This is a genomic window from Rickettsia endosymbiont of Polydrusus tereticollis, assembly GCF_964026385.1.
Classification (GTDB): Bacteria; Pseudomonadota; Alphaproteobacteria; order Rickettsiales; family Rickettsiaceae; genus Rickettsia.
In genome coordinates this window covers 1,038,089-1,095,759 of record NZ_OZ032142.1, presented here as the reverse complement: position 1 = coordinate 1,095,759, position 57,671 = coordinate 1,038,089, and the positions used below count along the sequence as shown (strand labels likewise).

The window sequence follows — 57,671 nt, the reverse complement described above, 5'->3', positions numbered from 1 at the left end:
ATTACTTTCTATTTACTTTATATTTGAAACTGCCCGCCTTGTAGTTTAACCTAATAAATAATACTTAATTTACTTTCACAATAAATACTCATCTAGTTTACCTCCTAGTTAAGTACAATATTGCAAAGGTTGTAATGAATTTCTGTGGTGGTTTCAGCTTAATTATAGCTACACAGCAGATTTATGGTTATACACCTTGCTATTACTTAAAAAGGAGCGGTCTCATGAAAGGTCTATCATTAGAAATTCTCACATTTATTGTCATCAAAAAGCCTTTGAATAGTTTTGCAACAGATAATTTAATCATTTTAATGAATTAGTAAAAACTATTAATGTTGTGTTGCAAAAATAAAACATAACTTGAAAAAATGTTAAAAATTTAGTAATATATTAATAATTCTAAAGCAAAAACATTGATTTAGAAGAATACACAAACCATTAATTTTCTTTTCAATAATAGAAGGCTTTGTTTCCATGATTACGCAATCAAATATTTACTTAAAGATAAAGTGGACTATTCTTCTTAAAACTATTATTGAAAAATATATATAAAATAATCTATAAATAACCAATAGGAGGAAATATGAATCAAAAGATAACTAAGCTTATTACGCAATCTATTAATACACTAAAAACCACATTATCAGTTGATGAATTGGCTAAAATTAAGGCAACGCTAACCAGTATATATTATAGTAAAATTTCCACATCAGGGGGTTGGCACAAAATTAAAACTGAAGAGCAAATTAGTGCTGACAAACTAAAGTTAATTGAATATCCATTTTATTATATTGGTTCTTTAAGTTCTAATCCTCCGAGAGGGCCCATAAAAATATTACGCGATGCTTACAGTGAAGATATCACCTCTCCTGATGAAAGGCCTTTTGTGGGGTATCAATGGGAAGTAATGGGTTATGTACATGATCAGGTAGATGAAGCATTTTAAATTTAAGTCGCAGAGCTGTAAAGACGCAAAACTCTAATTATTAGTACAAAACAGCAAGCGTAGGTATATCTATAGTACCGAACAGTTTTTAAAAAAACCTCGTCATTACGAAGAGGTTATGTAATAACCGACGTGGCAATCTTATGAGATAAAACTCCAGCGATTGCCGCCACCACTTCATGGTCCTGCAATGACGCATAGCTAAAACTGTCCGGTACATAAGGTATATCAGGAGACAAAAAGCTAAAATAAAAAAAGGCAGTAAATATTAATGTTAACCACACCTTACTGAGCTAACATAAACCAAGTATAAATGTGAGATAATAGAATGAAGGATAAAAAAAATATAAAAGATTTTGAAAATGCGATGGCAGGGCAAAATATTGACATATTAGAAAAGCTTCAAAAAGCACAAGAGGAAAAACTTAAGAACGCACAAGAGAAAGGACTTGAAGAAGGGCAAAAGCAAAAACTTGAAGAACACAAAAAGCGATTAAAAAACCGAACCATTATGAATGAGAAGTTCTTGGAAAAACTGGTTGAATACCAACGCATAACCAAAGAAACTGCTCAGGAAATAGAACAGATAATTAAAAACGATAGTTTTTTACACAAAGCTTATACTACGGATCGTTTATTTATTAGTACAGCTACTAGAATTGGTGTCGAAACTATTTTAAGCTCCTATGAACAAGAGAGCAGAGACGACATAAAAAAGAACAATAAACTCACAAAAGAGAAAAAGGAGGAGGAAATAAGTGATCTAGCCCGGATATTGCATGAAGTGAGATTTAAAGTAAGAAATTGAGTAATTTATAATATTAGCAATGATACTTTTGTAAAAATTTTGCCAAAAAGTGCTTTGAAGCCGTTATTTTCAAATTTTAGATGTAATGCCCCTTACCCCATTTTTTCTAAGCACCGGGAACAGTGCTAATCTAGGTTATTCTAATGCTAATTTCTTCATCACATGATTCCATACCTGTCGGTAAGGATATGATGAAGATAACAAAAACTTAATACGCCTAGTATTACGGATAATTACTACCCCAATTTTTAATAATTTTAAACGTATTGTACCTATTTGTGCTTTTGCTAATGCACTACCTTGTAATAAATTACCTCTGATATATTCTACTAAAGTGTATGCAAGACCCGATAAAATCATTCTGAGCTGATTAGCCCACCATCTATGACAAGAAGTACGATCTGCAAATAATTCTAGTTGTTGCTCTTTTATACGGTTTTCCATATCACCACGACCACAGTAAACTTTGTCGTATAAATCTTCAGGTTTATCTGATAAATTAGTTACTATATACCTTGGATTTTCTCCAAGCATTGTCATTTCTGCCTTACCAATTATTCTACGTTCATGACTCCAACTACCAGCCTTATATGGAAACTCACTAAAAAGACGTTGCTTTTCTTGGGTTATAATAAATGCTGCTTTTGACTTCTCCATTGTAGGTTTCAGTAACTCATTTAGTCTGTTATTTTGGGGCATTCCTACAATATATTTTATATTATGAATATCACACCAATCAAACATCTGATGACGACAAAATCCACTATCACCACGAAAAATAATCTTTACCTCTGGCCAAGCTTGGCGAAAACGTTTTACTAACAATGATAATATTGCCCAAGAATGTTTTGCTTGATCCTGCTTTGACGTCCTAAGATAACTAACTAACAGATGCTTTCCACAAAAAACATACAAAGGTAAAAAGCAATTATGACCGTAATAACCATGATAAAACTTACCTTCCTGTTGCCCATGAATTTCATCATCCGTAGCATCAAAATCAAGTATTAGCTGCTTTGGTACTATTTTATGAGACTTAATAAATTTATCAAGCATTAGTTCATGCACTTTAATTGCAAAGTGTCTATCAGCATTGTTTTCTATACGACATAAGGTAGAACTACTTGCCATATCATCAATTGTTTCCATAGCTGTTTGCATAGCAGGACATTTTCGTAGATAATTGTGGTCATTTAAATCTTCATAACCTAATGCAATACCATAAATTCGTTGCCTCAGCATTGTTGCCATATTATGGGTAATTTTACTACCATCTCGTCTATCAGGAAATATTTTAGCCCGGATATTGCATGAAGTGAGATTTAAAGTAAGAAATTGAGTAATTTATAATATTAGCAATGATACTTTTGTAAAAATTTTGCCAAAAAGTGCTTTGAAGCCGTTATTTTCAAATTTTAGATGTAATGCCCCTTACCCCATTTTTTCTAAGCACCGGGAACAGTGCTAATCTAGGTTATTCTAATGCTAATTTCTTCATCACATGATTCCATACCTGTCGGTAAGGATATGATGAAGATAACAAAAACTTAATACGCCTAGTATTACGGATAATTACTACCCCAATTTTTAATAATTTTAAACGTATTGTACCTATTTGTGCTTTTGCTAATGCACTACCTTGTAATAAATTACCTCTGATATATTCTACTAAAGTGTATGCAAGACCCGATAAAATCATTCTGAGCTGATTAGCCCACCATCTATGACAAGAAGTACGATCTGCAAATAATTCTAGTTGTTGCTCTTTTATACGGTTTTCCATATCACCACGACCACAGTAAACTTTGTCGTATAAATCTTCAGGTTTATCTGATAAATTAGTTACTATATACCTTGGATTTTCTCCAAGCATTGTCATTTCTGCCTTACCAATTATTCTACGTTCATGACTCCAACTACCAGCCTTATATGGAAACTCACTAAAAAGACGTTGCTTTTCTTGGGTTATAATAAATGCTGCTTTTGACTTCTCCATTGTAGGTTTCAGTAACTCATTTAGTCTGTTATTTTGGGGCATTCCTACAATATATTTTATATTATGAATATCACACCAATCAAACATCTGATGACGACAAAATCCACTATCACCACGAAAAATAATCTTTACCTCTGGCCAAGCTTGGCGAAAACGTTTTACTAACAATGATAATATTGCCCAAGAATGTTTTGCTTGATCCTGCTTTGACGTCCTAAGATAACTAACTAACAGATGCTTTCCACAAAAAACATACAAAGGTAAAAAGCAATTATGACCGTAATAACCATGATAAAACTTACCTTCCTGTTGCCCATGAATTTCATCATCCGTAGCATCAAAATCAAGTATTAGCTGCTTTGGTACTATTTTATGAGACTTAATAAATTTATCAAGCATTAGTTCATGCACTTTAATTGCAAAGTGTCTATCAGCATTGTTTTCTATACGACATAAGGTAGAACTACTTGCCATATCATCAATTGTTTCCATAGCTGTTTGCATAGCAGGACATTTTCGTAGATAATTGTGGTCATTTAAATCTTCATAACCTAATGCAATACCATAAATTCGTTGCCTCAGCATTGTTGCCATATTATGGGTAATTTTACTACCATCTCGTCTATCAGGAAATATTTTAGCAAGCTCCTCTGTTATACCAAGCCTTTTATCTGCTTCTCTTAATAACAACACACCTCCATCGCTACTAATATCACCTCCAGTGAAATTTATCTCTATTGTCCGATTTTTTACTTTGGAAAACTGGTAACTATATGCTATACAATTTGTCATGACAAAATCCTTTGTATTATTCTAATGAAATACCAGTATTATACAGCTTTACGAGGATTTTGTCTCCTATATCTCATGCAATATCCGGGCTAGACACACGATGTGGTAAGATGAAAAAATATTATGACCCAGAGCAGGAAATGGAGTCACGTTTAATAAACACTTTTAAAGCAATGCAGGAGTACAAACCATCAAATGATTTAGCACAACTACATAACGAGGATGCACTAAATGCGATAAAGCACCATGAAGGAGATGAGGATGTAGAGAAGAAAAAGTTCGGTATTTCAATCGAAATATTTCCAAGCATAAGCTTCACGCCCAGAACCGGGGATACATTAGGTAGGTTCGATTGTTATAACTCGACGGATAATATCCTAAAGGTTTGTCCAAACGATCTTCCATATGATAAGGGTATACCTACCAGAAGCCCCCCTAAGTCTCTTTTTGCTCATGAACTAGCTCATGCTATCGATGATATTGCAAATAAGGACAACCCTTCTGTGAAGGGGGTGGAGTTGACCATAAGAAAATACTTTCCTAAAATAGATGCTACAAACGCCGATAAGGTAAGAACTGCCCTTGAAAATGCTGCAATGCTTTATGATAAGGAGTTTAATGATAGTTATGGCGTGAGAGGAATAATTGATAAATCTTATAACCTTAATTTCGAGCTAGGGGGTGCAACAGACGGTGCAGCACACGAATTTGTATCATTTTTTGCTCAAAGTGTTTCTGAATGCTTGAATGACCTTAAAGAAGGAAAAGATTTTAGTGCTGCTTACGGAGAACATATTCAAGGACAAATAGATAAAATCTATCCCCCTGAAGATAAATTATTTGCACTTGATGTAATGTCTAATTGCTCACAAGCATATGTATCAAGATTTACTAACCCCGAAGTGCAAAAATTATTTCAAGATGTAAATAAAGTGATCGAAGAAAAAAGAAACGAATTAACAGCAACTGAAAAGCAATTAGAAGGATCAACTGTAACTCCATCCACGCCAAAAGCCTCCAAGAAAGAGAAAGAGCCAAATCCCACTCTTGCTGAGGATGAAGCAAAAGCAGAAAAAGTAACTCAAGAGTTAATTGAAAAAATTCAAAAAGGTGAGGTTAAGGCAGTAGCTATTGATTTAACGAAGAATTTTACAACGTGGGATGAACGTGTATCTGACGCAGCCGCAACAAAAAACAAAGCCCTAGACAAAAATAATAAGATTCTAGTCATAGACAAAAATAATGAGAAACGAATACGTCAGGTTGAGCAAAAGGGGCTTCACGTAACTATATTCAATCCATATCTAAATCAACACCTCACCCGCACTGAAAAAGAAAACATTATACATTTTATGCCTCAAGGAGAGCTAAACGAAAAGGGAAAATACAATTTAAATGATCGTCTTGCTGCGGTAAATGATAATCAAGGACTGCTCGACAAACTTGATAGAGAAGCAGCGATTACAGCAAATATAGATATCAAAGCAATTGATGCAAAAAAATCTGTGGAAGCTGAAAAAACCGGCACTGTCGAAATTAGAGCGGAGCATAATCATTCAACAGAACATGGTAGCAATAATCAGGCTTTGATTGCAGAAATCCAGTCAGGAACGATTGACAAAAATACAGTAATAGCCATTGAGCGTAAGCAATATGGTGAGAATCAGGGGATGAAAGATATAATTAAGATAGCAAGCATATTAGAGCATAACGAAAAAAATCCTGGTAATCCTTTAAAGCTCCCTGAAAAACTAGAAAATACCCTGATATTTCAAGATGCACTTTTATATAAAACAGCTAAAGAAAAAGGAATTAAAGTAATTAGCTTAGAAGGTAGGAATTTAGAACATACAAAAGAGTCTGCTTTATATAATGAAAATCGTGAACAATATATGACTGACGTAATTAATGAGGTTCGTGGTAAAGGATATAATGTAATTGCAAATGTCGGCTCTAGCCACGTCGCTAATTTAGAAAAAGCCTTAGAAAGCCGGCAGAAACACGAGGCGGGATTTAGCAATATACCTAGAAAAATAGGGCAAGGGTCTTCAGCAAACAATCAGAGAGAAAGTACCGGCTTCAGCCACATATCCGAAGGAATATTACAAAAAGCTTCAGCTATTGCAAAAAAAATTCCGGCAGGAAGGGTGAGCACAAAATCAGTGGGTGAGAGCAATATTTCACAACGACAATCCTCAACAAATACACAGCTAAAAAAATCAGGTCAAGGTAGAGGGTGAAAACTTTATAATATGAACTTACAATGTTTGGTTTTTTAGCTATATAGCGTGTTTATTTTCTATAAGATAAATTATAGAACTTTTATTTGTAGCCGGTTTATCTGATATTTATGCCCTGCTCTAACTTTTTTTAACAAGCATTATGCTAACTTATAGCTATTAGTGTTTTCTACAATTTCTAGCCTACTACTATCTTTTAGTAAACCAAAATTTAGAAGTAATATCAGGGTTTATGAAAGCTTCAAACACTTCATCAATCGGCTTTATAATCCAGATTTATATCTGCAAGATCCATTTAGAAGTTTCTAGGATATCTTTATTGCTTTCCTCTAAAGCCATATCTTCATTACCATTGTAGTGATAAAATTTGGCTTTTATTAAATGCAACATGCCTATTTCCTGCATATCTATAATACCGCTATCAAACATTTTTTGCATTTTGTTAATTTCATTTTGAGCTTTTTGCATTTGTCCTAACGAAATATATACATTAGCTAAATTATAATCGATGTTTATAATATCCTCCTATTAGTGGTAGCACCTTATATATACTAAGATTATATTTTTGTTGATTACTAAAAATTATTTTTAAATTTTCACTTATGGTTTTACCGTTACGAAAAATATGCCCTGTGTGCATAGTGGCAGGTAAAGCCTCGGTTACTTTGTCGACAATAACTTCAAAATTGGACTTATTATTCTGATATCCATTTATCTCCATTATTTTTTGAGCTATAATATCATGCATCTCAAAAACTGGATTATTTTTATCAGCATCTATATTAGCTATTAAAGCAAATTTAGAAAGCTCATAAATATCCTCCTCCAGTGTATTTTCATCTTTAGTAATAATTCTAAGTAAGTCTTTTGAAAACCCTTGAGTATTTAATAATGATTTTTATTCTTTGACGAATTCCGGTTTAACCGATATACCACAGAATATAATTTAGTAAGTTTGCCGTTAAATATCAATGAAGAAGATATAGATGCTCGTTTCGAAAATGGTATATTGCATATAAAAATACCAAAAAAAGAACAAAGCACTTCCAGAAAAATTGAAGTAAAATAACTAAGTACGCTTCTTAACGGCTCTCTTATCAAAACTAAGTAAGAGAGCTATTCTACTTTTTAGAGAATTAACGGCGTTGTTGCATGGATCGAGAAATCAGTGTGTCATCCCGCAACTTGATCCATGCAATAACAGCAGTACAAGCCACGGCATGACACCCGAACGCTTTGCAAAAATTCTATCCACGCACCGGCACCCGCTCACAATGACGAAGTAAAGATTAACTACTTTCTTTCAACTCTTTATTATACAGCGTGTAATATTCTCCCTTATTTGCTAACAATTGTTCATGAGTTCCTTGTTCACAAATACTACCGGCTTTCATAACTATTATATCGTCAAGGTCAGTAATACTCGCTAAGCGATGAGTAATAATTAAAGTGGTTTTTCCTTGGCGTAGTTCTTTTAGTGACTTTATAATTTTCTGCTCGGAATTTTGGTCTAAAGAACTCGTGGCCTCATCCCAGATTAAAATAGGAGAGTCTTTTAAAAATGCCCTTGCTATCGATAAACGTTGACGTTGCCCACCTGACAGAGTCGTTCCTTGGGTACCTATTACAGTATCATAGCCATCAGGTAAACGCATAATAAACTCATCGGCATCAGCGTATTTTGCTGCGGTAATTATTTGCTCTCTTGTTGCATTTATATTCCCATAAGCAATATTTTCGGCAACACTTGTATCGAATAAATGAGTGTCCTGAGTTACTAATGAAATCTGCTTTCGCAGTGAAACAATTTTAACGTCTTTGATATTGTAACCGTTAATTAAAATTTCTCCTGCACTTGGATCGTAAAACCTGACTAGTAAGTTGCCGAGCGAGGTTTTACCGCTTCCCGAACGCCCGACAAAAGCAATAATTTTATTAGGCGGTAATTTTAAATCAACTAATTTTATAGCTGTTTTACTCTGAAAATTTAATCCAACTTGTTTAAAAACTATCTTAGGATTAGTAAAATCGACATGTAAAGCATTTGCGTGATCTTTTATAATCGGCTTAGTATCTAAAATATTAAAAACCCTTTTCGCAGCAGCTATGCCTTCTTGTAAATTAACATTTAACGAGACTAAACTTTTAAAAGGTCTATAAGCCGTAGCAAAAGCTGTTAAAAAAGCAAATAACGCACCCGGGGTAGTTTTGCCCTCCATTACTAAACTGCCCCCATACCATATAATACCGCCGATAGCAATCCCGCTTAACGTCTCCATAATAGGTGAAACTAAAGCATCTAATTTTGAAGTCTTTTTATAGAAGCTTAAAATATTATTGACGATTAATAATGCTCTATTGCTTTCTATTTTCTCACCGACAAAAGACTTTACGATCTTAATCGATTGAAATGTCTCATCAAGGCGTGAAGTATAATGCCCTAGCTCTTCTTGTGACTGCGTCGATATTTTTCGTATTCTTCTACCTAATTTTTGCACCGGATAAATAGCAAGGGGGAAAACAAAAAAAGTTACGCAAGATATTACCGGCTCTAACTTAAACATTACTATTATTAAAAATAATACGGTAAAAAAATATTTAGCACAGCCGACAAGTAGATTTGAAACTGCCCCACGCATCATAGTAATATCATTTGTAAAGCGTGATATTATCCTTGCCGAGGATTGCGACTGGATAAAAGAAATATCGGCACACAATAAATGTTCATACATCTTCATTTGCAAATCGGTTAAAATACATTGTCCAATATATTTAACTAAATAATTCTGATAATATTCTGAAACACCTTTTATAAAAAACATTGAGGTAATCATAAAAGGCATTAATAAAAGCATCTTCTTATCGTGCGTTAGAAATATTTGATCGATGATCGGCTGAACAGATTTAACAATATTTGCCGAACAAATAGCCGAGATAATCATAAAAAATATTGCCAGAAATATTTTTTTAGAATAGGGCTTAATAAAATTTTTAAGCAGTCTCTTTATGACTTCGGTAGCGTTATAATCGTGATTTGATATTTTTACTGACGACAAAATTTTATCCTTCGTTAAAAATGTTATATTGACTGTTATTGCGGTTTGGGTTCGGAGTCGGCAATCCTAAATGTTCAAAAGCATTAAGCGTTATTACTCTTCCTCTAGGGGTACGCTGTAAAAAACCTATTTGAATTAAATACGGCTCTATTGTCTCTTCAAGTGCGTCACGTTGTTCGGATAAAGCTGCAGCAATCGTCTCAATTCCAACCGGTCTATCGCCGTAATTATCGGCAATAAATTTTAGATATCGCTCATCGTTACTATCAAGCCCGATGCTATCGACTTCTAAACGATTTAACGCCAAATTTGCAACAATTTTATCAATTTCTAATTTACCGTCAACGGCGGCAAAATCTCTTATTCGTTTAACAAGCCTTAAAGCAATTCTCGGTGTTCCTCTACTTCTTTTGGCTATTTCTTCAGAACCGCAATCGGTTAAGCTAATCGCAAGTAGCTTGCTTGCTCTATTTAATACTTTTTTTAATTCCTCGACGTTATAAAAATTTAAACGCAGTGGAATACCGAAGCGATCCCTTAACGGACTGCTTAATAACCCAAGCCTAGTAGTAGCACCGATTAAAGTAAATGGCGGTAAATTTATTTTTACCGATCTTGCCGCCGGTCCTTCACCGATAATAATATCTAAAACAAAATCCTCCATGGCCGGATATAAAACTTCTTCAACAGCAATATTAAGGCGATGAATTTCATCAATAAATAATACGTCGTTCTTTTCTAGATTGGTTAGAATTGCCGCCAAGTCGGCAGCTTTTAATATTGCCGGTCCGGAGGTGGATTTAAAATTTCCGCCAAGTTCATTAGAAATAATTTTTGCTAAGGTAGTTTTGCCAAGACCCGGAGGACCGTAAAATAATGTATGATCTAAATGCTCAAACCTTGATTTAGCCGCTTGAATAAAAATCGATAAATTTTCTTTAATTTGTTGTTGCCCGACAAATTCCTGTAAATAAGAAGGTCTTAGGGAGAATTCTTGATCATTTGGATTTTCTTCAACCGATAAAATATTGTCAGAAACCTTTTCAGACATTAGAGCCACGATTTTTTAAAGCAAGTTTAATTAATTCATTAATAGAGATTTCAGGATTTTTTGCAATAAGTTCTTGCACGACATTTTGAGCTTCAAATCTATTAAAGCCGAGATTGCTTAAAGCCTTTATTACTTCAGAGCTAGCAACCGGACTAATACCGCCTAAATTTAAATCGCTTTTAATTGCGGCAGTAGAGCCGGTTCCTATTAAAACTTTATCCTTCAACTCCATAATTATCCTTTCAGCAAGTTTTGCTCCTACCCCTGAAACGGCTTTAAAACTGTTCTTATCCGCTTGATTTACGGCTAGTTGAATCTCTAGCGGCGTCAAGCTAGACAAAATAGACAAAGCCATTCTAGTACCGATACCGCTAACCGATTGCAATAAATTAAAAAAGGCTTTTTCTTCTAAAGATAAAAACCCGTAAAGGTGAATATGATCCTCTCTAACATGAGTTTCGATAAATAATCGACAAAATTCCCCTTCCGGCAATTTACGCAAAGTTTTACCGGAAGCATATACCAAATACCCTACCCCGTTCACGTCGACTATAACATAATCATCAAAACAAGAATCTATTTTACCGCTTAACTTACCAATCATTTTATTTGTTTATCTTTTTTGGCTTTAATTTTTTATTTCTATAATATATATATGCAAGCATCGGCAACCCCGTAATAATAAATGCTAAAATATAATGAATAAATAAAGGTCGCTCCATAGCGTGGCACTGCCCGTCATCAGGTACACCTTCAGCAAAAATAATATAGGTTACTATAACGGTAATTGCTAGATATAGGAAAGTATAAACCAAATATTTTATTAATCTAAAAAAACAATTCATAAATATTTCCTATTACTGTTATAATTATATTGTTAACTCGCAATCGGCGTTGTTGTTTTGATGTCATTCCCGCGAAAGCGGGAATCCAGAGAATATTTAAGCGAATTATATAATAAATTTTTATATAATTTTGCTTATTTTAAGTGTTTTTTCTGGATTCCCGCCTTCGCGGGAATGACATACTTCTACTTTTATCCATCCACACAACAACGTCGATCAAGGAACTAGAGTGACACCATTCGATAATTATACTCTGAATTATAACCATATGCAACATTCAGCTTTTTTAATTGCCTTTTTTATAACGATCATTCGTTATTATGATTACGCTTTATTCGGTCTTTCGGCTAGCATCTTAGCCAAGAATTTTTTACCGCCTGCTACTCACGATATGCAAATACTCGGCTTCTTTGCAATACTCGGAGGTTCGGTTATAGCAAGACCGATAGGCTCCTTAATATTCGGCTTTATAGGAGATAAATACGGTCGTACTAAATCGGTTAAAATCTCAGTAATTGTTGCTACTCTTTCAACAAGCCTAATCGCTATCACTCCTAGCTTCGCACAAATCGGCAATTTTGCCGTTATCATGTTGATATTCTGCCGAATGGTTTTTTTAATGAGTCTTGCCGGTGAAGTTGACGCCGTAAAAATTTATGTAGCTGAAAAAGCCGGCAGCAACCTCAAAAATCTAACTAACGGGCTAGTTGTTAGTTGTAGCCAAGTCGGTGCATTATTTGCCGCTATAGCCTATTATTACGCTAGTAATTTTGATTCGTTCGGATATTTATGGCGATTAAATTTTCTTATCGGCGGAATTTTTGGCATACTTGCTATTTTAATGAGAAAGTTTTTTAAGGAGAGCGAAGAATTTTTATATTACCGAAAAAAACATCCTACCAAAGAGGATAAAAATTTGTGGCAAATTTTACAAGATACCAGACTAAAATTTATTATAGCTATGCTTGTCAACGGCTCTATCGGCGGCGTTTATCATTTCTTAGTAATTTTTTTAGGGGTCTTTTTATCAAAAGTAGCCTGTATCATTGAGCCTAATCAAGCTCAAACTATGAATATAATCTTAATTATTACCTATGCAATTGCTGCAATATTTTCCGGTTTGCTCGCCGGCAAAATAAACCCTTTAAAACAAATTATAGTTTCTTTGACTTTGAGCCTTGGAACTGCATTAATTATGCAAATTTTATTACATAATCAAATATTTATAATTTACTGTCCCATACTTCTTATAGGACTAGCGGCATTCTATGCCGTACCTCTACAAATTATTATCCAATCATTATTTATTACGACAAGCAAAGTGCGAATGTATAGCTTATCCCACTCTTTGGGGGGTATAATTTTATCTTCTGCCACGCCGTTTTTCAGTATGTTATTATGGCAAAATTTTAAGTCATTGCCTATTACATTAAGCTTTTTTATAGGCTTATTAATAATATTAATCGCCTCGGTAATAGTATTACGCAGGATTTTGGTTAAGAAGTAATATGTTCGATACTGACCACGACACCAAAAGGCGTCTCGCCGTGACGGATTAGGTATCCATGCAACAAGGCTGCTAAAGGATTTTAATCTACGCTGGGCAAAATTGCGAGGTATTTTTCTTTAGAAAGCTCATTATAAAGAACAGGATCAATATTGCCGCCTGATATCAGCACCAATATCTTTTTGCTCTTCGATTGAGTTTTTAACCAATCAACTACCCCTACCATATTTATAGCGCTTGACGGTTCGCATATAACTTTTAGTAAATGAGTAAGCCAAGCAGTCCAGTAATATATCCCATATTCATCGGCTAAAAATAATTTATCGAGTTTTTTTAAATAATGAAAAGTACGCAGCGAAATACTTAAAGTCCTAAGACCATCCGCAATAGTTTTCGGAGATTCGACAAATTTATATATTGAGTCATTTTTAAGAGATAAAAAAGCATCATTTGCTTCCATAGGTTCACAGCCCATAAGCAAGCTTGAAGGAGAAGCTAGTTCTTTTGCCAGATATGAACCGGCAATTAACCCTCCTCCTCCGCAAGAGGCAAAAATAGCGTCGGGACAAAACCCTAATTGCCGTAATGCTTCGTAACACATAGTGCCGGCTCCGGCAATGGTTGAATCACTATCTGAAGGATGCAAATAGTAAAAACCATTTTCTGCGTCTTTTTTTGCCCTATCTTCTGCCTCTTGTCTTGTTTCCGTAAATATCACTTCCCCGCCGTAATGCTTTGCCGCTTGCTGTTTAACTTTTGAAGTATTTTGCGGCAAATAAATCCTAGCGTGTACGTTAAGCAATTGTGCTACCCAAGCAAGACCGATGCCGTGATTACCCGTACTATATGCTACAATTTTATCGGGTAATTTTCCTTGTTCTTTTAACTCTAATAAATGATTTAAAACCCCTCTAACTTTAAAAGCTCCGGTTTTTTGAAGTGATTCAACTTTAAAGAAAATATCATGCCCTAGCATCTCATTTAAAGTTTCTGATTGAATTATAGGCGTTAAATGCAGATATTGTTTTACTCTATTCTGTGCTATTGCTATTGTTTCAGGAGGCTGAAGTAATAAATTCATATATATTAGATCGGTAACTTGAAATAAGGTTAATGCTATATTATATATATACCTAATAATTGGCTTAAGCCATATAAAATTTCTTTAAGGTTTTAAATAATGAGAAAAAAAAACCTGCCGTTAATGGCATTACGGGATATAGTAATATTTCCGGGGATTATTGCCCCTGTTTTCGTAGGGAGACAAAAATCCCTGCAAGCGTTATCTAATACCACGATTTCCGCAGAAGATAATAGTAAGCATATGTTATTATCTCTACAGAAAAAAACGAGCCAAGACTTACCGAATAAACGAGAACTTCATACTATCGGGGTTCTTGCCAAAATTATTCAAGTGGTAAAATTACCGAATAGCACGGCAAAAATTCTTATCGAATCAATCACTAGAGTAAAATTATCTAATATTTCAGATGAAAATGGGTTTGAAGCTGATTACGAAATTATACCCGATGAAGAAATCTTTGATGTCGCTAATATGCGAGAATTGGTAAATAATGCCATTCAATTATTTACTCAATATGCCGTTACCAATAAAAAAATTAATGCCGAAATTATTGATGCTATAACTAAAGAAATAAATGATAACACTAACTTTATTAATATAATTAATATTTTAGCTTCACATTTAATTACTTCACTTGATGCCAAGCAGAGTTTATTAGAAGAAACAAGTCCATTTAAGCGTATTACCACCATTATTGGAATACTTAATTCTAATTTAGTACATTCAGAAACTGAGCAGGCATTGCAGCAACGAGTAAAAAAACAAATTGAGAAAACTCAGCGTGATTATTATTTGCATGAGCAAATGAAAGCTATCCAGAAAGAATTAGATGAAGATAAGTCGGAGCTTGCACAAATTGAAAAGAAAATTAAGACTTTAAAACTTTCCAAAGAAGCAAAGGAAAAAGCCGAAACCGAATTAAAAAAATTGAAGATGATGAATCAAATGTCGGCTGAATCTTCGGTAGTGCGTAATTACTTAGATATTTTGCTGAGCTTACCTTGGGGTAAGTATAATCAAAATAAAATCAACATTAATCAGGCGGCAAAAGTTTTAGAACGTGATCATTTCGGACTTGAAAAAGTTAAGGAGAGGATTATCGAGTATCTAGCAGTACTCGAGCGCTCTCAAAAAATTAAAGGACCTATATTGTGCTTGATCGGTCCGCCGGGAGTCGGCAAAACTTCCTTAGTAAAATCTATTGCTGAAGGGATGGGTAGAAAATACACTAAGCTTGCTTTAGGTGGCGTTAGAGACGAAGCTGAGATTAGGGGACACCGGAAAACATATCTCGGATCAATGCCGGGTAAACCGATTAATTTAATAAAGAAAGTTAAAACCGGTAATCCGGTAATGTTATTAGACGAAATTGATAAAATGGGGTCTGATTTTAGAGGCGATCCGGCATCTGCTTTGCTTGAGCTATTAGATCCCGAACAAAACAGCCACTTTGTCGATCATTATTTAGAAGTAGAATATGATCTTTCAAACGTCATGTTTATTGCCACGGCTAATTCTTATAATTTACCTAGAGCTTTAAGAGATAGGATGGAAATTATCGATATTTCCGGTTATGTGGAAGAAGAAAAAATACAAATTGCTAAAAATTATTTGATACCTAAGCAATTTAAAATGCATAAGATTAAGAAAGATGAAATTAAAATTACCGATGAGGTTATTTTAGACTTAATTAGATATTATACTAAAGAGTCGGGCGTAAGATCTTTAGAAAGAGAAATAGGTGCATTGACCAGAAAAGCCCTTAAACAGATTTTATCCGATAAAACTATCAAGCATATAGTTATAAATAAAGAAAATCTTGAGGGGTATTTAGGAGTCAGAAAATATAATTTCGGGCTTGCCGAAAAGGAAAATCAAATCGGTAGCACTACCGGTCTCGCTTATACCGAGGTAGGAGGAGAACTTTTAACGATTGAGGCGTTAGCATTCCCGGGAAAAGGTGAAGTTAAAACTACCGGTAAGCTCGGGGACGTAATGAAAGAATCAGCTTCAGCCGCTTATAGTTGCTTCCGTAGTAGAGCTAGCAGTTTTGGCTTAAAATATGATGATTATAAAGACCTTGACATCCATATCCACGTCCCGGCAGGTGCTATACCTAAAGACGGACCGTCAGCCGGCTGTGCATTATTTACTACTATTGTTTCTTTAATGACCAAAATACCTGTTCATCGCACCGTTGCCATGACCGGAGAAATTACCCTAAGGGGAAATGTTTTACCGATCGGCGGGCTTAAAGAAAAACTACTTGCCGCTAGCCGTGGGGGCATAACCACCGTATTAATTCCGGAAGAAAATATCAAAGATTTAAAAGATATTCCGCCGAATATAAAAAATAGCCTTAAGATTTTGCCGGTTGCCAATATCGATCAAGTATTAAAATTAGCCTTAGTAAATAATATAAATATAACTTCAGTGCTTCGTAAGGCAATGCCCGCATGGCTGCCGTAATCGTCATGGCGAGGAAGGTGCAGGCGTTATTGTATGGTTCTAAAAAAGTGCTATATGTCATTCTAGCTAAAAGCGGGAATCCAGGGAATATTCAAGCGAATTATATAGTAAATTTCTATATAATTTTGCTTATTTTAAGTGTTTTTTCTGGATTCCCGCTTTCGCGGGAATGACATCGAAAATTCGAGCCATGCAATAATGCCAATGCCCCCTTGCAATGGCGGACTTACGTTTTTGCTCCTTAAGTTGACACCCATGCTACCGTTGCCGGAATGATATTATGAGCAGTATACTAAGTTTTAATAACTACCGTACCGGCAATTTTATCATGCAAAGCTTGCCTTTGCGAAGAAAAAAGAACAAGCCAAATGCCGATTGGAAAAGTCATATATCCTAAAAATCTTCTTATTAACTGCCATATTGTCGGCTTTGCAAGAGTTGCTGCATCAACTATTTTCATATGCATAATCATTTTACTAAGCGTTGCACCCTTATAATACCAAAAACCGACAAAATAAGAACCGAGTATTGTTAAGTTAGTGATGAGCATTGAAATATTATATGAGAGATATTTATTAAAATTACCGGCTTTAAGATAATCCGCAAATTCCGGTCTTACGGTTGCGATAAACATTTGGGCATAATTATATAGCTCGACATTATGTTTAATAAAATAATCTTTATAGAAAAAAACCATTAAACTCGAAGAACAATAATGTAAAATAGGAAATGTTACGATTGATAATAAAGCTAAATCTAAAGCTGAAGAAAATATCCGTGGAATTAATTTAGGATAAATAATTTGTTTTTTCATTATTAAGCATTTTTATTTTATGGTAGAGATATTACTAAATATATGTACAAACTTCTAGTATTATTAGTTAATATAAATATTTATGAACAAGCTTTATAGTTTTGGATAGCCGAAATGTTATTGCGAAACCGCAAAGAGCCTTGTTGCATGGATCGAAAAAAGATTAGTACGGATATCCGGTAGTAATACATAATGCTTTATACTTTTTTATATGAAATATAAACTTCTTGATAAGAAAAAAAGTCAGCTTGATGCCTTGCGTCCATTAAGTCCGGAATTAACTAAAAATTTGGATGAATGGTTTAAGGTAGAATTAACTTATACAAGTAATGCTATTGAAGGCAATACTTTATCACGCAAAGAGACTGCAATAGTTATTGAGAAAGGTTTGACTATCGGCGGCAAAACGTTAGTAGAACACCTTGAGGCAACAAACCATGCAAAGGCTTTAGATATTATTCATAAACTCCGTCTGAAAAAACCTTATCAAATTACAGAGAGTGATATCTTAGCAATTCATAATATAATCCTGCATGGTATTGATGACTATAATGCCGGTCATTATAGAAATATACCGGTGCGTATCTCAGGCTCTACGGTTGTAATGCCTAACCATATGAAAGTACCAAATTTAATGACGGATTTTATAGCTTGGCTAAAATCAGCGGCAGATATTCATCCAGTAGAACTTGCAGGAGAAGCTCATTATAGATTAGTAACAATCCACCCATTTTCTGATGGGAACGGTCGTACTGCTCGCCTCTTAATGAATCTAATTTTGATTATGGCAGGCTACCCGCCGGCAATTATAAGACCACAAGACCGATTATCTTATATTACATCCCTAGAAACGGCACAACTTGGTGGGTCAAAAAATCTGTATCAAAAAATTATTATTAATGCCGTTAATCGCTCACTTGACATTTACTTAAGGGCGATGCCGGTAAAGAACCGTCAGACATTGCTCAAAAATCTAATTAAAAAAGCATTCCTTAAAAAGCACTGAGGATTTTAAAAAAAAGATTGTCATGAGCTAAAGACAAAACCACTTCTAAGCCGATTAGGATTATAATAATCCATTCAAGTTTAGTAGAATGTTTATAGTTAAGATCATTGGAAAGAATATCTAATAATTCATGAATCATATTTAAACGATGATTCATAATATTTTGCCGTACTTGAATATCTTGAAATTCGGCAGTCATTAGGTATAAGGGTTCGTAACTAGGACGACGCCAAAAAAATTCGGGAGTATCGAGTATATCACTATGTAAGCTAATGGAGTATCGTTCGTTAAATAAAATACCTATTTGCTGTAATATTTCTTTTTTTGACAGTGATACGCTACCTGTTCGTGCTAATTCTTGCTGAATCGGTGTTGTTTGAACAATTAAGTTACTTACCGATTTTTCTAAAACACTTAATTTTACTGATTGAGCAAGTGCATGGGAAATAGAGAGCTTGACAAAAGTTGATTTATCGGCAAGGATAATTTTATTCTGCTCTTCATCGATAAATGTTTTTTCTACTTCTTCATTATATTCACAATAGATAAAGTCGGCAACCGGTTCGTTTATTTTACCTATGGCGATTGATTCAATATCGCTTAAAATTATTTTTTCTTGACTCTCATCAGCCCCCCAAATAGTAAGGCAGCCAAATGGAAAAAAGAAGATATCTATATAACCTGAATCTTTACTTCTTTGTTTCTGAACGTATAAAACATCGTCAAAATGTTGCGGCTCAAGACCAATTTTGTTTAAATTTGCAACTAAATCGTCCATCTTATATTCAGAGGCTGTGCAGTAAGATGAACATCTCATGATATTATTAAATATTATTGATAGATAATTATTATACAGTTGAAGTATAATAGTTATAAAGCTATAAAGTCAATCTTTTTATGTCATTCCTGGCTACGGCGGGCATTGTTGCGTGGCTCTAAAAAAGTGCCGTATGTCATTCCTGCGTAGGCAGGAATCCAGAAAAAACAGTTAAAATAGGCAAAATTATATAAAAATTTACTATATAATTCGCTTAAATATTCTCTGGATTCCCGCCTTCGCGGGAATGACATCAAAAATTTGATCCATGCAACAACAAAGGCAAAACCTAATCGATTCCTAAAAATTTATGCGTCTGCAAAGATAACCTATAACCTGATTCTAAAGCAAGCTTAACGGCTAATTTATTATTATCGTCGTTAAGTTTTGAATCGTTTTGATCCATCGGTTGAATAAAAACCGGTATGTTATAACGAGTTTGACCGACTTCTGCTAGATGATTATATTCCATAATATTTTTAGCAACTATAAATTTTATTGCACTAATATAGGGTAATAAATCTTCTCTTATTTTAGAATAGCCGTTTTTTCCGGCTTTTGGCGAACAAACTACCGATATTTCTTTCGGCAAAGGGCGGTATAACGTACCGTTAGTCTCAATTTGCACTTGTAAACCGTTATCCAATAATCTCTGACATAATAACTCTATAGGTTGACGAAGCGGCTCACCGCCCGTTATTACTACTAGATTAACAGTTTTCTCTTTGTTAGAATTCAAAATTAGACTTTCAACATTATCTAAAATATCATCTATATTTACTAAATTAAAATCTTCAAAGTCCGTATCACAAAAATTGCAGGCAAGATTACATCCTCCGAGCCTTATAAAGACAGCCGGAACGCTGACAAAAATCCCTTCCCCTTGAATAGTTTTAAAAATTGCCTTAACTTCTAATTTTGTCCCGTCGCCGTGTAAAATTCCTCTTTTAGGATTTTCTCCAAACATAATTTACTTAATTATTTACTTAAAATAAACGATCTATGAGCTTTATTATAGCACGAAACTTAAAAAATATCTTGCAATAATTGATGAATATTATTATTGTGTAACTTCATCGGTAACGTGGCTTTGGTATGCCTATTTTATTTACCGGACAATCTTAAAATACCAATTTATAAGGATCATTATGCCTAAATTAAAAACAAAATCCGCCGTAAAAAAGCGCTTTCACCTAACTGCCAGCGGCAAGGTTATTGCAACTCAAGCACGTAAAAACCATTTTAGACGTCGTCGTACTAAAGCTCAACTTCGTAACCTTCGAGGTACTACAATTCTTTGTGCTCAAGATGGATATAACATAAAAAAATATTTTCTTCCATACGGCATAAATTAATTAACCAGAAGATAAAAAATTAGGAGTTAAAAGTAATGACACGCGCAAAATCAGGAAAAATTTCAAAAAATCGTCATAAAAAAATCCTCAAACTGGCAAAAGGTTATAGAGGTCGAGCTAATAGTTGTTTTAGAGTAGCCGTTGAAAAAGTAGAAAAAGCACTGCAATATGCTTATAGAGATCGTAGAAATCGTAAGCGTGATTTTAGAGGCTTATGGATTCAAAGAATAAATGCAGCGGTTCGTGAGCATGGTTTGGTATATTCTCAGTTTGTCGGAGGTCTTAAAAAGGCCGAGATTGATATTGACCGTAAAGTACTTGCAGAACTAGCTGTAAATAACAGTGAAGGTTTTGCTCATATCGTTGAGCAAGTAAAAGCTCATATATAATTATAATACCGTCGTGGCGAGGCGGTACGAGCGTTGTTGCATGTCTTGAATTTTTGATATCATTCCCGCGAGGCATTGTTGCGTGTATCGAATTTTTGCAAAGCGTTCGGGTGTCATGCCGTGGCTTGACCACGGAATCCAGTCTTTTTATTAAGGCTTTTTCTGGATACCGTGGTCAAGCCCTGTGTTGTACGAACGTTCAGTATGTCATTCCCGCGGAGGCGGGAATCCAGAAAAAATAACGTTAATATTGATATAAAAATTATATATTTAATAAAATAAACCTACAAAACACAAGTTTTTTTAGGTTTCCTGGATTCCCGCCTCCGCGGGAATGACATAAATTCCTGTTATAATCAGGCTAACAGCAACGTTCGTACAACATAGGATCAAGCCACGGTATGACATTGGAATCATTTTGCAATCCACGCAACAATGCCGCCTCGCAATGACGGTAGACAACTCTTCAACTTATATTTATACCCAACACTATTTACTTTGCTGTCTTTTTGTTTCTGTCGTTCTTTCATAGCTGAAGGAAGCATAGAACTGTTTTCTATGTAACTTGTTAGCTCCTCTGTAATAATAAATACTTTTGATTTTTTATCTTCCGGTATATCAAGAGTTTTTAGTAACTTTTTAAGTTTACTTATTGATTTTAATCCCTCATTTGCCGGTGTATATTTATTACCGGTAGCATTTATTAACTCTTTTGCAATATTTTCTGCTTCTAATTGCATTGCTTTTGATATATTAAATTCATCTCCTTCTGTATTTTTATATTTATTAGTTACTTCTTTCCCTATCTCTTTCAAATTTTTTGTAGAAATTTTATACCGTTTTATCCCGACAAAATTAGCTAATTTTGTAAAAAGGGTCTTTTTATTATTTAATTCTTTAGAAATTTTATTTATTAACTCAGCTTTATTTTTTTCCAAGTTATTAGAAGAAATATTTTCTAATAGAGGATATAGATTATTAATAATTTTCTTACGCTGCTTATCATCTATTGATATTTCATTTTTTGCTTCTAATTTTTTTATTGATTTGTCAATTATAGAATCTTCCTTAATATTCATTTGTTCATTAGTTTGCCGCACAGCTTTCTTTGAAACTTTAGACTCGATTAACTGCTTAATATACTTTCCTTTAGGCTCTGCTATTTCTCCCTCTATTTGAGCAGCCCTTAACGGGTCTAGTTTCTTATATGCTTCATCTTCTCTTACTATAGGAGCATATAAGATAAAATTAATACTTTGTGCTATTCTACTATCTAATGAATCTTTTGAATCTCTTTTATTATAAAAATTTTTTTGTAGCGTAGCATAATGATCCAAAACAGCAGGCGGTATATCTTCCGGCTTCAACGGTTCTAAGTTACCTTTGGCATCAAATTTAGCTTTCATGCCGAAACGTGTTGTTTCCAACGCTAATAATTCCTGAAAAATTTTAGTATCAGGGGTACGGCATACAAAATTTGGATCATTATTAGGCACAAGAGTATCAGCATTTACCATTACTGCATGATTTAACTTATGCAGAGCATCATCACTTAAATTTGCAGTTAAAACTTTAATAAAAACTTTTCTTTCTTTTGCTTTTGCACCAAAAGTATTTTTAAGCTTTATTAAATCATTTTCCGTTACTTCTCCTGCAATTATTCTATTTATTATTTCTTTTTCTATCATAACTTTTACTCACCTTTTATTTGCATAGTTTTAAGCTTTAGTATTTTAAGATAACTTAATCCTTACATAAATTAAAGAAAATAGCTAGGCTCTGTGAGCAAAATTTAAATTATGCAGCAAAAAAGAGCTAAAATAGCTTAATTTAAAGGCGAGCTTGTACAGCGTAGATAAACTACGTGAGTACAGGCGAGTCCTAAAAAATTCGCTTATATCAAACTTTATGAATTATGCTGTATTTTACACAAAAGCAAATGTTTAAGCTCCTTCGCCCCCGAAGTAAGTAGGATGATTTTCTCCTAACATTGCTATCCCACTATCATCCAGATTTTGTTCTACACTACCGGTTACCGAATCAGGCAACACTTTAGAAACTTTCTCCTTCTTATATTGCTCGATATGCTTTTCTACTGTCTTTCTTCCTATAAAACATTGCTTTAACCCTTCAATTAACCAATCAGGCAACCCTTCAAAAACTTCTTCAGAAATTTTTGCTTTTTCAATATGGTTAATAATTTCCGTTTCTATATCCTCTAATTTTTTGGTAGTAGTTTTATAATATTTTGGCAAAAATATATTAATTTTTTTCGAAAAATTAGTTCGATTATTTGCTAATTCCTGTGAGATTATGCTTATTAATTTTTCTTTTTTTTCTATTAACTGAATATTATCAACATTTCCTAAACAAGAAGACAATTTAATAAAAATTTTCTCTTTCTGTTTATTATCTAAAAGGAATTTCTCTTCTAATTTTTCTATTGAGTCCACAATTATTGATTCAGGAGTTATTTTAAGCTCATTTCCAATTTCTTTAATAATTTTATCAGTTATAAATTTAATTTCTGTCTTATCTTTATTTATTGGATTAATTTGCAGAGCGGTTTCTCTTAAAACTTTCTCTATATACTGTGAAATTCCTGATTTACTTAACTCTTGAATATAACTACCGTCGATTTTCTGAATTTCTACCTCTAAAATAGCTTGAGCTAGATTTGATAGCTTTGTATAATCAGTACTTTCTCTTACTATAGGACCATACACCATAAAATTAATACTTTGTGCTATTCTAGTATCTAAATCTAAGGACGATTTTACTTCTATTTTATTGTACAAGTGTTCTTTTAGTGTAGCATAATGATCCAAAATAGCAGGCGGTATATCTTCCGGTTTCAACGGTTCTAAGTTACCGTTTACATCAAATTTTGCTTTCATCCCTTGGCGTTTTGCCTCTAATACAAATAATTCTTGAAAAATTTTAGTGGCAGGGATACGACATAAAAAACTTGGATCACAATCAGAAAAGACAACGGCATTTTCCATTACGGCATGATTTAATTTGTGCAAACTATTATTATCTAGAACTTCATTTAAAGCCTTAACAAAAGCTTTTCTTTCTTTTCCTTGTGACGTTTTACCTAAAGTATCTTTAAGCTCTATTAAATCCTCTTTAGTTACCTCTCCTGCAACTATGTTACTAATTATATTCCGTGTTAGTATCACCATTTCCTCATTTTTTATTAAAATAGAATTTTGCACTATATAAGGTTAAAAAAAATTAACAACTTTTTTATAGTACTTCTTAAAAAATAATTTAATTTGATGAGGAAATTTGTAGAGGATGGCACATAAGGGCCTTTTTTAGATGATTGGTTTGGATGTGAGTATATATTTGCGTGGTGCTAATATCGGCATGACCGAGCAATTCTTGAATAACCCGGAGATCCGCTCCACCTTCAAGTAAGTGACTAGCAAAACTATGACGTAAAACATGGGGAGAAATATTCTCGGGGTTAAGCCCTGCTTTTATTGCTGCTTGTTTTAGAAGAATAGCAAAGTTTTGCCTAGTCATATAACCGCTACTAGACGCCGAAGGGAATAAATAAACTATATTTTTAGGATATTTTTCTATTAATTGACCGAGCTTGCAAGCCGTTAGTTGCTAAATATTCAATCCAATCCCTAACATTCTCGATACCGGTATTTAATTCTAATATTTTTTGCCGGGACAAAAAGGCTTGAAAATCCAGTAAATCACGCTTATAGCTAAATAAGGAATTTTTTGATATTCCCCGCTCGGCTAACATCATTTCGAGAAACTGCTCGATAAATTCCATAATATACTGCTTAATTGACCTGAAGAATTGTGGTTTATGTCAAGCCCGCATCCCTGGTGTCATACCGTGGCTTGTATCTGTGTTGTACGAACGTTTAAATCAAAGAGGTAAAATTCTGTCATTCCATGGCTTGTCAGCGTTGTTGCATGGATCAAGAAAAGTGCTATATGTCATTCCTGCGAAAGCAGGAATCCAGAAAAAACACTTAAAATAAGTAAAATTATATAAAAATTTACTATATAATTTGCTTAAATATTCTCTGGATTCCCGCTTTCGCGGGAATGACATCAAAAATTCGAGCCATGCAACAACGTCCTTCGTGGCTTCGCAATGACAATTTTTGCAACGTTCGTACAGCAATGTACCTATTCATATGGAGGCCAGGGCCGGAATCGAACCGGCGTATAGAAGATTTGCAGTCAACCGCATTACCACTTTGCTACCTAGCCTAAAGTCCTTGGGATTTTAGACAGTTTTGAGTAAAAAAGCAACAATTTTGTGGTTATATGTTATTCTCTTGCGGCATTATTTACCGCTCCTTCAAGGCGTTGTTGTGTGGCTCTAAAAAAGTGTCGTATGTCATTCCTGCGAAGGCAGGAATCCAGAAAATTATTCTAACAAATCTTTCCAATCAGGATTATATTGTTCTATTAGTTTTAATTTCCAAGCTCTTTTCCATTTTTTTATTACTTTTTCTCTTGCAATTGCTTCTTTAATGTCAGTAAATTCTTCAATATACACAAGCTTTGTAACGTTGTATTTTGTGCTAAATCCTTTAATTATTTTTTGTTTATGTTCATAAGCACGGCGAATTATATTATTAGTTATACCAATATATAAAGTACCATTTCGATCAGAACATAATATATATACCCAGTACATTACACTTTAATTTTTCTGGATTCCTGCCTGCGCGGGAATGACATACAGCACTTTTTTAGAGCCATGCGGGCAACACCTACTCATTCGCTCCGTGGCAATATTTATATTTTTTACCCGAACCGCAAGGGCATAATTCATTACGTGATACCCTACCCCAACTAGCCGGATCGGATGCAATTCTTTCTTGCGGATCGATGCGGGAGATGACGGGTTTTAATTCCGTTTCTACGCTACTACCGGCGTTATATTTGCTAAATGCCGGATCTTCCCTGCTCTCTCGCATATTTTTTTGTAGCTTTTTATGCTCAAGCGATAAATCCTCTTTCTGAATATGGCTAATATCGATATGAAAGTGATAGACGGTTTGAACAAATAACTCTTTTAAATTATTTAACATCTGTTCAAACAGATTAAACGCCTCTCTTTTATACTCGCTAAGCGGGTCTTTTTGGGCATAAGCACGAAGAGATATACCTTGTCTCAAATGATCTAAGCTATGTAAATGATCTTTCCAAACTTGATCAAGAGTAGTTAATAAAATATATTTTACCGCATTATGCATTAAATCGGCAGTATATGTTTCTTCTTTTGATTTATATAATTCATTTGCCGTTTGCGTAACTATTTTTATAACGTCTTCCTCGGTTACGTCGTTTTTGCTTACCAGATTCCGGTCAAATTTTATAGCAAAAATACGATGTAATTCTAAGCTCAAATTTTCTAAATCCCAATCTTCACGATAAGAACCTACCGGCATAAATATTAAAATTATTTTTTTGATTAATTCTTCGGTGGTTATCTGTAAAAAACCGTAACTATCTTTAGATTTAATAATTTCGTTTCGTTGTTCATATATTATTTTACGTTGATCATTCATTACGTCATCAAAACGCAATAAATTTTTACGTATTTCATAGTTATGTCCTTCGACTTTTTGCTGGGCTTTTTTCAAGGAGCGGCTAATCATCGGGTGATGGATCGCTTCGCCGTCTTTAAGCCCCAAAGTCCTTAAAATTCCTGAAATACGATCAGAGGCAAAAATCCGCATTAAATCATCTTCTAAGGAAAGGAAAAATTTAGTAGTACCCGGGTCGCCTTGTCTGCCTGACCTACCTCTTAATTGGTTATCGATTCGGCGGCTTTCATGCCTTTCCGTGCCGATTACAAACAACCCGCCGACATTGATAACTCGTTGTTTTTCATCGGCTATTTGCTGCTTTATTTCGGCTATCTTTATTTCGTAATTTTCAGGTGATGAATTTTCTTTAGTTAGCTGCTCTATTAACATTTCCGGATTACCGCCTAGCATAATATCAGTACCCCGCCCTGCCATATTTGTAGCAATAGTTATTGCCTTAAACCGACCGGCTTGGGCAATAATAAAAGCTTCTTGTTCATGAAATTTAGCATTTAATACTTTATGGATAATCTGATGTTTATTTAACAAATTAGAAATCTCTTCGGATTTCTCTATACTTACTGTGCCGACTAATACCGGCTGCCCTCGTTCATAACAATCTTTAATAAGTTTTAAAATAGCGTCATATTTATCTTGTTTAGTGCCGTAAATTTCATCGTCAAGGTCAATTCTACTAATTTTGTTATTAGTCGGCACGGCAACCACGTCAAGGTTATAAATATCTTTTAACTCTGAAGCTTCAGTCATCGCCGTACCGGTCATACCGGATAATTTAGGGTAATTACGGAAATAATTTTGAAAAGTAATTGAAGCTAAAGTTTGATTTTCATTTTGAATTTTCACTCCCTCTTTGGCTTCTAAAGCTTGATGCAGACCTTCAGAATAGCGACGTCCATCCATAACACGTCCGGTAAATTCGTCAATAATCATTACTTTGCCGTCACGTACTAAATAATCCACATCGATCGTAAACATGTTATGAGCTTTTAATGCTTGGTTAACATAATGAACTAGGCTTAAATTCTCAAAATCATATAAGCCGGACGACGACTTTATAATATTTTCTTGAATTAACAACTCTTCCGTATGGGTAATACCGTTTTCCGTTAAATTAATTGTTTTTAATTTTTCATCTTTTTCATAATCGGCTTGCTCCAGCTTACGTATTATTTTATCAATTTTACTATATAACTCTGAATTATCGTCAACAGGACCTGAAATAACTAACGGAGTTCTGGCCTCATCTATTAAAATTGAATCAACTTCGTCAATAACCGCAAATTCAAAGGGACGAAGTACTTTTTCTTGCATACTATACTTCATGTTGTCCCTTAAATAATCAAAACCCAGTTCATTATTGGTAGCATAAGTAACATCGGCATTATAGGCTTCACGTCTTAAATTATCGCTAATGCCGCTAACAACGCAACCAACCGATATCCCTAGAAAATTATAAATTTTCCCCATCCATTCGGAGTCACGCTTTGCTAAATAATCATTAACCGTTACGACATGTACACCTCTTCCACGTAGTGCATTTAAATATACCGGCAGCGTAGAAGTCAAAGTTTTACCTTCACCCGTACGCATCTCCGTAATCATACCACGATGCAATATCAAGCCACCGATAAGCTGAACGTCAAAATGCCTCGTTCCATGAACTCTTTTTGCTGTTTCTCTCACTACTGCAAACGCTTCATAGGCAATTTCATCCAGCGTAGCACCGTCTTTTAGCTTCTGTTTAAACTCTGCCGTTTTATTTTTAAGTTCATCATCCGAAAGCTTTTGAATTATCGGCTCGAATGAATTAATTTTATCGACCTCTGAAAATAGTTTTTTAACGGTCCGATCATTTGCCGTCCCGAAAAATTTTTTAAATAAAGAAAACATTAAAATCCTGAATTAGTTAATATAAATAAGTATGGTGTCATGCCATGGCAGCGTTGTTGTGTGGATCGAATTTTTGCAAAGCGTTCGGTGTCATGCCGTGACTTGATCACGGCATCCAGTCTTTTTATTAAGGCTTTTTCTGGATTCTGTGGTCGTAGCCACGGAATGACAGAATTTTCACCTCTTTATTTAAACGTTCGTACAGCAGTGGGCTTGACCACGGCATCTAGGCTTTTACTAAGTTTTTTTCTGGATACCGTGGTCAAGCCGCGGTATGACACTGTACGCTTTGCAAAAATTCGAGCCACACAACAACGCCTTACATTTTACCAAAATAAGACATTGTTATAAAATTATCAAACAATATTATAAATAGCTGTTGACGAAGGAATATAGTTTTTATAGAATTTAAACCTATATTTAAACAATTATGAGCCATATCTAATGAAAAAATTATCTGTTATATTCTTATCTGTCAGTATGTTATCTAGCATAGCGTTTGCCGATGATAAAGTAATTGCTACTTATAAAGGCGGAGAAGTGAAAGAATCACAAATTATGAAGGAGCTTGCCCCACAACTTAGTATGCAACCCGAATTAAAGGATAAAACATTTGCAGATTTTGCTCCTGAACAACAAGAGCAATTAATAAAGATTTTTGTTAATAATATTTTGTTAAAGCAAGAAGCAGAAAAATCAGGTATTGAATCTTCTAAAGAATTTCAAGAAAAACTCAATAATGCTAAAAATCAACTAGCACAGCAGGAATTATTATCAAATTACGTAAAATCACATATTACCGATAAAATGATTGACGAAGAATATAATAAATATGCAGAGTCTCTTAAAGGTAAGGAAGAAATAAAGGTTGCTCATATTTTAGTTAAGACTAAAAAAGAAGCTGATGAAGTGAAAACTAAATTAAGCAAAGGACAGAATTTTGCTAAATTAGCACAAACTTACTCTACAGACACTTCTACAAAAGCAAACGGCGGAGATATCGGCTATATTATTTTAAATCAACAAGGTCAATTAGTACCGGAATTTGAGAAAAAAGCATTTGCTCTAAAAGTAAATGAAGTTTCGGCACCTATAAAAACTGATTTCGGCTGGCATGTTATTACCGTGCTTGAAAAAAGACCGGTACGTGTGCCGGCTATAGAAGAAGCTAAAACAATGATAAACAACAAGCTAGCGGGTGATGTATTAAAGCAATATATAGCTGATTTAGAAAGCAAAGCCGATGTAAAAATAATACTGCCTAAAAAAGCAGAAGCAACAGACGCCGATAGTAAAAAATAAATAATATTTAGTGCTATTCCTTTCGATATTGTTCCGGCAATGGCACATGGGTGTGCCATTGTAAGGAGGGAAAGGGTTTGTTGCATGGCTCTAAAAAAGTGCCGTATGTCATTCCTGCGTAAGCGACGTTGTTGCATGGATACCTAAATCGTCATGGCGAGCGACTTGATCGGCATTGTTGCGTGGCTTGAATTTTTGATGTCATTCCCGCGAAAGCGGGAATCCAGAGAATATTTAAGCGAATTATATAGTAAATTTTTATATAATTGTGCTTATTTTAAGTGTTTTTTCTGGATTCCTGCTTTCGCAGGAATGACATACAGCACTTTTTTCGATCCATACAACAATGCCTATGTCTCCTCGCCATGACAATTCCGGAGCCATGCAACAACGTCGTTAATCTAAAAACTTAACTACATATATTTATCTAAAACATCGGACATAATTTTCCGAGCGATAGGAGCTGCTGCTCTGCTGCCGCCGCCTCCGTGGTCGACAAAAATAGTAACCGAATATTTTGGGTTGTGATACGGAGCAAATCCTATAAATAAACCGTGGTTACGTCGCTCCCAAGCGATAGATTCACGGTTTAAATCATCTTTTGCACTCGTTTTTGCTTGTACTTGCGAAGTACCGGTTTTACCGGCTAATTGACGATTTTCGCCTAAGATTCTATTATAGTAAGCAGTACCGCCGGTTATATTCACTGTATTATATAACCCTTCTTGTATTATTTTAATATTTTGGGGATCAATACCAATTTGTTGAAATTTGGGCTGAAGCTCGGAATCATTCTTAACTATCTGCGGAGTATATAATTTACCGCTAGCTATAGCCGTGATAAATCTTGCTAGTTGGATAGGCGTAACGGTGGTAAAGCCCTGCCCTATTGCTAAATTAAAAGTATCACCGATTGTCCACGGAGCTTTTAATTTTTGTTTTTTCCATTCTTTGGAAGGAACAAATCCTGAACTTTCCGAGGTTAAATCAATACCGGTTTTTGAACCGAAGCCGAATTTTCTAGCAGTTTCTAATATCTTATCGCCCCCTATTATCCTTGATAATTCATACATATAAATATTACAAGAATGTTTTATAGCCCCAAGCATATCTAAAGCACCGTGACCGTGATGATTCCAACATCTAAAACTATTAGTACCTAGCACCGACGCACCGTTACAGAAAAAAGTTTTATCAGCTTTTATGCCTGATTCTAAAGCAGCTAATACGGTAATTATTTTAAATACTGAACCTGGGGGATAACAATTTTGTACCGTTTTGTTGATTAACGGCTTATAAGAATCGTTAGTTAAGCTACTCCAATAATCATCTGATAATTTACTAAAATTATTTGATTCAAATACGGGAGAAGCAGCAAGAATTAATATATTGCCGTTTGTAGTATCCATAACTATTGCTGAACAACCTTGTTGATTTAGGTACGGTTGTATCTGTTTTTGCAGATTAACATCAATATTTAAATGGATGTCTGCCCCTGATTTACTAGCTACGTTAGTAATCTCTCTTACTTGCTTGCCAAAAGCATTAACCTCAACTTTTTTATAACCGAATTCTCCACGTAATTTATGCTCATAATATTTTTCAATTCCGGACTTACCGATATTAAAGTCACTTACATTATAAATATTTTGCTCGTTTTTTTCTTGTTCATTCATGCGACCCGTATAACCGATTAAGTGACAGGTAACTTCCGAAAACGGATAAAATCTTGAATAGCCTATATCAATAAATATTGAAGCCAGCTTTTGTTTTTGCTCTTCAATTAAAGATACTTGTTGCCAATCAAGTTGGTCAAGTATCATTAAAGGTGCATGCCTACTGGATTTTTTGATTTTTTGCTTAATATAATTTTGTTTTTCTAACGACAAATTCAAAATTTGGCTTATCAAAGCTAATTCATCTAGATATTTAACACTGCTATTTCTATCTATTAATAACTGAAAACATGCTTGATTTGTTGCGAGTATATTACCTTCCAAATCATAAATTCGTCCTCTTGCGGGAGGAATAACCACAAAATTAATACGATTTTTATCGGATAAAGTTTTGTATTCTTCACTTTTAACGAGCTGCAAATAAAACATACGCACCCCTAAAAACGACAAAAGCCCTAGCTTGCCTATGCCAATTAAAAAGGCTCGACGTGATACTAATTGATCATGTAATATTTTTTTGTTTAGCATTTTTTTTGAAATAGTCTAACGGATAGTCAAGTAAAAGACGAATTAAATTATAGGAAAATATAGTCGTTAAATATTGAAATAATATTGTAATATAACCGTCCGAGTGAAAATTCTTTATAAATATCAATAAATATCTAAGGTTTATTATAAAAAAGCAATAGGTACAAAAAATAATAAAATTTGTGAGATAATTTTTAGTAAGAAAAAACCGTGCAGCTAATTTAAAAAATAAATGAGCGGTTAGAAATACTAAAGAATTTGTCCCCAAAGGCATTGAATATAGCGGATCAAGCAGTATGCCGGCTAAAAATATCATCCATAAGCTTAAATTATAAAAAGAAGTAAAATAATAAATAAGGATTATTTCACAAGCAGGAAAAATAGCACTTTCCATATTAATTTTAAAATTCATTACCGGAAATAATAATATAAAAAAACATATTAAAATAAATAATAGCTTTAATACTATTTGTGCTACTTCTTTAAATATTTCTGGAACTGCCTTCGAGGATATTTTGGACATCACAATAACTCCAATTCCAAAGCTATTGAAGAGATAAGCGGCAATGATAAATTATATTTTTGTATAAAATCTAAAACCAATTTTACTGCTTCTCTTCCTTCTACTAACCCTTTATATTCTTGTAAAAATTTCTTTTTATCCTCTTGGGTTCCAAGCTCATAACCGAATCTTGCATTACGTGATATTTTAGAATAACAGGTAAGAATCAAATCCCCAACCACTCCGGGTTTAAGTAAAATATCTGAATCGCTTTGCATACCGCCAAGAGCTTTCGATAAAATACTTATTTCCTTTAACGCCTCCGTAATAAGTAAAGCTCTAGCGTTTTCTCCCTGCCCGCTTGCTTCATACAAACCGCTTTTAATGGCAATGATGTTTTTTACGGCTCCGGCTACTTGCAATGTCACTATATCGTCGCTAGTGGTTACGATAAAAGACTCAGATCCTAAGCTAGCGGCAAGTTTATTAGCTAAATTCTCATCAGAGCTTGCAATAGTTACGCCGGTTAATAACCCGTTTGCTATTTCTTTAGCTAAATTCGGTCCGGCAATAAAAGCTATGGGGTTATCAGGCAATATAGATTTCACTCTAGCCGATAATAGCTCGGTAGGGTTATTTGCAAAGCCTTTTGTGGCAATTAGTAAAACAGTATTAGAAGAAATACCGGAAGTTTTTAATAGCTTTATTGCACTATCAAAAGCCATAGAGGGGGTAGCAATAATAATTACTTCAAAATCCTTGACAGTAGTTAATTTCGTAGTGGCGATTATATTATTCGGCAATATAATTTCGCCTAAATATTTACTGTTAGTTTTTTTAACATTAATCTCATTAGCTATATCATTATCACGCAAAAATAAGGTAGCATTATTACAGCATCTAGCAACCCCGCAAGCAAGTGCGCTGCCAAAACTCCCGCCTCCGTAAACGGCAATATTTTTAAATTTATCCATGTTTTTAGTATTATGATCTATATGTAGGCCTTCTGCTAGAAGCGTGTCATTCCCTCGTGGCATTGTTGCATGGCTCGAAAAAAGTGCTGTATGTCATTCCCGCGAAAGCGGGAATCCAGAAAAAACACTTAAAACAGGCAAAATTATATAAAAATTTACTATATAATTCGTTTAAATATTCTCTAGATTCCCGCCTTCGCGGGAATGACATAGAATATGCTTTATTTATCACACAACATATAATTCTCTTCTATTGCTGTTAACCTAGCTTTAACAATTTGTCCTACTTCCACGGGACTCGCAAGCTTTACCGGAATAAAATTTTCTGTATGAGCTAGTTGATTATTTTCTATCAATAAATTTACTTCTTGCCCGATATGCCTTTTATAAAATTCATGCAATTGTTTTTGCCCTTCTTGACGTAAAATTTCAGCTCTTTCTTTTCTAACTGACTTTAGCACTTGCGGCATCTTAGCGGCAGGCGTTCCCTCCCGCTCTGAATAAGGGAACACATGTAAATATTGCAAACCTGCTTCTTCGATTAATTTCCTACTATTCTCAAACATCTCCGGTGTTTCGGTAGGGAATCCGGCTATAATATCAGCACCGAAAGATACTTCGGGTCTAATAGCCCGTAACTTACGGCAAAAATCAATTATGCTTTGGCGATTATGGCGGCGTTTCATTCGCTTTAATATCATATCATCACCGGCTTGCAAACTAATATGAAAATGCGGCATTATTTTTGGCGAATATGCTATAAGATTAAAAAGTTCGTCATCAATTTCCGCCACATCGATTGAAGATAAGCGTAGCCTTGTAAGCTGCGGCACTAATCCAAGCACTCGCTTAATCATTTGAGCAAATGTCGGTGAGCCTGGAAGGTCAGGACCGTAAGCGGTGACGTCTACACCGGTAAAAACAATTTCCTTAAAACCATTTTGTACTAAATGCTTAACCTGATTTGCTATAATACCGATAGGGGTAGATCTACTATTGCCTCTACCGTAAGGTATTATACAAAAAGTACAACGATGATCACAACCGTTTTGCACCTGAATAAACGCCCTTGACTTACCGTCAAAGCTGCTTATTAAATGGTTTGCGGTTTCTTTAACTGCCATTATATCGTTAACCGCTATTTTTGCGTCTGAAAGCCTATAATACTCGGCAAATAGCTTTTCTTCATTGCCGATAACTTTATCGACTTCCGGCATATCGGCAAATATTTTAGGTTTATTTTGAGCCGAGCAACCGGTGACGATAATTTTTAAATCAGGATTGTTTTTTTTGGCTTTGCGGATAGCTTGCCTTGCTTGCTTTTCAGCTTCACTAGTTACGGCACAAGTATTAAAGACCGTTATATTTTCAAGACCGGATAATGCTAGGTTTTTCCTAATTATTTCACTTTCATAGATATTTAACCGACAGCCAAACGTCACTACTTCTTGTGCTTTACTCATAATAAAATTCTCCGCTAGCAACTAAACTAGCCGATCCTCGCATTATTATATGCCCCTTCTGCTCGGACATAATAAGGCTACCTAGTTTAAACACTACTTCACTTGGAGAGTGCGTAAAGCCTAGTTTTAAACTTGCCGCAAAACTTGCACAAGCACCACTACCGCAAGCGAGCGTTAGCCCTGCCCCTCTTTCCCAAACCGATAAGTAAATTTTATTATCCTTAACTTCAGCAAAATTAACATTGACGCCGTCCTTAAATAATTCTTTATCCTGTAATTTTTCTCCGATTATATTTTGATCTTGAGGCTCAACTTTACTAAAAATAACCAGATGCGGATTACCGATATCAACACAAATAGTTTCTTTTAAATCGATCATATAGCGCTCAGCAACTGCCCAAATCTTTTCACGCTCAGGCATCCAGGATTCAGCAAAGCTAACTACTCCGACATTAACGCTAATTTGATCGTTATTATCAACACTACATAATAGTTTTTTATCGACTATTTTTATAGTTATATTCTTTTCGCCCAATTTAAGATACAATAACTTAGCAAGACATCTTGAAGCATTACCGCATAATTTAGCACTAGAGCCGTCTGTATTATATACAAACATCTCATAATAATTGGACTTTTTACTGTAAATAATAAACTGATCACAGCCAATCCCTAGATGGCGATCGGCTATATCTTTAGCGAGCTGTGCTAAATTACATTGCTCCGGCAAATCATTTGCATCAATGATAACAAAATCATTCCCTAGCCCATGCATTTTTACGAACTTAATTTTCTTTATCATCTTATGGATTCTAATATTCTGGATTTACGAAATCTATTATATCAAACTTCTTTGAGTTTTGGAAATAAATAACTATACTGTTTATTGTAGTGTCAAAAACATAAAAAGCTATTTCCGCCTTCACGGGAAGACGTTGTTGCGTAGATAAGTTAAAGCATGTTCGATGTCATTCCCGTGAAAACGGGAATCTAGAAAAGTATATTTAGTCATCCTGAATTTATTTCAGGATCTAAATTATAAAGAAATGCTGAAACAAGTTCAGCATGACAAAGAAAAGTCTGGATTCCCGTTTTCACGGGAATGACATCGCAAAACAAAAGAGTATACATGAAAATTCTGAACGTTATGCTAAGCCGTGACCTTGGCGGTATTCAGCAGGCTTTTTTAGATTATAGTAGTGCCTTGCAGCTGCAAAAAGTTGAAGTTATAAATGTTACTAGCTTTAGAGCAAAAATAAATTCTGTGTTATCTTCAAAAAGTTTTAAATTACCGAACCTAGCACCTATAGATTTTTTCTCGGTACTTATTTTAAAATATATAATCCATCAAACTAAACCTGATATAATTATCGCCCACGGCAATAGGGCAATAAATTTTAGTAAATTTGCTAAATCTAAACACCCAAAACTAATCGGGATTGCTCATAACTATAGCTTAAAAGGCTTAAAAAAATGTGATTATGTGATTGCTTTAACTAAGCATATGAAAGAGCATTTGTTAACAAATAATTTTGTTAAATCTAAAATATTTACTCTCCCTAATATGATAAATATTAAAAAGGATTTTATTCCGCATAAATTATATAGAAATCCTATAACAATCGGCATGATTGCTAGATTAGTACCTAAAAAAGGAGCGGATATTTTTATAGAAGCGATGCATATTTTAAGAGAAAAAGGATATGAATTTAAAGCAATTATCGGCGGGAACGGCGAAGAAAGCGACAAATTATTAGCTTTAACGCACAAATTAGGTCTTACAGATTATATATTATTTACGGGTTGGGTGAAAGACAAGGATAACTTTTTTGCAGAGCTGGATATTTTTTGCCTTCCGTCACTGCATGAGCTGTTCGGTATTATATTACTTGAAGCTATGGAAGCGAGCTTGCCGATAGTCAGCTCTAACACCGAAGGTCCTAACGAAATTTTAACCCATATGCAAGAAGGATTACTTTACGAAAATGCCTCAAGTGAAGATTTGGCCGAAAAAATTATCTATCTTATTGATCACCCAAATAAAGCACAAAAATTTTCTAAAGCCGCCTATTTAAGGCTAAAGCAAAATTACGATATTAACGTCGTTTCTAAAAAATTAATGGAGTTTTGCGAATCTATTTAATGCCGTACCTTGCTTCCGATACCAAAAGAAATATACCGGCAAACCGCTAAAAGTAAACATACTAGCGATAATTAAAGTTTTTAAAGGCGTCTCGTAAACAATCCAACCACAAAAAATAATCGATAAAATACCGATTAGCGGATAATAATAAGCCACTTTTTCTTTGGCAGTAAAAAGTATTTTTAAAAATGCTATACCGCAAATCAAATAAACGAATAAAAAAGCAACTACCGACATCTCCATTATTTGAGTAATTTGCTCAAAGAAACTCTCATTAGCCGTAAAAATCAATAAAGGTACGATACCTGCACAACTTATGATAAGCCCCCATACGGGAGCATCATTAATATTTTTCTTAGCAAATAAACGGGGCATTAGCCCGTCCTGTGCAAGCCCTAAGGCGATTTGCCCGCTTGTTAATACCCAAGCATTTAACGTACCGATACAAATAACCGACGCTATCAAAGAGATTAATAAATGCCATCCTCCGCCGAAAAGTAACCGAGTCGCATCAACATACGGTGCTTTAGAATGCATTAATTGCGTACCGGAAATTAAACCCATTATCCCGATGCTATTGATAAGATATAGAGCCGCTACGCAAATAGTACCGAACACTATTGCTCTTGGAATCGTTTTTGAAGGATTAACTACCGACCCGGCTGAAGTGGTAGCACATTCTATACCGATAAAGCACCAGAAAGTTAGTAACGCTACTCGTCCCATAAGCTCCGGCAGTCTTAAGTTAGCCACTTTTTCATCGGTAACAAAATTATTAAGGTCAAACCGATATAACGCACATATTGCCACTATCAATAAAGGAATAAATTTTAAAACAGTGAGAAAAAACTCGGCACGTGCCGCTATTTCCGGACCTTTTAAATTTAAAGCGGCAACAGCAATTAATAATGATATTTCGAGAATCAAATAAACCATATTAGTTTGATCACCGATTAAAGGGGTTAAATAACCTATTGCCGAGATAATCACGGCACCGGTACTAACAAAGGAAATAATCCAATAAGTCCAGCCGGTAAAAAAAGCGGCAAAATTACCAAATGCTTCTTGAACATAGACGTGCGGACCACCGGTTTTCGGGAATTTGGCACATAAAGCGGCAAATAGCAGTGCTATACTAACGGCACCGCAACAAGATAATATCCAGCCCCAAATACTATATATACCGAAAGGGGCTAAACTTGCCGGTAATATAAAAATTCCCGTGCCGATTTGGCTACCGGTTACCAAAGCGAAAACCGACCAAAAACCTAGTTTTTTTAACATAAATTTTGTTGTGTTTTTATTATTTGTGGAGAGTTGGTTATGTATGGCATCTGCTCACAAGGCATTGTTGCGTGGCTCGAATTTTTGATGTCATTCCAGCGAAAGCGGGAATCCAGAAAATAATAGTCATCCTGAATTTATTTCAGGTATCTATTAATGAGATGCTGAAACAAGTTCAGCATGACAAAAAAAGCCTGGATTCCCGCCTTCGCGGGAATGACATATTGCGGCTTTTATTAATCCATGCGACAATATCCTCTAAATCACAAAAATATAGAGAAATAGAATATTATGCAATGTTTTTTTGTAGCCAATAAGCACTACAGGCAAAAAAATCGGGGTTAGCAAAATTCTTTTTACCGTAACTAATTTCCTTGCCGGCAAGATCGAAAATATTACCGCCGCTAGCTTTGATTAAAGCATGACCGGCAGCAATATCCCATTCCATAGTTTGCCCACCGAGTTTAGGATAGAGATCAGCCGCTCCTTCTGCGATTAAGCATAACTTAAATAGAGCTTGCTATATTTTCTATCTTATTTATTAAATATTTATCCAAAAAATCCGTTGTTGCTTTATTTTGATGATGGAAACTAATCACCGCATTAAAACCGTTTTTCTCAGATTCTTGGTTAGCCGCCCCAAGCAAGGGAATTTCTACTGAATTTTGTTCAATTTTTAAGTTACCGTTCGCATCGGTATAATATAATTTAGCATTTGCAGGCTGATATATTAAGCCGATAGTCGGGATGCCGTTTTTTATAAGACCCATATTTATAGTATAAGTATCTTTACCGCTTATATAACTTTTTGTTCCGTCAATCGGATCAATTAGCCAAAACGTATCGCTATTTAATATCGGCAGCGGTTGTTCCTCACAAATTATTGTTACGCCAGGGGTTAAAATTTGTAAATCTCGATAAATAAGCTCGCTAATTTCTTTATCGGCATTGGATACAGGAGAACCGTCAAGCTTATTCTCGACTACTAATCCAACTTTTTTGGTATCTAAAGCAATTTCTCCGGTTTTAATAATTAAATCTTTTAGGGCATTAATTAGATTACTCATAGCTAATATTTATTCATTCTTTTGTTGGCTTTTTAAAAAATTTTCTGCTTCCGCATCTTCTAACCATTTACCGGTTTTCAGAAGCGTATCTTGTTGTAATTTGGCTGTAGGTTCATCAGGATAGCCTATTATCATTTGCCATCCCAAATATTCTATACCGTAATATTCTACATCGACCATTCTCAAAAAAGAATCTATTTTTTTTAGTTCCGTCTTATTATTTTCAAAAATTACAATTTTAAGAGGAGCGGAAGGTATAATTTTTAAAAACTTAATAAGAGTTTGGACTTTGCTTGCAGTACCGGTAAATAATATACCTTCATAAAAAACAGGAGCATCTGCATCATGATCGTCAAACCTAAACATTTCTTTATCATTAACCTTATCCGTAAAATTAATATTAAATGCTCGAAGCTGACTATATTTCCACCCTTCAAAATTATTAATTAACTTACACGGCGGAGTTACTTCAGTAAAACCAAAAACCATTGCACCTTGCGATTTCATCTTATTTATGAAATCAGACCAATTTGGTTCTACTAACATCATCTGCCTTTGCACCATTAACGAAGCTATTATCCCGTTAATTGCATAGTTAGACTTTGCCAAGTTAGATAAATTATCGACAAAAGCTATATAAGGATTATTATTATAGCGAAACATTTTTGATTGCGGCGTGATAATCGTATTATCTATATTAACTAATACCAGAGTAGTAGAGTCAATTTGCGGTAATAATTTTTTAATTGTTATTGAATCAATGGAATAAGTAGGAATCATTTGACCGTAACTTATAAAAGGCATAACCAAAAAAAATAATAATAAATATAATTTATTACCTGATTTATTGAGCTTTATCATAAGGATTTTTATTATCAGATTTATTAGTTTTAGCCGGAGAGTTATTCCTTTGTATCTTATTTATTTTATTTACCAACTCATTAAAAAATTTAGTATAATATGCTAAATTCTTTTCATTATCATTTTCCTGATTAGCAGCAACATAATGATAGCCGGTATAGGAGAGGTTAGAGTTATAACTGCTAAGCTGTGCCTGTATAGAGCCTAATAGCTCTTCATCACTACTGATTGTTATAAGAATTTTCGGCATAAATTTTACTTCAATTAAAAAATTAAGTATTAACTCAGCCTGCGGAGTGTTATTGCTGCTTAATATACCTTTATAAAATACCGGATAAGTATTATCAAAACTTCGTAAATTATTAAAGATTATATAGTTACTTTGTGAGAAGCTTCGAGAAAAATCAATATCAAAATTCTTCTTTAAATAATCGGCTAACCATATTTCAAGCGTAGGTATGTTATTAAAATTACCGGTGAAATTTTTACTAACCGCTATTATAGGTATATTGTTATTATTAATTATTTTTATAAAGTTCGGTAAAGCAGTATCAGCCAACTCTTGTTTATAACCAACAAGAAGCAGTTGATCTGTGTAAACTTGTTTTGATTGTGGTTTAACCTTTTTAAAAATCGGTAATAATTTAGAATAACCCTCTTGACCAAGTGCAGATGCTGAAGGCAATAAGGACTTAAATATTAGCTTATCAAGTCCTATAATTACTAGCATATCCTGCGGTAAATAGTCTTTACTATAAATTTCTTCAAAATCTTGATTTATTTTATCTAAGCTATCAACTTCAATAATTTCTGCCGTTGCAATGCCGGTGCTGAACAATATTAAAGCAATAAAATATTTCTTAATAAATAATTTTAATTTCAAAAATAACATAATAATTTCTTTTTTCTTGCCCTTATATGTCATTCCGGCGAGGCGTTGTTGCATGGCTCGAAAAGCCCCGTCATGGCGAGACGCCTCTGGTCTTGTTGCACGGATCAAATTTTTGATGTCATTCCCGCGAAAGCGGGAATCCAGAAAAAACACTTAAAATAAGCAAAATTATATAAAAATTTACTATATAACTCGCTTAAATATTCTCTGAATTCCCGCCTTCGCGGGAATGACATACAGCACTTTTTTCGAGCCAGGCAACAACGCCAAGAGGCACCTCGCCATGACGATTCCGGGAGTCACACAACAACGCCATTGCTAATCACAATTTCTCAAATTAACAAAGTATATACTGCTCGCATTTCAAGAATTGAATTTTATTTTGAAGGGTGAATGCACGCAGCGTACACTTAGTACGTGAGTACATGAATCCCTGATAAAATAAAATTCAATTCTTGAAATGCGAGCAGTATATTTAGTGGTAGCATATTGTCGTGCTAATATCAAATCATATTTATTAAAACACATAAAATTATGCTTGGGAAGATTTTTAGCTCACTCGGTGGTGCACTAGGTAACGCTTTTGGCGGCGGCATATTATCAACTATAGGTAGATTTGCCGGTAAGACTTTCGGCGATTATTTAGACCAATTAAACCATAAGCCCGAAGAATATCATCGATTTAAAAATATCAAAGAAAGTTTTCATTTATCGGCAGCAAATTACGGCGAGCCGATAGCTCTAGTTTTTGGTCTTGCTAGAGTTAACGGCAAAATAATTTGGGCAAATCAAATTAAAGAAGTAGAAAATACTACTTCCTCTAACCCGGATATTGCATGAAGTGAGATTTAAAGTAAGAAATTGAGTAATTTATAATATTAGCAATGATACTTTTGTAAAAATTTTGCCAAAAAGTGCTTTGAAGCCGTTATTTTCAAATTTTAGATGTAATGCCCCTTACCCCATTTTTTCTAAGCACCGGGAACAGTGCTAATCTAGGTTATTCTAATGCTAATTTCTTCATCACATGATTCCATACCTGTCGGTAAGGATATGATGAAGATAACAAAAACTTAATACGCCTAGTATTACGGATAATTACTACCCCAATTTTTAATAATTTTAAACGTATTGTACCTATTTGTGCTTTTGCTAATGCACTACCTTGTAATAAATTACCTCTGATATATTCTACTAAAGTGTATGCAAGACCCGATAAAATCATTCTGAGCTGATTAGCCCACCATCTATGACAAGAAGTACGATCTGCAAATAATTCTAGTTGTTGCTCTTTTATACGGTTTTCCATATCACCACGACCACAGTAAACTTTGTCGTATAAATCTTCAGGTTTATCTGATAAATTAGTTACTATATACCTTGGATTTTCTCCAAGCATTGTCATTTCTGCCTTACCAATTATTCTACGTTCATGACTCCAACTACCAGCCTTATATGGAAACTCACTAAAAAGACGTTGCTTTTCTTGGGTTATAATAAATGCTGCTTTTGACTTCTCCATTGTAGGTTTCAGTAACTCATTTAGTCTGTTATTTTGGGGCATTCCTACAATATATTTTATATTATGAATATCACACCAATCAAACATCTGATGACGACAAAATCCACTATCACCACGAAAAATAATCTTTACCTCTGGCCAAGCTTGGCGAAAACGTTTTACTAACAATGATAATATTGCCCAAGAATGTTTTGCTTGATCCTGCTTTGACGTCCTAAGATAACTAACTAACAGATGCTTTCCACAAAAAACATACAAAGGTAAAAAGCAATTATGACCGTAATAACCATGATAAAACTTACCTTCCTGTTGCCCATGAATTTCATCATCCGTAGCATCAAAATCAAGTATTAGCTGCTTTGGTACTATTTTATGAGACTTAATAAATTTATCAAGCATTAGTTCATGCACTTTAATTGCAAAGTGTCTATCAGCATTGTTTTCTATACGACATAAGGTAGAACTACTTGCCATATCATCAATTGTTTCCATAGCTGTTTGCATAGCAGGACATTTTCGTAGATAATTGTGGTCATTTAAATCTTCATAACCTAATGCAATACCATAAATTCGTTGCCTCAGCATTGTTGCCATATTATGGGTAATTTTACTACCATCTCGTCTATCAGGAAATATTTTAGCAAGCTCCTCTGTTATACCAAGCCTTTTATCTGCTTCTCTTAATAACAACACACCTCCATCGCTACTAATATCACCTCCAGTGAAATTTATCTCTATTGTCCGATTTTTTACTTTGGAAAACTGGTAACTATATGCTATACAATTTGTCATGACAAAATCCTTTGTATTATTCTAATGAAATACCAGTATTATACAGCTTTACGAGGATTTTGTCTCCTATATCTCATGCAATATCCGGGCTAAGGAATATTTTCCTTATTTTCATCAAGTTAAATCTATCCATACTTTAACGGAATATAAATATTATTTATCTTTTGCTCTTAGTATTTGTGAAGGGGAAATTACCGAAATTACTAGAGTTTGGGCAAATGATGAATTAATAAATTTGGGTAAATATAATTTTCGATTATATTTAGGTTCGGAAACTCAAACACCCGATCCTCTAATTGAAAGCTGCTTAGGTCTAGGTAAAACACCTGCCTTTCGTTCTCTTAGTTATCTAGTATTTGAAGATTTACCTTTAGAAGATTTTAACGATTCTATTCCAAATTTTTCATTTGAGGTAACAAGAAAAGCTAATATACCTATAGAAGCTAATCATGTAATTACCGAGAATTTAATAAACGCTATTAATATGATTCCTGGCTCTGGCGAGTATGTCTATGATACGATAATACAGTATAAAACAATAGAAAGCTCTTACGGCAGCGTTATCAGCCGCACAGCGATTAACTCACATAATCAGCTTAACATTGCCGATAGCGTATTTAGCCTTAATCAATTACAAACTACTTGTCCAAATATAAAATGGGTAGCACCAGTAATTTCTTGGTTTGCCGATAATCTCAACACTGAACTATGCACTATAAAACCGGCTATAGAATTTAACGATTCTCATACTAAATACTCGGCAGAATGGCAAGTAAGCCATTATACCCGTGCGACCGCTAAAATCATTTCTAAAGATAGCAACAATAATCCTAATTACGGCGGTAGCGTTAACGACGCTAGTTTACTACGTTATCTGCAGGAGCTTAAAAAGCGGAATCTAAAAATTATGTTTTATCCGATGTTTTTTATGGATGTACCTGGCAAGCCGTGGCGTGGTTATGTTACCGGTTCTCCTGATTCTATCCATCAATTTTTTAATAAAGCCGATGGCTATAATAATTTTATCCTTCATTACGCAAAGCTTGTTAAAGATTATGTTGATGCTTTTGTTATCGGCTCGGAGCTTATCGGTATTACGAGTATTAAAGATTCTCTAGATAATTTCCCCGGGGTTAACGAACTTATCAAACTCGCTAACCCGGATATTGCATGAGATATAGGAGACAAAATCCTCGTAAAGCTGTATAATACTGGTATTTCATTAGAATAATACAAAGGATTTTGTCATGACAAATTGTATAGCATATAGTTACCAGTTTTCCAAAGTAAAAAATCGGACAATAGAGATAAATTTCACTGGAGGTGATATTAGTAGCGATGGAGGTGTGTTGTTATTAAGAGAAGCAGATAAAAGGCTTGGTATAACAGAGGAGCTTGCTAAAATATTTCCTGATAGACGAGATGGTAGTAAAATTACCCATAATATGGCAACAATGCTGAGGCAACGAATTTATGGTATTGCATTAGGTTATGAAGATTTAAATGACCACAATTATCTACGAAAATGTCCTGCTATGCAAACAGCTATGGAAACAATTGATGATATGGCAAGTAGTTCTACCTTATGTCGTATAGAAAACAATGCTGATAGACACTTTGCAATTAAAGTGCATGAACTAATGCTTGATAAATTTATTAAGTCTCATAAAATAGTACCAAAGCAGCTAATACTTGATTTTGATGCTACGGATGATGAAATTCATGGGCAACAGGAAGGTAAGTTTTATCATGGTTATTACGGTCATAATTGCTTTTTACCTTTGTATGTTTTTTGTGGAAAGCATCTGTTAGTTAGTTATCTTAGGACGTCAAAGCAGGATCAAGCAAAACATTCTTGGGCAATATTATCATTGTTAGTAAAACGTTTTCGCCAAGCTTGGCCAGAGGTAAAGATTATTTTTCGTGGTGATAGTGGATTTTGTCGTCATCAGATGTTTGATTGGTGTGATATTCATAATATAAAATATATTGTAGGAATGCCCCAAAATAACAGACTAAATGAGTTACTGAAACCTACAATGGAGAAGTCAAAAGTAGCATTTATTATAACCCAAGAAAAGCAACGTCTTTTTAGTGAGTTTCCATATAAGGCTGGTAGTTGGAGTCATGAACGTAGAATAATTGGTAAGGCAGAAATGACAATGCTTGGAGAAAATCCAAGGTATATAGTAACTAATTTATCAGATAAACCTGAAGATTTATACGACAAAGTTTACTGTGGTCGTGGTGATATGGAAAACCGTATAAAAGAGCAACAACTAGAATTATTTGCAGATCGTACTTCTTGTCATAGATGGTGGGCTAATCAGCTCAGAATGATTTTATCGGGTCTTGCATACACTTTAGTAGAATATATCAGAGGTAATTTATTACAAGGTAGTGCATTAGCAAAAGCACAAATAGGTACAATACGTTTAAAATTATTAAAAATTGGGGTAGTAATTATCCGTAATACTAGGCGTATTAAGTTTTTGTTATCTTCATCATATCCTTACCGACAGGTATGGAATCATGTGATGAAGAAATTAGCATTAGAATAACCTAGATTAGCACTGTTCCCGGTGCTTAGAAAAAATGGGGTAAGGGGCATTACATCTAAAATTTGAAAATAACGGCTTCAAAGCACTTTTTGGCAAAATTTTTACAAAAGTATCATTGCTAATATTATAAATTACTCAATTTCTTACTTTAAATCTCACTTCATGCAATATCCGGGCTAAATTAGTTAAAGAAATAGTCGGCACACGCATATTAGTAACTTATGCCGCCGATTGGTCGGAATATCATCATACAAGCGGCGGCTGGTATAATCTCGATCCGTTATTTGCTTCTCCTGATATCGATTTTGTCGGTATAGATGCTTATTTTCCTTTAACTCGAACTTTAAACTCAAAAATAACGCATGATGAAATTGTTAAAGGTTGCCACTCAGGAGAAGGATATGACTATTATCTAGATTCTGAAGGGCAAAAACAACCTCTATCCGCTGCTTACGCTTGGAAAAATTTAAGATATTGGTGGGAAAATCATCATTATAACCCTAACGGCGAGGTTACAAATTGGCAGCCGAAAATGAAAAAGATATGGTTTACCGAATTTGGCTTTCCGTCTATCGATAAAGCACCGAATCAACCGAATATATTTTTTGATCCGTTATGTCAAGACGGCGGAGTGCCTAAATATTCCTCCGGTGCAACAGATTTTACAGTACAACGTACGGCTATTAAAGCTTTTTTAAAATATTGGCAGGCAGAGGAATATATTGAAGAAATGTTTTTATGGAGCTGGGACGCTAGACCTTATCCCGCTTGGCCACACGGTAATATTTGGCGTGATAATCATTTATGGGAAAAGGGAGATTGGGTTAACGGTAAATTTGGTGCTTGTAGCTTGGCGGCAATAATTTTGGAGTTGTCTAATAAATGCGGTATTGCGTTGCACAAAATCGATGTTTCTACTATTGATGAGACAGTAGAGGGATTAGTGCTAACTAAAGTTTTATCAACGATAGATATTATCAATTCTTTAAGAATATTTTATTTTTTCGATATCTTGGCGAGTGGTCGTGATCAAATCAAATTCATTAAACGTGGTTACGGAAATGCACATAATTTAGACCAAAAAGCATTAATAAAATTATCGGATAATAGTTATTTAAAACAAACCGAGATACCGAAGGAAAATATTATCAGTAAAATTGCGATTAATTTTATTGACCGCTTTAATAATTATCAAAATTGTTATTGTTATGTAAATAACGAAAATTCTTCCAATAACCCGCCGTTAGCCATAAAAACACCTATTATTTTATCTCCTATAGAGGCAGAGAGATTGGGGCAATTAATCTTAAAAAATGCTACTTTAGAGAGTAAAATAATAAAATTCGTAATATTATCCATATTTCATGGTTATGAGCCGGGCGATTTTGTGATATTACATTAACGCGAATAGCGAATTAAAGAGATGAAGAATTAAGTATCGTGTCGATAGAAGGCTTGGTAGGGAGCAACTGGTAATTGATAAGAGAAGCGATCATATGAGAGAAGGCATTTTTGACTGATCTATGCCTTGAATGTTCGAACTTATTGAGCAATTTTATTTTGCCGATAACCGTTTCAACTAAAGCTCGTTTTAGCAGTAGTGCTCTATCATTAAGAGGCATTAAGATATTTTTCATACCTTTCTTAATTCTTGTAATAAGCTGAATATTTTTATCAAGTAAATCATTAAATAACTCTTTACTTATATAACCACGATCACCAAATACCTTGCCAAAAATATCTTTAATCCTAGAAGAAAAATGTTTGCGATCATCTTTATTACCACTACTGAAAGATGCCTTTATTAAAGAGCCTTGCGGGTTTATAATCAAATGCAATTTAAGTCCAAAAAACCATCCTTTTGTTGTTTTTCCTCGAGCAGCTAAGCCATTAAAAACCTTATGTGAATAAATACGATAATTCTTACAAACAGCAATAGAAGTTGAATCTACGAACGAAGTACCGGTGCATTTATCAAATAGATGATTTAGTAAAATCGTAAGATAAGGCAGATATTCTCCTATCAATTTATTAAAATGCTCATAACAAACTAGCTTAAAATCTTTGGAATGTATAGGTAAAATTGTGTATTTATAATAATTTTTAAAGCAATCTGATGATGATTGATAATAGCCTATTAATATGGTTAAAACTTCACTTTTAGTTAAAGAACTTTTCGGACCAGGTTTAGCTTTGCTACTATTAATTGCTAGAGTATTTTTATCAAATTCTTTAAACAAATCATCGACAAAACAAAATAATGAGGTAAAATCAGTTTTCATAGGTTATTTCCTTTAGTTTTTAAACCAAAAAAATAGCCTATGATCCCTTATCCTGTCTACTTTTTCTTATTCTTTTTTATACTCTCATTAATTCACTATTCGCGTTAGATTATGATATTAAATTAGTAGGACCTAAAATTGAAGAAATACGCCCTGAAATGCAAGAAGTACTAAACCTATTCTCGATTGATAATCAACAACAACATATAATTAATTATGTAAAAAATAGACTAATTGAGTGCATACCGAAAGATGATATTATTAGTGCTATAGCAATAACTAATTGTGCTGTAGGAGCCACGGGGATTTCAGCTAAAAATTTTGATTTACATTTTATAGAAAAACTAGCAATACAAAATGACCATAATGATTTCGCTTTAAGCTTTATAGGATGCTGTAACGCATTGCATTATTTTGACTAATACGTAGCTAACTTTTAATACTAGTAAAAAAATGAAAGAAAAATATTTATATATAGATAGCTCGGACGAAGAAAGAGAAAAGAACGTAGTAAAAAATGTTACGAAAATAAATTATAATAACTATTTATTCACTAACATATTAAATATAAAAAGCGTACATAATGCAGATGAGTTTAAAATAAAATTAGGATTAATATTACATAATTTAGCCGATAGATTGTTTAGAAGCCTGGCTATTAATAATATTTATCAAAAAATTAAAGGGCAAAAGCTAAGTTTAAATGAAAATACCCATAAAAAAATATTAGCCGATATAAAAATGGCTTTTAATAAAAAGCTAACTCAATTATTTACTGACGATAATAAAGAAAATAAACCTTCGGATAAAGATTATATCCAGCTATTTAATTTTTTATTTAATCAAAAAATTAATCTTCCGGAAATATTTACTTTAACCCGGATATTGCATGAAGTGAGATTTAAAGTAAGAAATTGAGTAATTTATAATATTAGCAATGATACTTTTGTAAAAATTTTGCCAAAAAGTGCTTTGAAGCCGTTATTTTCAAATTTTAGATGTAATGCCCCTTACCCCATTTTTTCTAAGCACCGGGAACAGTGCTAATCTAGGTTATTCTAATGCTAATTTCTTCATCACATGATTCCATACCTGTCGGTAAGGATATGATGAAGATAACAAAAACTTAATACGCCTAGTATTACGGATAATTACTACCCCAATTTTTAATAATTTTAAACGTATTGTACCTATTTGTGCTTTTGCTAATGCACTACCTTGTAATAAATTACCTCTGATATATTCTACTAAAGTGTATGCAAGACCCGATAAAATCATTCTGAGCTGATTAGCCCACCATCTATGACAAGAAGTACGATCTGCAAATAATTCTAGTTGTTGCTCTTTTATACGGTTTTCCATATCACCACGACCACAGTAAACTTTGTCGTATAAATCTTCAGGTTTATCTGATAAATTAGTTACTATATACCTTGGATTTTCTCCAAGCATTGTCATTTCTGCCTTACCAATTATTCTACGTTCATGACTCCAACTACCAGCCTTATATGGAAACTCACTAAAAAGACGTTGCTTTTCTTGGGTTATAATAAATGCTGCTTTTGACTTCTCCATTGTAGGTTTCAGTAACTCATTTAGTCTGTTATTTTGGGGCATTCCTACAATATATTTTATATTATGAATATCACACCAATCAAACATCTGATGACGACAAAATCCACTATCACCACGAAAAATAATCTTTACCTCTGGCCAAGCTTGGCGAAAACGTTTTACTAACAATGATAATATTGCCCAAGAATGTTTTGCTTGATCCTGCTTTGACGTCCTAAGATAACTAACTAACAGATGCTTTCCACAAAAAACATACAAAGGTAAAAAGCAATTATGACCGTAATAACCATGATAAAACTTACCTTCCTGTTGCCCATGAATTTCATCATCCGTAGCATCAAAATCAAGTATTAGCTGCTTTGGTACTATTTTATGAGACTTAATAAATTTATCAAGCATTAGTTCATGCACTTTAATTGCAAAGTGTCTATCAGCATTGTTTTCTATACGACATAAGGTAGAACTACTTGCCATATCATCAATTGTTTCCATAGCTGTTTGCATAGCAGGACATTTTCGTAGATAATTGTGGTCATTTAAATCTTCATAACCTAATGCAATACCATAAATTCGTTGCCTCAGCATTGTTGCCATATTATGGGTAATTTTACTACCATCTCGTCTATCAGGAAATATTTTAGCAAGCTCCTCTGTTATACCAAGCCTTTTATCTGCTTCTCTTAATAACAACACACCTCCATCGCTACTAATATCACCTCCAGTGAAATTTATCTCTATTGTCCGATTTTTTACTTTGGAAAACTGGTAACTATATGCTATACAATTTGTCATGACAAAATCCTTTGTATTATTCTAATGAAATACCAGTATTATACAGCTTTACGAGGATTTTGTCTCCTATATCTCATGCAATATCCGGGTTAAAGAAAAACATTAAAATAACTGATGCAAAGAAAATATTACTTAAGGAGTTACAAATTGCTAAAATTAATTTAAAACCGTTATATAAAAACCCCTTGAATATTGAATTAGAAGCTAGCAATTTCGGAGAAATCTTAGCTTGTTCTCAAATAGTAAACCGAAATAATAAAAATAAAATAAAATATTTAACTTCAGTCGAAACTAATAATCATACCTCCTCCACTGTTTATAATTTACCGAACACAGAGCTAGATGCTTTTACTGATAGTCATGTAGGCCTATCAGCAACATAGGTGAGAAAAAGGCCTATAAGGAATTATACGCACAATGTTCTGTAGAGGTGTATGTATCAGCTATTCGGTCTTTTATGATCTTTGTTTTTTGATATATTAACAGGATTTAATGATTAGTTATTGTCTTCAATTGTCCAAAATTACTCTAATAGTTCGTATAATGAGTACGTATAATGTATTTTATACGTACTCTTATAAGAAAACAATTTGTATTATACGAACTAAACCTATATACTAACGCCATACCCTATTATTCGTATAATACAAACTAGCTATGTTAGATAAATTATTAAATGATTTTAAAGAAAAAATGGTGATTGAAGATATTAGTAACAACACCATAAAAAATTATGTTTCAGATATAAAAAATTTTTACAAATGGTATCGAGAAATAGATTTTTCAGAAAATATAGAAAAAGTAACCTATTATCACTTAAATGCCTATAAGGATTATTTAATTCATAATCAACGAAAGAAAGCCTCTTCCATTAACAGAAATATTCAAAGTTTAAGAAATTTCTTTCTATTCATGACTAGTCAGAAATATCTCAAGAAAAATCCATCTGAAAAAATAAAATTCTTGAGACAAATTAAAAGAACACAGCCTCAGGCCCTAACCAAAAAAGACATTCATAAACTATTATCAGTAACTTCACACTCCTCGCATGGAACACAAAAGCGCAATTATACTATTATACAACTTTTACTACAAACAGGGATTAGAGTTGGTGAGATAGTTAACCTAGAAATAAGAGATTTAACACTATACGATAGATCAGGAGAGGTAAGGGTTGTTAATGCCAAAGGAGGTAAAGAAAGAACAATACCTTTAAATAATTATGCAAGAAAAGCCTTACGTAATTATCTTGAAGAAAAAAAATTAGATGAAAGAAGAGCAGTATTTTTAAGCAAACAAAACAAGAAAATGACTGTCAGAGCCGTGCAAAAGGTTATTAGTAGTTTAGCTGATAAAATCGGCATAGAAAATATGAGTCCACATGTATGGACCTCCCTAATAATGCAAGAAAAAAATAATATTTAATAGCAAAGAAGCAAATGCAGACATGTATCCGGCTTATAATTGATAAATTATTTCAAATTTATCATATAGCCCTGATGGAATTCGCTACCTACAAACTTTTACTTATCACTTTTGCGGCTTCATTAGAGCCTGTGTGTCAATCAGTTTTTTCATAGGCTAAGGTTTGTCTTATTTACCGTCAATATTATTTCTCACGCATATTCTAGGTTGGTATCTCTATATCATTCGTTTTATTTTATTATCTATTTATTATTAACACTTAATTAAATATTTAATACTATTAAGTTATTCATCTTTTGTTAGCTACAAACTTTACTTTCATTATAATCGTTGCCGTTACGTAATACTGCAAATACTACTCGTGCCAATTTATTCGCTATTGCGACGGTAGTTTTATTATGCCCGCATCGTTCCGATAAATTAAACATCCATTCAGTAAATTTACTAAAGTCTTTTTTATTTTTTTGTGCTTCGGTTGTAAATCTTAGTTTAGCATTTAGTACCGCTCTTGCTCCTTGAATTAATAAAGTACGCAAATAAATATCACCTCTTTTACTAATCCCAAGTAGCTTATCTTTACCGCCACTAGAATATTGTTTCGGTACTAAACCGAGCCATGCCGATAATTGCCTGCCGTTCTCAAAATATTTTGCATTACCTATTGCTGCTATTAATGCCGTAGCGGTAATTAAACCTATACCGGGTATAGCTGTTAATTGTTTATAATGTTCTAATCCACCGACTAGTATTTTTAATCGTTTTTCTAACTCTGTTATTTTTTTATCATTCTCTACAAATTCTTCTTTCAACTCACTAAACGTTTGATAACTAAGTCGGCTTAAAGTTCCGCTATCTAAAATTTCCGTTAATTCGGCAGTAATTTTATTTATCCCTTGCGGAATAATTAAACCGAATTCATGCAATAATCCCCTAATTTCATTAGCAAGTGCCGTACGATTTCTTATTAGTCTTGCTCTTATTCTATGAATTGACAAAATATCTTGTTGCTCTATACTCTTGATCGGAACAAATCTCATATTTGGTCTTGCTACCGCTTCGCATATTGCTTCGCTATCTGCTTGATCGTTTTTATTAGTTTTTACATACGGTTTTACATACGGTTTTACATACGGTTTTACATACGGTTTTACATACGGTTTTACATACGGTTTTACATACGGTTTTACATACGGTTTTACAAATTGTGGAGCTATCAATTTAACCTCATGTCCTAATTTTGTTATTTCTCTTCCCCAATAATTAGCTCCTCCGCAAGCTTCCATTCCTACTAAACATTTTGGTAAGTTAGCCATAAAACTCAATACTTGATCTCTCATCAATTTTTTCTTCAGTACCGTCTTCCCGTTTTTATCTACCCCATGAATTTGAAAAATTCTTTTTGCAATGTCTATGCCAATTGTGGTAACTTCCATTTGGACCTCCTTATTGTTGTCTAGGATTAATTTCCTATTCTAGAACTATAACTACTGTTATTGATTCTGTATATAGGGAGGTCCATTCCATTACTTTTAGACATACTTTTGCTATTAATTACTTAAGGTCAAATCCTGAGTGTTTAGTAGAGTTGAGTGCACTGCTTGGACATGAATCACTTGATACTACTTCTATTTATACAGTAGCTTCAAAAGAAAGATTAGCTAATATGGTAGAAAATGCAGGACAATATATCAATGAATGATGAAAGATTATTGCTAGAATGGCTTTTATCTGGAGAAGATATAGAATTTGTTTTTGAAAAATCAAGAGGTACCACGAATAGGCTTAAATATGCAGTACAAATTTGTCATTTAAGGCATAAGGGACGTTTCGTTGAAGATTGGTCGGAAATATCAATCATTGTTTTAAACCACCTGTCCAAACAGCTTGAATTGGAACTAGTGCATAATCAACTAGCATTCAATCATAAAAGTATTGAGGTTAGAATAAGAGGCGAAGTAAAACAGTATTTGGGTTTTAAAGATTTTGCTTTTAAAAATGATAGCTTGGTATCCAATTTTTTAGAACAGAACCCTTTACTGATTAGCAACAAGAATGAAATAGCTAAAGAAGTTGAGAAGTTTCTTATCAAAGGAAAAATACATTTACCAGGTAAAAATCAGTTAATGAGGCATGTGTATAGTAAATACGGTAAGACACAGGTAGATATTTTAGAAACATTTGCAATAAGCATTAATGAGGTGCAGCATCAATCTCTGAAAAGAATATATGAAGAAAATATTCTTTTGCCAGAGATAAAGAAGCCTATTGGTGAAGTAAATATTAAAAACATTACCCTGAAAATTGAGGTAATAGAAGAATTGCTAAAATTGAATCTGGAATCGTTGCCATGGAAATTAATCCACCCAAGCTATTCTGAGAAACTGACGCAAATAATTCATAAATATGATATTACAGCTATAAGAAGGATTAAGCCAAGTACAAAGCGAGATGTCATGATGATTTGCTATTTACATGAAAGTACCAAATCCATTATGGATACTATGGTTGGTAGCTATGACAAACTAATAGGAGAAATAGAAAGAAGAGTTAACAGGGATTACGAAATTGAGCTCAAACAACTTAGAAATAGAGCCAGGGATAGCAGCCAGAAGGCAATATCAACCTTAAAACTGTTAAGAGATCACAAGAATCGCTCGACTGTAACCTTAGAACAATTTTGTAAGGAACTCAAAGATACAAATAATAACCTGGATGATATTATCAGTAATTGTGAAAAGGTAGAGGATTTTGAGGTTTATGGAAAATCAGAATTAGCTCAAAGGAGATATGGGTATTTGACAAAGTTTTTACAAAGATTTTTGGATTTAAAATTTAAATCAGCTAGAGGAAGTGAAGATTTGATGGCAGGCTTAAAAGCCTATAGCTAGAAGCTAATAAAACGGCTATAAAAAAAGACTTATGACATATAGTATAGATTTTCGTAGAAAGGTATTTAAGATAAAGAACAAAGAAGGTTTAAGTTATGTACAAACAGCCAAGCGTTTTGATGTAGGGAAGACAACATTAGTGCGTTGGGCAAAACGTTTGGAGCCTTCACGTACTCGTAATAAACCTGCAACAAAAATCAACATGGAAGCATTAAAACAAGATGTCAAGGACTATCCTGATGCTTATAATTATGAGAGAGCTGAACGTTTAGTTGTAAGTACACATGGCATTTGGAGAGCTCTTAAACGCTTAAATATTACATATAAAAAAAACACTGAATCACCCAAAAGCCAAAGCAAAAGAGAGGTTATGCTTTCAAAATAAAATTACTCAATATACACATGATGGAAAACCTATAGTATACTTGGATGAAAGTGGTTTTATGCATGACATGCCTCGTACTCATGGATATTCTATGAAGGGAGAAAGATGTTTTGGTACACATGATTGGGGAGCTAAAGGACGTACTAATGCTATAGGAGCCTTGCTAGACAAAGCACTTTTGACAGTTAGTCTTTTCGAACATAATATTGATACACAAACTTTTACTCATTGGGTAAAAGAGGATTTAATGCCTAAATTACCAGATGGTTGTGTAATTGTTTTAGATAATGCTGCTTTTCATAAGAATAAAGATATGCAATATTATATCAAAAATGCTGGGCATATCCTTGAATATTTACCGGCATATAGCCCAGATTTAAATCCAATTGAACATAAATGGGCTCAAGCTAAATCTATTAGGAGAAAATATCAATGTGATATTGATCAACTCTTTAGAGATTATTGTCCATAGCCGTTTTATTAGCTTCTAGCTATATGGAAATTATCATAAGGAACAAAAATTTAAGAAAGACATTCCTACAGGTTTTATAGAAAATCCATGGAAGAAGGGTCTATACAAAAAATCAGGTCAGCTGAACAGAAAGGCATGGGAGATAGGGTTATGTTTTGCAGTAAGAAAAGGATTAAGAACAGGCAACTTATACTTACCACAAAGCAGATATTACAGGGATTTCTGGGATCCTCTTTATAATACCCAGCAATGGAAACAGGAAAAAGCGATACATTATAAGGAACTGAACGTACCCGATCAGGGAAGCGATATCATAGCAAGACTAAAACAAGAGTTTGCAGAACAACTTTACATGGCTACAAAATCATTTGGCCATGGTAATTTTGCTGAAATAAAAAACAATAGATTGGTTATACATAGAGATGATCCATTGCCAGAATCTAGTAAAGTTAAAGAGCTCAAAGGCATATTAGATTCTTATATTGAACCAATCAGAATAGAAGATTTACTATACCACGTTCAAAAACAAACAAGCTACGGCAGAGCTTTCAAGCCAATAGAGGGGAACAAAACAAGAGACGTGATATTACCGGGCATTTTAAATGCAGCAATAACCGGTCATGCAACAAATTTGGGGTTATATGGAATTAGTAGAAACTGTAGGAGCATTAGTGGTGATAAGCTGAGTTACATCTCAAACTACTACATTAATGCGGCCAATCTTAAAAATGCCAGTGATATTCTGATTGCAGCACAACAAAATTACTGGTTAACTAAAATAATTGGGCTGGGAGAGCGTAGCTCATCGGATGGGATGAGATTCCGTACAAGTCATAAAGGTTTATATTCATCCATGCATCCAAGATACTTTGGTGCTCTTGATAGGGGAATAACAGTATATACCCACATGTCTGATCAATGCAGTGTTTTTAATACAGAAATCTTATCATGTGCAGTTAGGGAAGCAGTTTATGTATTAGATGGATTACTGGATAACCAGAATATATCTCGGCCATTTGAACATTCTACAGATACGGCTGGGTTTACAGAGGTATTATTTGCATTATGTTATTTATTGGGTATATCTTTCCAACCACATTTTAAAGATCTGAAAGATCAGCAATTATATTGTTTTAATAGAAAGGCTACAAGCTATCCTGAACTATTTAGTAAAGAAAAAACAGATGAGATTTTGCTATGTGAACAATGGGATGACATAATCAGATTGGTATGTTCGCTAAAAAAGGAGTTAATTAAGCCCCATATAATTATAAAGAAACTACACGCACAAGAAACCTTTACAAAATTAGCAAAAGCATTGGTACATCTCGGCAGAATAGTTAAAAGTACATATATACTTAGATACTTGCACGATGAAAAGCTACGATATGCCGTAAGACAACAATTAAACCGTGGCGAATCCAGACATACACTTGCAAGATATGTGTTTTTTGCAGATCAGGGATCATTTAAAACAAGTGATTATGAAGAAATGATGAATAAAGCAAGTTGCCTTAGCTTTGTATCAAATGCAATGGTACTATGGAATACGGAACAAATGCAAAAAGTATATGAAACATTAAATCAAAAGGGTTTTAAAGTAGATGAAGAAGATATGAC

Annotated in this window: 52 protein-coding genes, 1 tRNA gene and 2 pseudogenes (1 of these 55 cut by a window edge); 24 read left to right on the top strand and 31 right to left on the bottom strand. The window is 33.9% G+C overall.

Translation table 11 applies throughout. From position 1 onward, the window contains the following. Positions 1-583: 583 nt before the first annotated feature. On the top strand, positions 584-946 hold the full coding sequence (locus AAGD48_RS05270) for a hypothetical protein (RefSeq protein WP_341789280.1): 363 nt from the start codon (positions 584-586) through the stop codon (positions 944-946). A 328-nt stretch (positions 947-1,274) separates the two neighbouring features. Then, positions 1,275-1,754 carry a hypothetical protein gene (locus AAGD48_RS05265; protein WP_341789279.1) on the top strand — a complete coding sequence of 160 codons (480 nt, stop codon included), beginning with the start codon at positions 1,275-1,277 and terminating at the stop codon, positions 1,752-1,754. Positions 1,755-1,889: 135 nt separating this feature from the next. On the opposite strand, the gene AAGD48_RS05260 is transcribed toward AAGD48_RS05265, so the two are convergent. Continuing rightward, a complete protein-coding gene (locus tag AAGD48_RS05260; RefSeq protein ID WP_341789278.1) occupies positions 1,890-3,005 on the bottom strand; it encodes an IS1380 family transposase in 1,116 nt (371 codons plus the stop codon). A 223-nt stretch (positions 3,006-3,228) separates the two neighbouring features. Next, the gene (locus AAGD48_RS05255; protein ID WP_341789277.1) at positions 3,229-4,542 is read right to left on the bottom strand and encodes an IS1380 family transposase; all 1,314 of its coding nucleotides are present in this window, start codon (positions 4,540-4,542) and stop codon (positions 3,229-3,231) included. 59 nt (positions 4,543-4,601) lie between these two features. On the opposite strand from AAGD48_RS05255, the gene AAGD48_RS05250 reads away from it, so the two are divergent. Then, positions 4,602-6,782, top strand: coding sequence for a hypothetical protein (locus AAGD48_RS05250; protein ID WP_341789276.1), 2,181 nt, complete (start codon positions 4,602-4,604; stop codon positions 6,780-6,782). 276 nt (positions 6,783-7,058) lie between these two features. On the opposite strand, the gene AAGD48_RS05245 is transcribed toward AAGD48_RS05250, so the two are convergent. Both AAGD48_RS05245 and AAGD48_RS05240 read right to left on the bottom strand, forming a co-directional pair. Next, the gene (locus AAGD48_RS05245) at positions 7,059-7,250 is read right to left on the bottom strand and encodes a hypothetical protein (protein ID WP_341789275.1); all 192 of its coding nucleotides are present in this window, start codon (positions 7,248-7,250) and stop codon (positions 7,059-7,061) included. 31 nt (positions 7,251-7,281) lie between these two features. After that, positions 7,282-7,530: a hypothetical protein gene (locus AAGD48_RS05240; RefSeq protein WP_341789274.1), complete on the bottom strand. Its 249-nt coding sequence runs from the start codon at positions 7,528-7,530 to the stop codon at positions 7,282-7,284. 207 nt (positions 7,531-7,737) lie between these two features. Here AAGD48_RS05240 and AAGD48_RS05235 point away from each other — a divergent pair, with 207 nt between their 5' ends. Then, positions 7,738-7,851 carry an Hsp20/alpha crystallin family protein gene (locus AAGD48_RS05235; RefSeq protein WP_341789273.1) on the top strand — a complete coding sequence of 38 codons (114 nt, stop codon included), beginning with the start codon at positions 7,738-7,740 and terminating at the stop codon, positions 7,849-7,851. 220 nt (positions 7,852-8,071) lie between these two features. On the opposite strand, the gene AAGD48_RS05230 is transcribed toward AAGD48_RS05235, so the two are convergent. The 4 genes from AAGD48_RS05230 to AAGD48_RS05215 are packed head-to-tail and all read right to left on the bottom strand — an operon-like array spanning position 8,072 to position 11,734. Then, positions 8,072-9,823, bottom strand: a complete 1,752-nt coding sequence (locus AAGD48_RS05230) for an ABC transporter ATP-binding protein (protein ID WP_341790745.1) — start codon at positions 9,821-9,823, stop codon at positions 8,072-8,074. A 19-nt stretch (positions 9,824-9,842) separates the two neighbouring features. After that, positions 9,843-10,889, bottom strand: coding sequence for a Holliday junction branch migration DNA helicase RuvB (ruvB, locus tag AAGD48_RS05225; protein ID WP_341790697.1), 1,047 nt, complete (start codon positions 10,887-10,889; stop codon positions 9,843-9,845). Further along, a complete protein-coding gene (ruvA, locus tag AAGD48_RS05220; protein WP_341790696.1) occupies positions 10,882-11,493 on the bottom strand; it encodes a Holliday junction branch migration protein RuvA in 612 nt (203 codons plus the stop codon). The genes ruvB and ruvA overlap by 8 nt, the downstream gene beginning before the upstream one ends. Position 11,494: 1 nt before the next feature. Continuing rightward, complete coding sequence (locus AAGD48_RS05215; RefSeq protein ID WP_341790695.1) at positions 11,495-11,734, bottom strand: Holliday junction ATP-dependent DNA helicase RuvA; 240 nt, start codon at positions 11,732-11,734, stop codon at positions 11,495-11,497. Positions 11,735-12,002: 268 nt separating this feature from the next. On the opposite strand from AAGD48_RS05215, the gene AAGD48_RS05210 reads away from it, so the two are divergent. Next, positions 12,003-13,241 (top strand): MFS transporter, encoded by a 1,239-nt coding sequence (locus AAGD48_RS05210; RefSeq protein WP_341790694.1) that lies wholly within the window; start codon positions 12,003-12,005, stop codon positions 13,239-13,241. An 82-nt stretch (positions 13,242-13,323) separates the two neighbouring features. On the opposite strand, the gene AAGD48_RS05205 is transcribed toward AAGD48_RS05210, so the two are convergent. Continuing rightward, entirely contained in the window at positions 13,324-14,322 is a 999-nt protein-coding gene (locus tag AAGD48_RS05205; protein ID WP_341790693.1) for a serine/threonine dehydratase, read from the bottom strand. A gap of 99 nt (positions 14,323-14,421) precedes the next feature. Here AAGD48_RS05205 and lon point away from each other — a divergent pair, with 99 nt between their 5' ends. Next, entirely contained in the window at positions 14,422-16,794 is a 2,373-nt protein-coding gene (lon, locus tag AAGD48_RS05200; protein WP_341790692.1) for an endopeptidase La, read from the top strand. A gap of 292 nt (positions 16,795-17,086) precedes the next feature. On the opposite strand, the gene AAGD48_RS05195 is transcribed toward lon, so the two are convergent. After that, positions 17,087-17,608, bottom strand: a complete 522-nt coding sequence (locus AAGD48_RS05195; protein WP_341790691.1) for an RDD family protein — start codon at positions 17,606-17,608, stop codon at positions 17,087-17,089. A 211-nt stretch (positions 17,609-17,819) separates the two neighbouring features. Here AAGD48_RS05195 and AAGD48_RS05190 point away from each other — a divergent pair, with 211 nt between their 5' ends. Further along, positions 17,820-18,614 carry a Fic family protein gene (locus AAGD48_RS05190; protein WP_341790690.1) on the top strand — a complete coding sequence of 265 codons (795 nt, stop codon included), beginning with the start codon at positions 17,820-17,822 and terminating at the stop codon, positions 18,612-18,614. Here the strand turns inward: AAGD48_RS05190 and AAGD48_RS05185 are convergent. Beyond that, the gene (locus tag AAGD48_RS05185; protein ID WP_341790689.1) at positions 18,601-19,392 is read right to left on the bottom strand and encodes an RMD1 family protein; all 792 of its coding nucleotides are present in this window, start codon (positions 19,390-19,392) and stop codon (positions 18,601-18,603) included. The two genes, AAGD48_RS05190 and AAGD48_RS05185, sit on opposite strands and share 14 nt — an antisense overlap. A gap of 328 nt (positions 19,393-19,720) precedes the next feature. Continuing rightward, positions 19,721-20,398 carry a 7-carboxy-7-deazaguanine synthase QueE gene (locus AAGD48_RS05180; protein ID WP_341790688.1) on the bottom strand — a complete coding sequence of 226 codons (678 nt, stop codon included), beginning with the start codon at positions 20,396-20,398 and terminating at the stop codon, positions 19,721-19,723. 181 nt (positions 20,399-20,579) lie between these two features. Here AAGD48_RS05180 and rpmI point away from each other — a divergent pair, with 181 nt between their 5' ends. Continuing rightward, positions 20,580-20,786: a 50S ribosomal protein L35 gene (gene rpmI, locus AAGD48_RS05175; RefSeq protein WP_341790687.1), complete on the top strand. Its 207-nt coding sequence runs from the start codon at positions 20,580-20,582 to the stop codon at positions 20,784-20,786. Positions 20,787-20,821: 35 nt separating this feature from the next. Then, positions 20,822-21,175 (top strand): 50S ribosomal protein L20, encoded by a 354-nt coding sequence (gene rplT, locus AAGD48_RS05170; RefSeq protein WP_341790686.1) that lies wholly within the window; start codon positions 20,822-20,824, stop codon positions 21,173-21,175. 413 nt (positions 21,176-21,588) lie between these two features. Here rplT and AAGD48_RS05165 read toward each other — a convergent pair whose 3' ends face one another. From AAGD48_RS05165 to secA, 6 genes and pseudogenes are all read right to left on the bottom strand, one after another. After that, the gene (locus tag AAGD48_RS05165) at positions 21,589-22,863 is read right to left on the bottom strand and encodes a DUF5410 family protein (protein WP_341790685.1); all 1,275 of its coding nucleotides are present in this window, start codon (positions 22,861-22,863) and stop codon (positions 21,589-21,591) included. A 255-nt stretch (positions 22,864-23,118) separates the two neighbouring features. Beyond that, positions 23,119-24,396 (bottom strand): DUF5410 family protein, encoded by a 1,278-nt coding sequence (locus AAGD48_RS05160; RefSeq protein WP_341790684.1) that lies wholly within the window; start codon positions 24,394-24,396, stop codon positions 23,119-23,121. Between the two features lie 55 nt (positions 24,397-24,451). Continuing rightward, positions 24,452-24,974: pseudogene (locus AAGD48_RS05155) on the bottom strand (tyrosine-type recombinase/integrase). Positions 24,975-25,348: 374 nt separating this feature from the next. Then, positions 25,349-25,423: transfer RNA gene (locus AAGD48_RS05150), tRNA-Cys, on the bottom strand. A gap of 160 nt (positions 25,424-25,583) precedes the next feature. Further along, positions 25,584-25,856: a GIY-YIG nuclease family protein gene (locus AAGD48_RS05145; RefSeq protein WP_341789482.1), complete on the bottom strand. Its 273-nt coding sequence runs from the start codon at positions 25,854-25,856 to the stop codon at positions 25,584-25,586. Positions 25,857-25,932: 76 nt separating this feature from the next. Then, complete coding sequence (secA, locus tag AAGD48_RS05140) at positions 25,933-28,665, bottom strand: preprotein translocase subunit SecA (RefSeq protein WP_341790683.1); 2,733 nt, start codon at positions 28,663-28,665, stop codon at positions 25,933-25,935. 39 nt (positions 28,666-28,704) lie between these two features. On the opposite strand from secA, the gene AAGD48_RS05135 reads away from it, so the two are divergent. Together AAGD48_RS05135 and AAGD48_RS05130 are read left to right on the top strand one after the other, a co-directional pair. Further along, a complete protein-coding gene (locus tag AAGD48_RS05135) occupies positions 28,705-29,016 on the top strand; it encodes a palindromic element RPE4 domain-containing protein (protein WP_341790682.1) in 312 nt (103 codons plus the stop codon). 93 nt (positions 29,017-29,109) lie between these two features. Further along, positions 29,110-29,967: a peptidylprolyl isomerase gene (locus AAGD48_RS05130; protein WP_341790681.1), complete on the top strand. Its 858-nt coding sequence runs from the start codon at positions 29,110-29,112 to the stop codon at positions 29,965-29,967. Between the two features lie 413 nt (positions 29,968-30,380). Here AAGD48_RS05130 and mrdA read toward each other — a convergent pair whose 3' ends face one another. The 5 genes from mrdA to dapF all read right to left on the bottom strand — a co-directional run bounded on the left by mrdA (position 30,381) and on the right by dapF (position 35,912). After that, positions 30,381-32,171 (bottom strand): penicillin-binding protein 2, encoded by a 1,791-nt coding sequence (gene mrdA, locus AAGD48_RS05125; RefSeq protein WP_341790680.1) that lies wholly within the window; start codon positions 32,169-32,171, stop codon positions 30,381-30,383. Continuing rightward, positions 32,146-32,694 (bottom strand): hypothetical protein, encoded by a 549-nt coding sequence (locus AAGD48_RS05120; protein ID WP_341790679.1) that lies wholly within the window; start codon positions 32,692-32,694, stop codon positions 32,146-32,148. Before AAGD48_RS05120 ends, mrdA begins: the two co-directional genes overlap by 26 nt. Next, positions 32,694-33,647 (bottom strand): NAD(P)H-dependent glycerol-3-phosphate dehydrogenase, encoded by a 954-nt coding sequence (locus AAGD48_RS05115; protein WP_341790678.1) that lies wholly within the window; start codon positions 33,645-33,647, stop codon positions 32,694-32,696. Before AAGD48_RS05115 ends, AAGD48_RS05120 begins: the two co-directional genes overlap by 1 nt. 221 nt (positions 33,648-33,868) lie before the next feature. Continuing rightward, on the bottom strand, positions 33,869-35,110 hold the full coding sequence (gene mtaB, locus AAGD48_RS05110) for a tRNA (N(6)-L-threonylcarbamoyladenosine(37)-C(2))-methylthiotransferase MtaB (protein ID WP_341790677.1): 1,242 nt from the start codon (positions 35,108-35,110) through the stop codon (positions 33,869-33,871). Continuing rightward, positions 35,103-35,912, bottom strand: coding sequence for a diaminopimelate epimerase (gene dapF / locus AAGD48_RS05105; protein ID WP_341790676.1), 810 nt, complete (start codon positions 35,910-35,912; stop codon positions 35,103-35,105). Before dapF ends, mtaB begins: the two co-directional genes overlap by 8 nt. Before the next feature lie 327 nt (positions 35,913-36,239). Here dapF and AAGD48_RS05100 point away from each other — a divergent pair, with 327 nt between their 5' ends. Continuing rightward, positions 36,240-37,253 (top strand): glycosyltransferase family 4 protein, encoded by a 1,014-nt coding sequence (locus AAGD48_RS05100; protein ID WP_341790744.1) that lies wholly within the window; start codon positions 36,240-36,242, stop codon positions 37,251-37,253. Here the strand turns inward: AAGD48_RS05100 and AAGD48_RS05095 are convergent. The 4 genes and pseudogenes from AAGD48_RS05095 to AAGD48_RS05080 form a co-directional block, all read right to left on the bottom strand. Then, on the bottom strand, positions 37,227-38,537 hold the full coding sequence (locus AAGD48_RS05095) for an APC family permease (RefSeq protein ID WP_341790675.1): 1,311 nt from the start codon (positions 38,535-38,537) through the stop codon (positions 37,227-37,229). The genes AAGD48_RS05100 and AAGD48_RS05095 overlap by 27 nt on opposite strands. Positions 38,538-38,826: 289 nt before the next feature. After that, positions 38,827-39,604 (bottom strand): annotated as a pseudogene (locus tag AAGD48_RS05090) (3'(2'),5'-bisphosphate nucleotidase CysQ). 9 nt (positions 39,605-39,613) lie between these two features. Beyond that, positions 39,614-40,465 (bottom strand): DUF2608 domain-containing protein, encoded by an 852-nt coding sequence (locus tag AAGD48_RS05085; RefSeq protein WP_341790674.1) that lies wholly within the window; start codon positions 40,463-40,465, stop codon positions 39,614-39,616. Further along, positions 40,449-41,357, bottom strand: coding sequence for a DUF2608 domain-containing protein (locus AAGD48_RS05080; RefSeq protein ID WP_341790743.1), 909 nt, complete (start codon positions 41,355-41,357; stop codon positions 40,449-40,451). Before AAGD48_RS05080 ends, AAGD48_RS05085 begins: the two co-directional genes overlap by 17 nt. Positions 41,358-41,891: 534 nt before the next feature. On the opposite strand from AAGD48_RS05080, the gene AAGD48_RS05075 reads away from it, so the two are divergent. Next, the gene (locus AAGD48_RS05075; RefSeq protein ID WP_341790673.1) at positions 41,892-42,197 is read left to right on the top strand and encodes a host specificity protein; all 306 of its coding nucleotides are present in this window, start codon (positions 41,892-41,894) and stop codon (positions 42,195-42,197) included. A 160-nt stretch (positions 42,198-42,357) separates the two neighbouring features. Here the strand turns inward: AAGD48_RS05075 and AAGD48_RS05070 are convergent, their stop codons facing one another. Beyond that, complete coding sequence (locus tag AAGD48_RS05070) at positions 42,358-43,671, bottom strand: IS1380 family transposase (protein ID WP_341789277.1); 1,314 nt, start codon at positions 43,669-43,671, stop codon at positions 42,358-42,360. Between the two features lie 235 nt (positions 43,672-43,906). Here AAGD48_RS05070 and AAGD48_RS05065 point away from each other — a divergent pair, with 235 nt between their 5' ends. The 3 genes from AAGD48_RS05065 (at position 43,907) to AAGD48_RS05055 (ending at position 47,634) form a co-directional block, all read left to right on the top strand. Next, the gene (locus AAGD48_RS05065) at positions 43,907-44,845 is read left to right on the top strand and encodes a glycoside hydrolase TIM-barrel-like domain-containing protein (protein WP_341790672.1); all 939 of its coding nucleotides are present in this window, start codon (positions 43,907-43,909) and stop codon (positions 44,843-44,845) included. A 73-nt stretch (positions 44,846-44,918) separates the two neighbouring features. After that, entirely contained in the window at positions 44,919-46,232 is a 1,314-nt protein-coding gene (locus AAGD48_RS05060) for an IS1380 family transposase (protein WP_341790671.1), read from the top strand. Between the two features lie 130 nt (positions 46,233-46,362). Further along, positions 46,363-47,634 (top strand): glycoside hydrolase TIM-barrel-like domain-containing protein, encoded by a 1,272-nt coding sequence (locus tag AAGD48_RS05055; RefSeq protein WP_341790742.1) that lies wholly within the window; start codon positions 46,363-46,365, stop codon positions 47,632-47,634. 13 nt (positions 47,635-47,647) lie between these two features. Here AAGD48_RS05055 and AAGD48_RS05050 read toward each other — a convergent pair whose 3' ends face one another. Then, positions 47,648-48,514: an IS982 family transposase gene (locus AAGD48_RS05050; protein ID WP_341789395.1), complete on the bottom strand. Its 867-nt coding sequence runs from the start codon at positions 48,512-48,514 to the stop codon at positions 47,648-47,650. Between the two features lie 158 nt (positions 48,515-48,672). On the opposite strand from AAGD48_RS05050, the gene AAGD48_RS05045 reads away from it, so the two are divergent. Both AAGD48_RS05045 and AAGD48_RS05040 read left to right on the top strand, forming a co-directional pair. Then, on the top strand, positions 48,673-48,936 hold the full coding sequence (locus AAGD48_RS05045) for a hypothetical protein (RefSeq protein ID WP_341790670.1): 264 nt from the start codon (positions 48,673-48,675) through the stop codon (positions 48,934-48,936). Between the two features lie 31 nt (positions 48,937-48,967). Further along, positions 48,968-49,432, top strand: a complete 465-nt coding sequence (locus AAGD48_RS05040; RefSeq protein WP_341790669.1) for a hypothetical protein — start codon at positions 48,968-48,970, stop codon at positions 49,430-49,432. Between the two features lie 135 nt (positions 49,433-49,567). Here the strand turns inward: AAGD48_RS05040 and AAGD48_RS05035 are convergent, their stop codons facing one another. Continuing rightward, complete coding sequence (locus AAGD48_RS05035) at positions 49,568-50,881, bottom strand: IS1380 family transposase (protein ID WP_341789277.1); 1,314 nt, start codon at positions 50,879-50,881, stop codon at positions 49,568-49,570. 59 nt (positions 50,882-50,940) lie between these two features. Between AAGD48_RS05035 and AAGD48_RS05030 the strand changes: the two genes are divergently transcribed. Both AAGD48_RS05030 and AAGD48_RS05025 read left to right on the top strand, forming a co-directional pair. Next, on the top strand, positions 50,941-51,264 hold the full coding sequence (locus AAGD48_RS05030; RefSeq protein WP_341790668.1) for a hypothetical protein: 324 nt from the start codon (positions 50,941-50,943) through the stop codon (positions 51,262-51,264). 274 nt (positions 51,265-51,538) lie between these two features. Next, positions 51,539-52,306, top strand: a complete 768-nt coding sequence (locus AAGD48_RS05025; RefSeq protein WP_341790667.1) for a tyrosine-type recombinase/integrase — start codon at positions 51,539-51,541, stop codon at positions 52,304-52,306. A 299-nt stretch (positions 52,307-52,605) separates the two neighbouring features. Here the strand turns inward: AAGD48_RS05025 and AAGD48_RS05020 are convergent, their stop codons facing one another. Continuing rightward, entirely contained in the window at positions 52,606-53,739 is a 1,134-nt protein-coding gene (locus AAGD48_RS05020; RefSeq protein ID WP_341790666.1) for an IS110 family transposase, read from the bottom strand. A gap of 258 nt (positions 53,740-53,997) precedes the next feature. Here AAGD48_RS05020 and AAGD48_RS05015 point away from each other — a divergent pair, with 258 nt between their 5' ends. From AAGD48_RS05015 to AAGD48_RS05000, 4 genes are all read left to right on the top strand, one after another. Beyond that, a complete protein-coding gene (locus AAGD48_RS05015) occupies positions 53,998-55,194 on the top strand; it encodes a DUF4158 domain-containing protein (RefSeq protein ID WP_341790665.1) in 1,197 nt (398 codons plus the stop codon). Between the two features lie 31 nt (positions 55,195-55,225). Further along, positions 55,226-55,579 carry an IS630 transposase-related protein gene (locus AAGD48_RS05010; RefSeq protein ID WP_341789396.1) on the top strand — a complete coding sequence of 118 codons (354 nt, stop codon included), beginning with the start codon at positions 55,226-55,228 and terminating at the stop codon, positions 55,577-55,579. Beyond that, on the top strand, positions 55,509-56,051 hold the full coding sequence (locus AAGD48_RS05005) for an IS630 family transposase (RefSeq protein ID WP_341790702.1): 543 nt from the start codon (positions 55,509-55,511) through the stop codon (positions 56,049-56,051). Before AAGD48_RS05010 ends, AAGD48_RS05005 begins: the two co-directional genes overlap by 71 nt. Before the next feature lie 352 nt (positions 56,052-56,403). Beyond that, on the top strand, positions 56,404-57,671 hold the 5' portion of the coding sequence (locus AAGD48_RS05000) for a Tn3 family transposase (protein WP_341790664.1). The gene runs 58 nt beyond the window's last position; only the first 1,268 of its 1,326 coding nucleotides appear in the window; the start codon lies at positions 56,404-56,406; its stop codon lies off the right edge, out of view.

Excerpts from the sequence above, each read along its gene's own strand:
- AAGD48_RS05020 (WP_341790666.1), bottom strand. The coding sequence starts at position 53,739 with ATGGAAGTTACCACAATTGGCATAGACATTGCAAAAAGAATTTTTCAA.
- AAGD48_RS05015 (WP_341790665.1), top strand. The coding sequence starts at position 53,998 with ATGAATGATGAAAGATTATTGCTAGAATGGCTTTTATCTGGAGAAGAT.
- AAGD48_RS05040 (WP_341790669.1), top strand. The coding sequence starts at position 48,968 with ATGAAAGAAAAATATTTATATATAGATAGCTCGGACGAAGAAAGAGAA.
- AAGD48_RS05210 (WP_341790694.1), top strand. The coding sequence starts at position 12,003 with ATGCAACATTCAGCTTTTTTAATTGCCTTTTTTATAACGATCATTCGT.
- AAGD48_RS05190 (WP_341790690.1), top strand. The coding sequence starts at position 17,820 with ATGAAATATAAACTTCTTGATAAGAAAAAAAGTCAGCTTGATGCCTTG.
- AAGD48_RS05120 (WP_341790679.1), bottom strand. The coding sequence starts at position 32,694 with ATGTCCAAAATATCCTCGAAGGCAGTTCCAGAAATATTTAAAGAAGTA.
- mtaB (WP_341790677.1), bottom strand. The coding sequence starts at position 35,110 with ATGAGTAAAGCACAAGAAGTAGTGACGTTTGGCTGTCGGTTAAATATC.
- AAGD48_RS05255 (WP_341789277.1), bottom strand. The coding sequence starts at position 4,542 with ATGACAAATTGTATAGCATATAGTTACCAGTTTTCCAAAGTAAAAAAT.
- mrdA (WP_341790680.1), bottom strand. The coding sequence starts at position 32,171 with ATGCTAAACAAAAAAATATTACATGATCAATTAGTATCACGTCGAGCC.
- dapF (WP_341790676.1), bottom strand. The coding sequence starts at position 35,912 with ATGATAAAGAAAATTAAGTTCGTAAAAATGCATGGGCTAGGGAATGAT.
- AAGD48_RS05135 (WP_341790682.1), top strand. The coding sequence starts at position 28,705 with ATGCCATGGCAGCGTTGTTGTGTGGATCGAATTTTTGCAAAGCGTTCG.
- AAGD48_RS05080 (WP_341790743.1), bottom strand. The coding sequence starts at position 41,357 with ATGTTATTTTTGAAATTAAAATTATTTATTAAGAAATATTTTATTGCT.
- lon (WP_341790692.1), top strand. The coding sequence starts at position 14,422 with ATGAGAAAAAAAAACCTGCCGTTAATGGCATTACGGGATATAGTAATA.
- AAGD48_RS05130 (WP_341790681.1), top strand. The coding sequence starts at position 29,110 with ATGAAAAAATTATCTGTTATATTCTTATCTGTCAGTATGTTATCTAGC.
- AAGD48_RS05165 (WP_341790685.1), bottom strand. The coding sequence starts at position 22,863 with ATGATAGAAAAAGAAATAATAAATAGAATAATTGCAGGAGAAGTAACG.
- AAGD48_RS05240 (WP_341789274.1), bottom strand. The coding sequence starts at position 7,530 with ATGCATGATATTATAGCTCAAAAAATAATGGAGATAAATGGATATCAG.
- AAGD48_RS05185 (WP_341790689.1), bottom strand. The coding sequence starts at position 19,392 with ATGGACGATTTAGTTGCAAATTTAAACAAAATTGGTCTTGAGCCGCAA.
- AAGD48_RS05025 (WP_341790667.1), top strand. The coding sequence starts at position 51,539 with ATGTTAGATAAATTATTAAATGATTTTAAAGAAAAAATGGTGATTGAA.
- AAGD48_RS05070 (WP_341789277.1), bottom strand. The coding sequence starts at position 43,671 with ATGACAAATTGTATAGCATATAGTTACCAGTTTTCCAAAGTAAAAAAT.
- AAGD48_RS05035 (WP_341789277.1), bottom strand. The coding sequence starts at position 50,881 with ATGACAAATTGTATAGCATATAGTTACCAGTTTTCCAAAGTAAAAAAT.
- AAGD48_RS05205 (WP_341790693.1), bottom strand. The coding sequence starts at position 14,322 with ATGAATTTATTACTTCAGCCTCCTGAAACAATAGCAATAGCACAGAAT.
- AAGD48_RS05145 (WP_341789482.1), bottom strand. The coding sequence starts at position 25,856 with ATGTACTGGGTATATATATTATGTTCTGATCGAAATGGTACTTTATAT.
- AAGD48_RS05075 (WP_341790673.1), top strand. The coding sequence starts at position 41,892 with ATGCTTGGGAAGATTTTTAGCTCACTCGGTGGTGCACTAGGTAACGCT.
- AAGD48_RS05260 (WP_341789278.1), bottom strand. The coding sequence starts at position 3,005 with ATGGCAACAATGCTGAGGCAACGAATTTATGGTATTGCATTAGGTTAT.
- AAGD48_RS05215 (WP_341790695.1), bottom strand. The coding sequence starts at position 11,734 with ATGAATTGTTTTTTTAGATTAATAAAATATTTGGTTTATACTTTCCTA.
- AAGD48_RS05245 (WP_341789275.1), bottom strand. The coding sequence starts at position 7,250 with ATGCAAAAAGCTCAAAATGAAATTAACAAAATGCAAAAAATGTTTGAT.
- AAGD48_RS05085 (WP_341790674.1), bottom strand. The coding sequence starts at position 40,465 with ATGATAAAGCTCAATAAATCAGGTAATAAATTATATTTATTATTATTT.
- AAGD48_RS05195 (WP_341790691.1), bottom strand. The coding sequence starts at position 17,608 with ATGAAAAAACAAATTATTTATCCTAAATTAATTCCACGGATATTTTCT.
- rpmI (WP_341790687.1), top strand. The coding sequence starts at position 20,580 with ATGCCTAAATTAAAAACAAAATCCGCCGTAAAAAAGCGCTTTCACCTA.
- ruvB (WP_341790697.1), bottom strand. The coding sequence starts at position 10,889 with ATGTCTGAAAAGGTTTCTGACAATATTTTATCGGTTGAAGAAAATCCA.
- AAGD48_RS05115 (WP_341790678.1), bottom strand. The coding sequence starts at position 33,647 with ATGGATAAATTTAAAAATATTGCCGTTTACGGAGGCGGGAGTTTTGGC.
- AAGD48_RS05095 (WP_341790675.1), bottom strand. The coding sequence starts at position 38,537 with ATGTTAAAAAAACTAGGTTTTTGGTCGGTTTTCGCTTTGGTAACCGGT.
- AAGD48_RS05265 (WP_341789279.1), top strand. The coding sequence starts at position 1,275 with ATGAAGGATAAAAAAAATATAAAAGATTTTGAAAATGCGATGGCAGGG.
- AAGD48_RS05010 (WP_341789396.1), top strand. The coding sequence starts at position 55,226 with ATGACATATAGTATAGATTTTCGTAGAAAGGTATTTAAGATAAAGAAC.
- secA (WP_341790683.1), bottom strand. The coding sequence starts at position 28,665 with ATGTTTTCTTTATTTAAAAAATTTTTCGGGACGGCAAATGATCGGACC.
- AAGD48_RS05050 (WP_341789395.1), bottom strand. The coding sequence starts at position 48,514 with ATGAAAACTGATTTTACCTCATTATTTTGTTTTGTCGATGATTTGTTT.
- rplT (WP_341790686.1), top strand. The coding sequence starts at position 20,822 with ATGACACGCGCAAAATCAGGAAAAATTTCAAAAAATCGTCATAAAAAA.
- AAGD48_RS05045 (WP_341790670.1), top strand. The coding sequence starts at position 48,673 with ATGCAAGAAGTACTAAACCTATTCTCGATTGATAATCAACAACAACAT.
- AAGD48_RS05060 (WP_341790671.1), top strand. The coding sequence starts at position 44,919 with ATGACAAATTGTATAGCATATAGTTACCAGTTTTCCAAAGTAAAAAAT.
- AAGD48_RS05180 (WP_341790688.1), bottom strand. The coding sequence starts at position 20,398 with ATGTTTGGAGAAAATCCTAAAAGAGGAATTTTACACGGCGACGGGACA.
- AAGD48_RS05270 (WP_341789280.1), top strand. The coding sequence starts at position 584 with ATGAATCAAAAGATAACTAAGCTTATTACGCAATCTATTAATACACTA.
- ruvA (WP_341790696.1), bottom strand. The coding sequence starts at position 11,493 with ATGATTGGTAAGTTAAGCGGTAAAATAGATTCTTGTTTTGATGATTAT.
- AAGD48_RS05100 (WP_341790744.1), top strand. The coding sequence starts at position 36,240 with ATGAAAATTCTGAACGTTATGCTAAGCCGTGACCTTGGCGGTATTCAG.